The 53,701-nt window shown below is 68.8% G+C and carries 56 protein-coding genes (2 of these 56 only partly in view); 38 read left to right on the top strand and 18 right to left on the bottom strand.

Features of this window, described 5'->3' with window-relative positions; translation table 11 throughout:
* Positions 1–892: the 5' portion of a hypothetical protein gene (locus ACZ5Z2_RS10210; RefSeq protein WP_464758445.1), read on the bottom strand. It extends 365 nt beyond the left edge of the window; the window shows 892 of its 1,257 coding nt (coding positions 1–892); the start codon lies at positions 890–892; its stop codon lies off the left edge, out of view.
* Positions 893–902: 10 nt separating this feature from the next.
* Positions 903–2,405, bottom strand: coding sequence for a helicase HerA-like domain-containing protein (locus ACZ5Z2_RS10205; protein WP_464758444.1), 1,503 nt, complete (start codon positions 2,403–2,405; stop codon positions 903–905).
* A 116-nt stretch (positions 2,406–2,521) separates the two neighbouring features.
* On the opposite strand from ACZ5Z2_RS10205, the gene ACZ5Z2_RS10200 reads away from it, so the two are divergent.
* Positions 2,522–3,988: a transglycosylase SLT domain-containing protein gene (locus ACZ5Z2_RS10200; RefSeq protein ID WP_464758443.1), complete on the top strand. Its 1,467-nt coding sequence runs from the start codon at positions 2,522–2,524 to the stop codon at positions 3,986–3,988.
* Between the two features lie 30 nt (positions 3,989–4,018).
* On the opposite strand, the gene ACZ5Z2_RS10195 is transcribed toward ACZ5Z2_RS10200, so the two are convergent.
* On the bottom strand, positions 4,019–4,462 hold the full coding sequence (locus ACZ5Z2_RS10195) for a hypothetical protein (protein WP_464758442.1): 444 nt from the start codon (positions 4,460–4,462) through the stop codon (positions 4,019–4,021).
* A gap of 105 nt (positions 4,463–4,567) precedes the next feature.
* A complete protein-coding gene (gene asd / locus ACZ5Z2_RS10190) occupies positions 4,568–5,413 on the bottom strand; it encodes an archaetidylserine decarboxylase (RefSeq protein WP_464758441.1) in 846 nt (281 codons plus the stop codon).
* A gap of 261 nt (positions 5,414–5,674) precedes the next feature.
* Here asd and prmB point away from each other — a divergent pair, with 261 nt between their 5' ends.
* The 10 genes from prmB to ACZ5Z2_RS10140 all read left to right on the top strand — a co-directional run bounded on the left by prmB (position 5,675) and on the right by ACZ5Z2_RS10140 (position 15,931).
* On the top strand, positions 5,675–6,595 hold the full coding sequence (prmB, locus tag ACZ5Z2_RS10185; protein ID WP_464758440.1) for a 50S ribosomal protein L3 N(5)-glutamine methyltransferase: 921 nt from the start codon (positions 5,675–5,677) through the stop codon (positions 6,593–6,595).
* Between the two features lie 4 nt (positions 6,596–6,599).
* On the top strand, positions 6,600–7,166 hold the full coding sequence (locus ACZ5Z2_RS10180; RefSeq protein ID WP_464758439.1) for a GNAT family N-acetyltransferase: 567 nt from the start codon (positions 6,600–6,602) through the stop codon (positions 7,164–7,166).
* Positions 7,167–7,323: 157 nt separating this feature from the next.
* Positions 7,324–8,412, top strand: a complete 1,089-nt coding sequence (gene aroC, locus ACZ5Z2_RS10175; protein ID WP_464758438.1) for a chorismate synthase — start codon at positions 7,324–7,326, stop codon at positions 8,410–8,412.
* Between the two features lie 22 nt (positions 8,413–8,434).
* Complete coding sequence (locus tag ACZ5Z2_RS10170) at positions 8,435–9,472, top strand: 2-hydroxyacid dehydrogenase (RefSeq protein ID WP_464758436.1); 1,038 nt, start codon at positions 8,435–8,437, stop codon at positions 9,470–9,472.
* Complete coding sequence (locus ACZ5Z2_RS10165) at positions 9,469–10,497, top strand: aspartate-semialdehyde dehydrogenase (protein ID WP_464758435.1); 1,029 nt, start codon at positions 9,469–9,471, stop codon at positions 10,495–10,497. Before ACZ5Z2_RS10170 ends, ACZ5Z2_RS10165 begins: the two co-directional genes overlap by 4 nt.
* A complete protein-coding gene (locus ACZ5Z2_RS10160; protein ID WP_464758434.1) occupies positions 10,497–10,772 on the top strand; it encodes a hypothetical protein in 276 nt (91 codons plus the stop codon). Before ACZ5Z2_RS10165 ends, ACZ5Z2_RS10160 begins: the two co-directional genes overlap by 1 nt.
* Before the next feature lie 185 nt (positions 10,773–10,957).
* Positions 10,958–13,207 (top strand): motility hub landmark protein FimV, encoded by a 2,250-nt coding sequence (locus ACZ5Z2_RS10155; protein ID WP_464758433.1) that lies wholly within the window; start codon positions 10,958–10,960, stop codon positions 13,205–13,207.
* A gap of 290 nt (positions 13,208–13,497) precedes the next feature.
* Positions 13,498–14,268 (top strand): tRNA pseudouridine(38-40) synthase TruA, encoded by a 771-nt coding sequence (truA, locus tag ACZ5Z2_RS10150; RefSeq protein ID WP_464758432.1) that lies wholly within the window; start codon positions 13,498–13,500, stop codon positions 14,266–14,268.
* The gene (locus ACZ5Z2_RS10145; RefSeq protein WP_464758431.1) at positions 14,265–14,900 is read left to right on the top strand and encodes a phosphoribosylanthranilate isomerase; all 636 of its coding nucleotides are present in this window, start codon (positions 14,265–14,267) and stop codon (positions 14,898–14,900) included. Before truA ends, ACZ5Z2_RS10145 begins: the two co-directional genes overlap by 4 nt.
* On the top strand, positions 14,897–15,931 hold the full coding sequence (locus ACZ5Z2_RS10140; RefSeq protein WP_464758429.1) for a cupin-like domain-containing protein: 1,035 nt from the start codon (positions 14,897–14,899) through the stop codon (positions 15,929–15,931). Before ACZ5Z2_RS10145 ends, ACZ5Z2_RS10140 begins: the two co-directional genes overlap by 4 nt.
* 212 nt (positions 15,932–16,143) lie before the next feature.
* Here the strand turns inward: ACZ5Z2_RS10140 and ACZ5Z2_RS10135 are convergent, their stop codons facing one another.
* Positions 16,144–17,037, bottom strand: a complete 894-nt coding sequence (locus tag ACZ5Z2_RS10135) for a LysR family transcriptional regulator (RefSeq protein WP_464758428.1) — start codon at positions 17,035–17,037, stop codon at positions 16,144–16,146.
* A 103-nt stretch (positions 17,038–17,140) separates the two neighbouring features.
* Here ACZ5Z2_RS10135 and trpB point away from each other — a divergent pair, with 103 nt between their 5' ends.
* Together trpB and trpA are read left to right on the top strand one after the other, a co-directional pair.
* The gene (gene trpB / locus ACZ5Z2_RS10130) at positions 17,141–18,355 is read left to right on the top strand and encodes a tryptophan synthase subunit beta (RefSeq protein WP_464758427.1); all 1,215 of its coding nucleotides are present in this window, start codon (positions 17,141–17,143) and stop codon (positions 18,353–18,355) included.
* A gap of 101 nt (positions 18,356–18,456) precedes the next feature.
* Positions 18,457–19,257, top strand: a complete 801-nt coding sequence (gene trpA / locus ACZ5Z2_RS10125; RefSeq protein WP_464758425.1) for a tryptophan synthase subunit alpha — start codon at positions 18,457–18,459, stop codon at positions 19,255–19,257.
* A 10-nt stretch (positions 19,258–19,267) separates the two neighbouring features.
* On the opposite strand, the gene ACZ5Z2_RS10120 is transcribed toward trpA, so the two are convergent.
* On the bottom strand, positions 19,268–20,128 hold the full coding sequence (locus ACZ5Z2_RS10120) for a helix-turn-helix transcriptional regulator (protein ID WP_464758423.1): 861 nt from the start codon (positions 20,126–20,128) through the stop codon (positions 19,268–19,270).
* Between the two features lie 83 nt (positions 20,129–20,211).
* Between ACZ5Z2_RS10120 and ACZ5Z2_RS10115 the strand changes: the two genes are divergently transcribed.
* Both ACZ5Z2_RS10115 and accD read left to right on the top strand, forming a co-directional pair.
* Positions 20,212–21,102: an SDR family oxidoreductase gene (locus ACZ5Z2_RS10115; protein ID WP_464758422.1), complete on the top strand. Its 891-nt coding sequence runs from the start codon at positions 20,212–20,214 to the stop codon at positions 21,100–21,102.
* A gap of 74 nt (positions 21,103–21,176) precedes the next feature.
* Positions 21,177–22,046: an acetyl-CoA carboxylase, carboxyltransferase subunit beta gene (gene accD / locus ACZ5Z2_RS10110; protein ID WP_464758421.1), complete on the top strand. Its 870-nt coding sequence runs from the start codon at positions 21,177–21,179 to the stop codon at positions 22,044–22,046.
* Between the two features lie 278 nt (positions 22,047–22,324).
* Here the strand turns inward: accD and ACZ5Z2_RS10105 are convergent, their stop codons facing one another.
* From ACZ5Z2_RS10105 to ACZ5Z2_RS10095, 3 genes are all read right to left on the bottom strand, one after another.
* Positions 22,325–22,882, bottom strand: coding sequence for a phosphatase PAP2 family protein (locus ACZ5Z2_RS10105; RefSeq protein ID WP_464758419.1), 558 nt, complete (start codon positions 22,880–22,882; stop codon positions 22,325–22,327).
* Complete coding sequence (locus tag ACZ5Z2_RS10100; RefSeq protein WP_464758418.1) at positions 22,851–24,011, bottom strand: glycosyltransferase family 4 protein; 1,161 nt, start codon at positions 24,009–24,011, stop codon at positions 22,851–22,853. The genes ACZ5Z2_RS10105 and ACZ5Z2_RS10100 overlap by 32 nt, the downstream gene beginning before the upstream one ends.
* 93 nt (positions 24,012–24,104) lie before the next feature.
* Positions 24,105–24,863 (bottom strand): transporter, encoded by a 759-nt coding sequence (locus ACZ5Z2_RS10095; RefSeq protein ID WP_464758417.1) that lies wholly within the window; start codon positions 24,861–24,863, stop codon positions 24,105–24,107.
* 14 nt (positions 24,864–24,877) lie between these two features.
* Here ACZ5Z2_RS10095 and gltX point away from each other — a divergent pair, with 14 nt between their 5' ends.
* From gltX to hisIE, 21 genes are all read left to right on the top strand, one after another.
* Positions 24,878–26,278 carry a glutamate--tRNA ligase gene (gltX, locus tag ACZ5Z2_RS10090; RefSeq protein WP_464758416.1) on the top strand — a complete coding sequence of 467 codons (1,401 nt, stop codon included), beginning with the start codon at positions 24,878–24,880 and terminating at the stop codon, positions 26,276–26,278.
* 16 nt (positions 26,279–26,294) lie between these two features.
* Positions 26,295–26,567: a hypothetical protein gene (locus ACZ5Z2_RS10085; protein ID WP_464758415.1), complete on the top strand. Its 273-nt coding sequence runs from the start codon at positions 26,295–26,297 to the stop codon at positions 26,565–26,567.
* 41 nt (positions 26,568–26,608) lie between these two features.
* A complete protein-coding gene (locus tag ACZ5Z2_RS10080; RefSeq protein WP_464758414.1) occupies positions 26,609–27,091 on the top strand; it encodes a transcriptional repressor in 483 nt (160 codons plus the stop codon).
* Positions 27,092–27,211: 120 nt separating this feature from the next.
* Positions 27,212–27,655: a MerC domain-containing protein gene (locus tag ACZ5Z2_RS10075; protein WP_464761691.1), complete on the top strand. Its 444-nt coding sequence runs from the start codon at positions 27,212–27,214 to the stop codon at positions 27,653–27,655.
* 49 nt (positions 27,656–27,704) lie between these two features.
* The gene (locus ACZ5Z2_RS10070) at positions 27,705–28,667 is read left to right on the top strand and encodes a cation diffusion facilitator family transporter (protein ID WP_464758413.1); all 963 of its coding nucleotides are present in this window, start codon (positions 27,705–27,707) and stop codon (positions 28,665–28,667) included.
* Between the two features lie 297 nt (positions 28,668–28,964).
* The gene (locus ACZ5Z2_RS10065; protein ID WP_464758412.1) at positions 28,965–29,513 is read left to right on the top strand and encodes an RNA polymerase sigma factor; all 549 of its coding nucleotides are present in this window, start codon (positions 28,965–28,967) and stop codon (positions 29,511–29,513) included.
* A 57-nt stretch (positions 29,514–29,570) separates the two neighbouring features.
* Positions 29,571–30,692, top strand: coding sequence for a FecR family protein (locus ACZ5Z2_RS10060; protein WP_464758411.1), 1,122 nt, complete (start codon positions 29,571–29,573; stop codon positions 30,690–30,692).
* A 154-nt stretch (positions 30,693–30,846) separates the two neighbouring features.
* Complete coding sequence (locus tag ACZ5Z2_RS10055) at positions 30,847–33,252, top strand: TonB-dependent siderophore receptor (RefSeq protein ID WP_464758409.1); 2,406 nt, start codon at positions 30,847–30,849, stop codon at positions 33,250–33,252.
* A gap of 72 nt (positions 33,253–33,324) precedes the next feature.
* Positions 33,325–33,597, top strand: a complete 273-nt coding sequence (locus ACZ5Z2_RS10050) for a hypothetical protein (protein ID WP_464758408.1) — start codon at positions 33,325–33,327, stop codon at positions 33,595–33,597.
* Entirely contained in the window at positions 33,590–33,883 is a 294-nt protein-coding gene (locus ACZ5Z2_RS10045; protein ID WP_464758407.1) for a hypothetical protein, read from the top strand. Before ACZ5Z2_RS10050 ends, ACZ5Z2_RS10045 begins: the two co-directional genes overlap by 8 nt.
* A 7-nt stretch (positions 33,884–33,890) precedes the next feature.
* Positions 33,891–35,579 (top strand): PepSY-associated TM helix domain-containing protein, encoded by a 1,689-nt coding sequence (locus tag ACZ5Z2_RS10040; RefSeq protein ID WP_464758406.1) that lies wholly within the window; start codon positions 33,891–33,893, stop codon positions 35,577–35,579.
* Between the two features lie 206 nt (positions 35,580–35,785).
* Complete coding sequence (locus ACZ5Z2_RS10035) at positions 35,786–35,947, top strand: 30S ribosomal protein THX (RefSeq protein ID WP_464758405.1); 162 nt, start codon at positions 35,786–35,788, stop codon at positions 35,945–35,947.
* Between the two features lie 210 nt (positions 35,948–36,157).
* Positions 36,158–36,493 carry a YerC/YecD family TrpR-related protein gene (locus tag ACZ5Z2_RS10030; RefSeq protein ID WP_464758404.1) on the top strand — a complete coding sequence of 112 codons (336 nt, stop codon included), beginning with the start codon at positions 36,158–36,160 and terminating at the stop codon, positions 36,491–36,493.
* A complete protein-coding gene (gene hisG / locus ACZ5Z2_RS10025; protein WP_464758403.1) occupies positions 36,490–37,383 on the top strand; it encodes an ATP phosphoribosyltransferase in 894 nt (297 codons plus the stop codon). Before ACZ5Z2_RS10030 ends, hisG begins: the two co-directional genes overlap by 4 nt.
* A gap of 13 nt (positions 37,384–37,396) precedes the next feature.
* Positions 37,397–38,704 carry a histidinol dehydrogenase gene (gene hisD / locus ACZ5Z2_RS10020; RefSeq protein ID WP_464758402.1) on the top strand — a complete coding sequence of 436 codons (1,308 nt, stop codon included), beginning with the start codon at positions 37,397–37,399 and terminating at the stop codon, positions 38,702–38,704.
* Positions 38,701–39,831, top strand: a complete 1,131-nt coding sequence (gene hisC, locus ACZ5Z2_RS10015) for a histidinol-phosphate transaminase (RefSeq protein WP_464758401.1) — start codon at positions 38,701–38,703, stop codon at positions 39,829–39,831. The genes hisD and hisC overlap by 4 nt, the downstream gene beginning before the upstream one ends.
* Positions 39,828–40,895: a bifunctional histidinol-phosphatase/imidazoleglycerol-phosphate dehydratase HisB gene (gene hisB, locus ACZ5Z2_RS10010; RefSeq protein WP_464758400.1), complete on the top strand. Its 1,068-nt coding sequence runs from the start codon at positions 39,828–39,830 to the stop codon at positions 40,893–40,895. The genes hisC and hisB overlap by 4 nt, the downstream gene beginning before the upstream one ends.
* A complete protein-coding gene (gene hisH / locus ACZ5Z2_RS10005) occupies positions 40,895–41,485 on the top strand; it encodes an imidazole glycerol phosphate synthase subunit HisH (protein ID WP_464758399.1) in 591 nt (196 codons plus the stop codon). Before hisB ends, hisH begins: the two co-directional genes overlap by 1 nt.
* Positions 41,482–42,210 (top strand): 1-(5-phosphoribosyl)-5-[(5-phosphoribosylamino)methylideneamino]imidazole-4-carboxamide isomerase, encoded by a 729-nt coding sequence (hisA, locus tag ACZ5Z2_RS10000; RefSeq protein WP_464758398.1) that lies wholly within the window; start codon positions 41,482–41,484, stop codon positions 42,208–42,210. Before hisH ends, hisA begins: the two co-directional genes overlap by 4 nt.
* Positions 42,204–42,977, top strand: a complete 774-nt coding sequence (gene hisF / locus ACZ5Z2_RS09995; protein WP_464758397.1) for an imidazole glycerol phosphate synthase subunit HisF — start codon at positions 42,204–42,206, stop codon at positions 42,975–42,977. Before hisA ends, hisF begins: the two co-directional genes overlap by 7 nt.
* A gap of 199 nt (positions 42,978–43,176) precedes the next feature.
* Positions 43,177–43,800, top strand: a complete 624-nt coding sequence (hisIE, locus tag ACZ5Z2_RS09990; RefSeq protein WP_464758395.1) for a bifunctional phosphoribosyl-AMP cyclohydrolase/phosphoribosyl-ATP diphosphatase HisIE — start codon at positions 43,177–43,179, stop codon at positions 43,798–43,800.
* Between the two features lie 9 nt (positions 43,801–43,809).
* On the opposite strand, the gene ACZ5Z2_RS09985 is transcribed toward hisIE, so the two are convergent.
* The 4 genes from ACZ5Z2_RS09985 to ACZ5Z2_RS09970 all read right to left on the bottom strand — a co-directional run bounded on the left by ACZ5Z2_RS09985 (position 43,810) and on the right by ACZ5Z2_RS09970 (position 46,803).
* Positions 43,810–44,823: a C13 family peptidase gene (locus ACZ5Z2_RS09985; RefSeq protein WP_464758393.1), complete on the bottom strand. Its 1,014-nt coding sequence runs from the start codon at positions 44,821–44,823 to the stop codon at positions 43,810–43,812.
* A 12-nt stretch (positions 44,824–44,835) separates the two neighbouring features.
* Positions 44,836–45,522 carry an acireductone synthase gene (gene mtnC / locus ACZ5Z2_RS09980; protein ID WP_464758392.1) on the bottom strand — a complete coding sequence of 229 codons (687 nt, stop codon included), beginning with the start codon at positions 45,520–45,522 and terminating at the stop codon, positions 44,836–44,838.
* 76 nt (positions 45,523–45,598) lie between these two features.
* Entirely contained in the window at positions 45,599–46,159 is a 561-nt protein-coding gene (locus ACZ5Z2_RS09975) for a 1,2-dihydroxy-3-keto-5-methylthiopentene dioxygenase (RefSeq protein ID WP_464758390.1), read from the bottom strand.
* Positions 46,156–46,803 carry a methylthioribulose 1-phosphate dehydratase gene (locus ACZ5Z2_RS09970; protein WP_464758389.1) on the bottom strand — a complete coding sequence of 216 codons (648 nt, stop codon included), beginning with the start codon at positions 46,801–46,803 and terminating at the stop codon, positions 46,156–46,158. Before ACZ5Z2_RS09970 ends, ACZ5Z2_RS09975 begins: the two co-directional genes overlap by 4 nt.
* Before the next feature lie 165 nt (positions 46,804–46,968).
* Between ACZ5Z2_RS09970 and ACZ5Z2_RS09965 the strand changes: the two genes are divergently transcribed.
* Entirely contained in the window at positions 46,969–47,301 is a 333-nt protein-coding gene (locus ACZ5Z2_RS09965; RefSeq protein ID WP_464758388.1) for a high-potential iron-sulfur protein, read from the top strand.
* Between the two features lie 436 nt (positions 47,302–47,737).
* Here ACZ5Z2_RS09965 and ACZ5Z2_RS09960 read toward each other — a convergent pair whose 3' ends face one another.
* A complete protein-coding gene (locus ACZ5Z2_RS09960; RefSeq protein WP_464758387.1) occupies positions 47,738–49,186 on the bottom strand; it encodes an amino acid permease in 1,449 nt (482 codons plus the stop codon).
* Between the two features lie 75 nt (positions 49,187–49,261).
* On the bottom strand, positions 49,262–50,746 hold the full coding sequence (locus tag ACZ5Z2_RS09955; protein WP_464758386.1) for an amino acid permease: 1,485 nt from the start codon (positions 50,744–50,746) through the stop codon (positions 49,262–49,264).
* A gap of 162 nt (positions 50,747–50,908) precedes the next feature.
* On the opposite strand from ACZ5Z2_RS09955, the gene ACZ5Z2_RS09950 reads away from it, so the two are divergent.
* Positions 50,909–51,460 (top strand): NUDIX hydrolase, encoded by a 552-nt coding sequence (locus tag ACZ5Z2_RS09950; RefSeq protein ID WP_464758384.1) that lies wholly within the window; start codon positions 50,909–50,911, stop codon positions 51,458–51,460.
* Between the two features lie 18 nt (positions 51,461–51,478).
* Here ACZ5Z2_RS09950 and ACZ5Z2_RS09945 read toward each other — a convergent pair whose 3' ends face one another.
* From ACZ5Z2_RS09945 to ACZ5Z2_RS09935, 3 genes are all read right to left on the bottom strand, one after another.
* On the bottom strand, positions 51,479–52,000 hold the full coding sequence (locus ACZ5Z2_RS09945) for a 3-hydroxyanthranilate 3,4-dioxygenase (RefSeq protein ID WP_464758383.1): 522 nt from the start codon (positions 51,998–52,000) through the stop codon (positions 51,479–51,481).
* A gap of 50 nt (positions 52,001–52,050) precedes the next feature.
* Entirely contained in the window at positions 52,051–53,223 is a 1,173-nt protein-coding gene (locus ACZ5Z2_RS09940; protein WP_464758382.1) for a GDSL-type esterase/lipase family protein, read from the bottom strand.
* Between the two features lie 206 nt (positions 53,224–53,429).
* A protein-coding gene (locus tag ACZ5Z2_RS09935; RefSeq protein ID WP_464758381.1) for an acyltransferase family protein crosses the window boundary here: on the bottom strand, positions 53,430–53,701 show its 3' portion. It continues 2,230 nt past the right edge of the window; 272 of the gene's 2,502 nt are visible here — the last part of the coding sequence; its start codon lies off the right edge, out of view — the gene reads right to left on this strand; its stop codon occupies positions 53,430–53,432.

Below are 53,701 nucleotides of genomic sequence, written 5' to 3'. Positions count from 1 at the left end.
AGATCTGGCCGTGCACCAGCAGGTCGTCGCGCAGGCCCTGGCGGCGCAGCAGCTCGCGGTAGAGCTGGTGCACCGGCGCGGGCGCGATGCGCAGGCGCAGGCGCAGGCGGTCGGCCAGCTGGCGCAGCGCCGCCATGGGATCGCTACTAGCCAGTTCGCGCGCGTCCTCGACCAGTCGGCTGTCCTCGTCCTGGCCGGAAGCCTTGGCGAGCTTGGGCGCCTCGGGTTCCAGTCCGAAGCGCTCGTGGCGCTGGTGGATCAGCACGCCCATCAGGTGGAAGGCCAGCACGATCAGGTAGGTGTAGGCGAAGCCGAACAGCGGCAGCGCGAGGAAGCGCGGCAGCAGGCTGGAGGTGGCCGTGGCCAGCCCGATCAGCGCGCCCAGCAGCAGGTTGATCGCCACCGGCACCAGATACGCGCCGCCGAAGCCGAGCGCGATGCGCACCCAGGTGGCAGGGTTGAGCGCCAGCAGCGTGTTGCCGTCGAAGGCCAGCGACATGTCGATGGCCGGCAACGCCAGCACCAGCACGGGAACCAGCAGCCACAGCATGGACGGCGCGAAGCCGGCGCAGGTGACGAACAGCGCGCCCGCCACCAGGTGGATCAGGGCCAGCGCCCAGCCGGTGGCTCCGGCCTCGTCCACGCCCACGTCGGGCGGGTTGGCGTAGCCGTTCGCGGTGTACTGCATGCAGTCGGCGGCGTAGCGCCAGGTGGCCGCCCACACCAGAAGGTTGGCCAGCAGGCCGATGATGGCGGGCAGGAAGCTCACGTAGTGCGCCAGCGCCAGCGCCGTGCAGGTGGCCAGCCCGGCGCCGCGCAGCGGGTAGCCGAGGCCGGTGGCGAGGCGTTCGCCGAACGGCGTGTCGGCGGCGACGGTTTCGACGCGGGGCATCAGCGCGTTCTCACCGCTTGCCGCCGAGGATGCCGCCCAGCACGCCGCGCAGGATCTGCCGGCCGAGCTGGCTGCCGATGGTGCGCACCACCTGCTTGCCCATCGTCTCGATCATGCCCTGGCGGCGGCTGGTGCCGAACAGCGCGTCGTGCACCGCGCCGCTCCAGGCCGGGCCGCCGTCGCCGTCTTGCGCGGGCGTTCCGGCCTTGCCGGCGCCTGCATCGGCCGCCTTGCCGTCCGCGCGCTTGGCGAGCATCTCGGCGGCCGATTCGCGATCGATCGGTGTGTCGTACTTGCCGCCCACCGGCGAGCGCTGGCGCACGCCGGCGCGCTCGGCGTCGGTAATCGCGCCGATGCGGCAGCACGGCGTGGTCACCAGCACTTGTTCCACCGGCGTGGGCACGCCGCCGTCGCGCAGGGTGGAGGCCAGCGCCTCGCCCACGCCCAGCTTGCCGATGGCGTCGGCGACGTCGAGCTTCGGGTTGGTGGCGAAGGTCTGCGCCGCCGCCTTCACCGCCTTCTGGTCGCGCGGCGTGAACGCGCGCAGCGCGTGCTGCACGCGGTTGCCGAGCTGGCCCAGGATGTTGGCGGGCACGTCGTCGGGATTCTGCGAGCAGAAGTACACGCCCACGCCCTTGGAGCGGATCAGCCGCACCACCTGCTCCACGCGCTGCAGCAGCGCGGGCGGCGCGTCGTCGAACAGCAGGTGCGCCTCGTCGAAGAAGAACGCCAGCTTGGGCTGGTCGAGGTCGCCCACCTCGGGCAACTGCTCGAACAGCTCGGAGAGCAGCCACAGCAGGAAGGTGGAGTACAGGCGCGGCTTGAGGATCAGCTGGTCGGCGGCCAGCACGTTGATGACGCCGCGGCCGCTCATGTCCTGCCGCATCAGGTCGGCCAGCTCCAGCGCCGGCTCGCCGAAGAAGGCGTCGGCGCCGTCGTTCTCCAGTTGCAGCAGCGCGCGCTGGATCGCGGCGATGCTGGCGGTGCCGATCAGGCCGTATTGCGTGGACAGCGCCTTGGCGTTGTCGGCGGCGAAGCCGAGCAGGGCGCGCAGGTCGGCGAGGTCGAGCAGCAGCAGGCCCTGGTCGTCGGCGGCCTTGAAGATCACTTCCAGCACGCCTTGCTGGGTGTCGTTGAGTTCCAGCACGCGGCCGAGCAGGGCGGGGCCCATCTCGCTCACGGTGGCGCGCACCGGGTGGCCCAGCCTGCCGTAGAGATCCCAGAAGATCACCGGGTTGGCCTGCGGCTTCCAGTCGGCGAGCTTGAGCTTTTCCAGCCGCGCCTTGAGCTTGTCGCCCGGTTCGCCCGCGGCCAGCGCGAGGCCGGCGAGGTCGCCCTTCACGTCGGCGAGGAAGCAGGGCACGCCCAGCCGGGAGAAGCCCTCGGCCAGCACCATCAGCGACACGGATTTCCCGGTGCCGGTGGCGCCGGCGATCATGCCGTGGCGGTTGCCGAAGCGCGGATCGAGGCTGACCTCGGCGTGGTCGTTGCGGCCGATCAGGATGTCGCTCATGGGGTTCCCTGCGTGGAGATCGATGCCGATTGTAGCCAGCCGGCATGACTCCCCGACGCATTGAGTATGCGCAGGCCGCCGGCTATGGTGTCCGTTTTTCGTCGAGTGGTTTTGCCATGCGGTCTGTTCGTCTGCTTCGCTCCGTGCGCCTGGTTCCATTGGCCGCTTCGCTGGTCGTGCTGACGGCCTGCGCCAGCTCCGGGGCGGCCAAGCCGACGCCGACGGTGACCGCGCTGTATGCCCAGCTCGACCAGGCCACGCAGGGTTACCAGACCGCGTTGCAGCAGGTGCGCGCCGGCGACCATGCGGCGGGGCAGAAGACCCTGGATCAGGCGCTGGACATCGTGAAGGATGCCTCCGCGCATTGCGGCAACGTGGCCGGCTGCGATCCGCAGCGTTTCTTCTCCGCCTACGACCACATGCTGCGTCTGAAGGACGGCAGCTTCATCGGCGACGAAAGCATGGACGACGAACCGCAGACCGGCATGGCGCTGGATCAGCGCGGCGCGGCGGCCTTGCCGCAGGCGCAGCGCAGCGTGACCCTGCTGCACGGCCAGAGGCTCTCCGAGCTGATCGCGATGAACGGCGCGGTGAAGGCCGCGCTGCAGATGTGGCTGACGCAATGGCGGCCCAACCTGGTCGACGCATGGATCAGCTACCAGTACATGCGCAGCGAGATGTGGCCGGCGTACCAGAAGGCCGACCTGCCGGAGGCGCTGCTGTTCGGCATCATGGCCAAGGAATCCGGCGGCAAGGTGCATGCGGTGTCGCGCTCCGGCGCGGCCGGCCCGCTGCAGTTCATGTACGCCACCGGCCTGCGCTTCGGGCTGGGCACCGACAACGGCTTCGACCTGCGCTTCGACCCGGCCGCCTCGGCGCGCGCGAACGCGGAGTACCTGGACGAGCAGCTCAAGGTGTTCAACGACAACCTCGAACTGACCCTCGCCGCCTACAACGCCGGCGAGGGGCGCATGCACCGGCTGGTGGGCGACGACACCTCGGTGAGCTTCTACGACCCGCGCATCTACGGCCAGCTTTCGCAGGAGACGCGCGATTACGTGCCCTACGTGCTGGCGGCGGCGTGGCTGTTCCTGCATCCGGACAGCTACAACCTGCGCTTCCCGAAGATCGAGGGCGCGCCGGGCAGCATCACGCTGCGGCGGCCGGCCTCGCTGAGCGAGCTCACGGTATGCCTTGGTTCGGCCGGCGGCATGGAGGAGGGCTGGTTCCGCACCCTGCGCAACCTCAACCCGCGGCTCGACCCGCAGCAGGAGCAGCCAGTCGGCGCGGTGCTGCAGGTGCCCAAGCTGCTGGAGCAGCCGTATGCCGCGCGCTGCGTGGACGGCCCGTGGCCCATCCTCGCCACTGACCTGCACAATGCCGTGGCACCGGTGGTGCCCGATCCGCCCGTGCCGTCGCGCCCGACGGGAACGCGCAGCTACAAGGTGCGCCGCGGCGACACCCTGGTCGGCATCGTGCACAGGCTGCATTGCTCCAGCGTGCAGGAGATCGCGGAAACCAACCATTTGCGCCACCAGCACATCACGGCGGGGCAGGTGCTGCAGGTGCCGGAGTGCCGCTGAGCGGCTGAAATCCCGGGGCCGCGTTGCCGGTCAGGCCGTGGCGCCGGCGTCCATCCAGCTTTCGACCGCCGGCTTGCCGGCCGGGCGGTGCAGGCGCTTCAGCTCGTTCAGCAGGTGCAGCACCTGGCGGTGCTGCGGCAGCAGGCGATCCTGCGGCGAATGCTTGGTTTCGTGGTAGGCCACGGCCAACCACAGCGCGATGCCGCGCAGCGCCACTTCAGGATTCTCCGAGCGCGCCCGTTCGAAACCGGCGGCGGTGCCCTGGCCCCACGGCAGGTAGCGCGCTTCCGGTGCGGTGCCGTACAGGTGGGGGAACTCGCTGCGCGACGCCTGACCGATTTCGCGCAGCACCTGCACGCTCAGCTGGGCGCGGCTGCGCTGGGGCAGGGCGCGCACGCAGCGCTCGATCTCGCGCAACTGGCGGTTGAGCTGATAGGCGCGAAAGAGCGCGATGGCCGGGCTGAGCAACTGCATGGATTCTCCATCCCCAGTCGCCGCGTCGGGCCGCGGCAATGGGTCGGAGCATAGCCGACGCCCGGGGCGGAATGCACCAATCTCGTCACAAAACGACGCTGGGCGTCAGTTTTGGCCCTGCGTCCCGAGGCGCTGCCCCACCTTCACGGCTTGTTGCGGCGCCAGCGCGTCCAGCTCGGCCATGCCTTCGGGCAGCAGCAGGATCACGGTGGAGCCCATGTTGAAGCGTGCCATCTCGGCGAAGCGTTCCAGCGTGATGCCCTGCCCGGCGAAGGACTTGCGGCGGATCGCGGGCGCATAGGGCGGGATCACCAGCCCGTCCCAAACCGTAGCCACCGACGAGACCAGGATCGCGCCCACCATCACCACCGCGAACGGGCCGCGCGGGCCGTCGAAATGGCAGGCCAGCCGCTCGTTGCGCGCGAACAGGCGCGGGATCGCCTCCACCGCGAACGGCGCCACGCTGAAGATGCGCCCCGGCACGTGCACGGTCTCGCGCAGCGTGCCGGCCAGCGGCATGTGCACGCGGTGGTAGTCGCGCGGCGACAGATACACGGTGACGAAGCGGCCATTGCGGAACGGCGCGGCGGAAGCCTCGTCGCCCAGCAGTTCGGCTGCGCTGTAGTCCTGGCCCTTGGCCTGGAAGATGCGCCCGTCCACGATCCTGCCGGCCTGGCTGATGCGCCCGTCGGCGGGCGAGAGCAGGGCGGCCGGATCGGCGTCCGCCTGCCGCGCGCCGGGCTTCAGCTTGCGGGTGAAGAAGGCGTTGAAGTGCTGGTAGGCCAGCGGATCGGGCTGCGCCGCCTCGGCCATGTCCACGTGGTAGTTGCGCACGATGGTGGCGATCAGCCAGTTCTTCCACGGCGCGAACGTCCAGCGCGTGCCCCAGTAGACCAGGCGCGACAGGAAGCGATGGGGAAGGGCGTATTGCAGGAATATTTTGAAAGTCATCCGGCCAGTATACGGGGGTGCCGGAGCGATTCGTTCCGTTCGCCGCGTGCGAGGCGAACCCCTGAGCGCGGTAAACCCGTTCGCCCTGAGCGTAGGCCCACAGGGCCGAAGTCGAAGGGTGCGCCATCCGAGACAGCCCTTCGACTCCACTTCGCCACGCTCAGGGCGAACGGTGAGGGGGGATCCTTCGATCTTGCTGAGTCCAGGGCGAACGGTGTGGGGCTTATAATCGCCGGCCGACTTGCCGCTTCCCGGATCGCCGTGACCGCCGAACTCGCCACCATCATCGACTTCATCCGCTACGGCGCCAGCCGCTTCTCGGCCGCCGGGCTGACCTTCGGCCACAGCCACGACAACCCGATCGACGAGGCCACCCACCTGGTGCTGGCCAGCCTGCACCTGCCGCCGGACATCCCGCCGGCCTACGGCGCGGGCCGGCTCACCGCCGAGGAACGCGCCAACGTGCTGGCGCTGATCGAGCGCCGCGTCAGCGAGCGCCTGCCGGTGGCCTACCTGGTCGGCGAAACCTGGTTCGCCGGGCTGAAGTTCAAGAGCGACCGCCGCGCCCTGGTGCCGCGCTCGCCGATCGCCGAACTGATCGAGTCCGGCTTCGCGCCCTGGCTGGACGAGCGCCACGTCGAACGCGCGCTCGACCTGTGCACCGGTTCCGGCTGCATCGGCATCGCGATGGCCGAGTACAACCCGGAATGGCACGTGGACATCGTCGACATCAGCGACGACGCGCTGTCGCTGGCGCGCGAGAACATCGTGTTCCAGCACGTCGAGTCGCGTGTCGAGGCGGTGAAGTCCGACCTGTTCGAGGGCGTGCGCGGGCGCAAGTACGACCTGATCGTCTCCAACCCGCCCTACGTCACCGAGGACGAATACGCCGCGCTGCCCGGCGAATACGCGCACGAGCCCAAGCTCGGCCTCACCTCGGGCGAGGACGGCCTGGACATCTGCCTGCGCATCCTCGACGAGGCCGCCGACCTGCTGACCGACGACGGCCTGCTGATCGTCGAGGTGGGCGAGAGCGAGCACGCGCTGGCTGCGATCCTGCCGGAAGTGCCCTTCGTGTGGATCGAGTTCAAGGTGGGCCAGATGGGCGTGTTCGCGCTGGAGCGGCGCGACCTGGTCGAGCACCACGCGGCGATCCGTGCCGCCGCGGCCGCGCGGCGCTGATTGCGTGCAACTGGAAACGGCGCGCCTGCGGCTCGATGCCCTGCGTCACGACGATGCGGCGGCGCTGTTCGCCTATCGCGCCGATCCGGCGGTGAGCCGCTATCAAGGCTGGCGCCCGGTGGCGCTGGACGAGGCCGTGCGTTTCATCGAGCGTCAGCAGGCGGTGGCGTTCGACACGTCGGGCAGCTGGTTTCAGTTCGCCGTCCGCCTGCGCGAAACCGGCGAACTCGCCGGCGATCTCGGTCTGCATTTCGTGGATGCGGACACGATGGAGTTCGGTGTCACGCTGGCGCCCGCTTATCAGGGGCGCGGGCTGGCCATCGAGGCGGTGCGCGCCGCGCTGGTGCTGGTGTTCGACACGCTGAAGCGTCACCGCGTCTACGCGTCGGTCGATCCTCGCAATCTCTCCTGCGTGAAATTGCTGGAACGCCTGGGCATGCGCAAGGAAGCCCATTTCCGCGAGAGCTGGCGCGACGGCGACGTCTGGGCCGACGATGCGATCTACGCGATGCTGGCGAGCGAGTGGCGCACGCGTCCGGCCCTTCTCCCCACGGGAGAGGGGTTGGGGTGAGGGTGCGGGCGAAGCGAACCGCCAAATCGCATCGCAGGCTCCATTTATGTGCTGCGCGCCACCTTGGCTCCCGCCGAGAGAAGGAAAATCGCCGCATCCGCGCCCCGACACGGGTAAGCTGTAAAACCCGCCTCCTCCGAATGGACGTCCAAACCCCGTGTCCAGCAATTCCTTCGGCAAGCTCTTCACCGTCACCACCTTCGGCGAAAGCCATGGGCCTGCCATCGGCTGCGTGATCGACGGCTGCCCGCCGGGGCTGGCGATCGGCGCGGAGGAATTCCGCCACGACCTCGACCGCCGCGCCACCGGCAAGAGCCGCCACACCTCGCAGCGCCGCGAGGCTGACGAGGTGGAGATCCTCTCCGGCGTGTACGAGGGCAAGACCACCGGCACGCCCATCGCGCTCTTGATCCGCAACACCGACCAGCGCAGCAAGGACTACGGCGACATCGCCTCGACCTTCCGCCCCGGCCATGCCGACTACACCTACTGGCAGAAGTACGGCATCCGCGATCCGCGCGGCGGCGGGCGCTCCTCGGCGCGCGAGACCACGATGCGCGTGGCCGCGGCGGTGGTCGCGAAGAAATGGCTGGCCGAGCGCCACGGCGTGCGCGTGCGCGGCTACCTCGCGCAGCTTGGTGACGTGGTGCCGCGCGGCTTCGACTGGAGCGTGGTCGAACAGAATCCGTTCTTCTGGCCCGATGCGGCGCAGGTGCCCGAGCTCGAAAAGGCCATGGACGCGCTGCGCAAATCCGGCGACTCGGTGGGCGCGCGTGTCACCGTGGTGGCCGAGGGCGTGCCGCCGGGCTGGGGCGAGCCGATCTACGGCAAGCTGGACGGCGACCTCGCCAGCGCGCTGATGTCGATCAACGCGGTGAAGGGCGTGGAGATCGGCGACGGTTTCGCCGCCGTCGCGCAGCACGGCAGCGAGCATCGCGACGAAATGCGTTTGGACGGCTTTACGTCCAATCACGCGGGTGGCATCCTTGGCGGCATCAGCACGGGGCAGGCGGTGGTCGCCTCGATCGCGCTGAAGCCCACGTCCAGCATCCTGATCCCCGGCCGCAGCGTGAACCTGGCCGGCGAGCCGGTGGACGTGGTCACCAAGGGTCGTCACGATCCCTGCGTCGGCATCCGCGCCACGCCCATCGCCGAGGCGATGATAGCGCTGGTGCTGATGGATCACGCGCTGCGCCACCGCGCGCAGTGCGGCGACGTAGGTGTCGTTGCGCCGCGCATCCCCTGATGCGGCGCACGCTGGAGTGAGCATGGCAGGCAACAAACCGGTCGTCTGGGTGTCGCGCCCTACCTTCGACAGCGAGATCGCGCGGTTGTCGTCGTATTTCGAGGTTCGGGAGGAATCGGCGGAAGTGAAGTTCGCCCCTGCCGAACTCGCCGCGAAGCTGGCCGATTGCGATGCTGCCATCGTGGGCCTGAAGGAGCGCGTGGGCACGGCGGAAATCGCGGGTGCCAGGCGCCTGCGCATCGTCGCCAACCTCGGCGTGGGCTACGACAACCTCGACCTGGCCGCGCTCACCGCCGCGGGCATCGCCGCGTCCAACACCGCCGACGTGCTCAACGAGAGCGTGGCCGATTTCGCCTGGGCGCTGCTGCTGGGTGCCGCGCGACGGGTAGGCGCCGCCGAGCGCTGGCTGCGCGCGGGGCAGTGGCACGCCACCGAATTCAAAGGCTGGCTGGGCACCGACGTGCGCGGCCGCACGCTGGGCATCCTGGGCATGGGCCGCATCGGCCAGGCCATCGCGCGGCGCGCGCAGGGCTTCGGCATGCCGGTGCTCTACCACAACCGTTCGCGCCTGCCCGAAGCCACCGAGCGCGAATGCCGCGCCTGCCTGGTGGACAAGGCCACGCTGCTGCGCGAATCCGATTTCCTGGTGCTGGTGTTGCCGTTGACGCCGGAGACCCACCACGCCATCGGCGCCGCCGAGCTGGCGCAGATGAAGCCGACCGCGGTGCTGGTGAACGTGGCGCGCGGCGGCATCGTGGACGACGCGGCGCTGGCCGCCGCGCTGCGCGAGGGCCGCCTCGCCGCCGCCGGGCTGGACGTGTTCGAAGGCGAACCGAAGCTGCATTCCGACCTGCTCGCGCTCGACAACGCGCTGCTCAGCCCGCATATCGCCAGCGCCACGACCGAAACCCGCCGCGCGATGACCGCCGTGGCCGTGGACAATGTGCTGGCGCTGTTCGGCCACGGCCCGTATGCCGAGCATCCACCGAACCTGCTGAACCCCGACGCGCTGGCCGTGGCCCGCACCCCTTTCCCCACCCGCGAAGAACCCACCCGATGAGCAAGAAGAGCAGTTACAAGGTTGCGATGGTCGGCGCCACCGGCGCCGTGGGCGAGACCCTGCTTGCCATCCTCGCTGAACGCCAGTTCCCGGTCAGCGAGCTGGTGCCGCTGGCGAGCGAGCGTTCCGCCGGCAGCAAGGTGGAGTTCGCCGGCAAACAGATCACCGTGCGCAACCTCGAGGACTATGACTTCGACGGCGTGGACATCGCGTTCTTCTCCGCCGGTGGCTCGGTCAGCAAGGCGCATGCGCCGCGCGCGGCGGCGGCCGGCGCGGTGGTGATCGACAACACCTCCGAGTTCCGCTACCAGGACGACATCCCGCTGGTGGTGAGCGAGGTGAACCCGCACGCCATCGCGCAGTACACCACGCGCGGCATCATCGCCAACCCGAACTGCTCGACCATGGGCATGCTGGTGGCGCTGGCGCCGATCCACCGCGAAGTGGGCATAGCGCGCATCAACGTGGCCACCTACCAGTCGGTGTCCGGCGCGGGGCGCTCGGGCATGGAGGAACTCGGCAGGCAGACCGCGGCCCTGCTCAACTTCCAGGACGTGGAGAAAGGCAAGTTCCCCAAGCAGATCGCCTTCAACGTGATCCCGCACATCGACGACTTCCAGCCCAACGGCTACACCAAGGAAGAAATGAAGATGGTGTGGGAGACGCGCAAGATCCTGGAGGACGAGTCCATCGCCGTGAACCCCACCGCGGTGCGCGTGCCGGTGTTCTACGGCCATTCCGAGGCGGTGCACATCGAGACCCGCGACAAGATCAGCGCCGAGCAGGCCCGCGCCCTGCTGGAGCAGGCCGAGGGTGTGGTGGTGATGGACGAGCGCAAGGCCGGCGGCTATCCCACCCCGGTGGGCGACGTGGCGGGCAAGGATCCGGTCTACGTGGGCCGCATCCGCGAGGACATCTCGCACGAGCACGGCCTCGACCTGTGGATCGTCTCGGACAACATCCGCAAGGGCGCGGCGCTGAATGCCGTGCAGATCGCCGAGCTGCTGGTGGAGGACTACCTGTGATGCATGGCGCGCACGGGCTGGTGCTGATGGGGTTGCTGGCGGCCGTGCCCTGGTGGGCGGGCGCCTCGACCGTCAGGCCGGTGCCGGCGGCCAGGGCCGCAATGGCCAGGCAGCAGGCCGAGGTGCGGCGCCTGCAAAAGGACGTGACTGCGCAGGAGTCCGACAGCCGGGCCGCGGCGGAGAAGCTCCGGCGGCAGGATGCGGAAATCGCCGAATTGCGGCGTCAGCTGCAGGCGGCGCAACGGACGGGGAAGGCGGCCGGCGAGGGATCCTGAACAGCCATGGGGGCTGCCTTCGCGGGTTGCCGCTGCTGGAATGCTCGGCAGCAATGCGTCGCAAGTCTCCGTTCCGCCTATTGTTGATCCGTCCGCATCTAACTAAAGTGGCAACCTGTCTGGTCAAAGTGCCGCCATCGTGGCGGCCTTGCCGGGGGGCTGTGGCCTGTTCGGGGGAGCACGTGATGAATCGTTCGTTGAAACTGCCGCTGCTGGTGGCTTTGGCTCTGGGCAGCGGTCAGGCGCTGGCGATGGATCTGGGCCAGATCCAGGTCAAGTCGGCGCTGGGCCAGCCGCTGCTGGCGGAGATTCCGGTGCAGAAGGCCACGCCGGCCGAGTTGCAGCAGCTCAACGTGCAATTGGCTTCGGGCGACGCTTCCGCCGGAATTCCCCTGCATTTCGCCGTGGTCGACGGCGCCAATGGCCACAAGGTGATTCGCATCACCAGCGAAGCGGCGGTCAACGATCCGTTCCTCGACCTGCTGGTCGAGGTTCACGGCGGCAGCGGCAAGAGCGTGCGCGAGTTCACCATCCTGCTCGATCCGCCCGGCAGCAACCCCGTGCCGCAACCCTCGCACGCCGCCCGCGTCGAGCACGCGACGCAGCCTGCGGCAACTGCTCCGAAGCCGATGGCCAGCGCGCCGTCCGCGTCGCCGGCCACCGGCCAGTGGAAGGTGGAGAGCGGCCAGGCCCTGTCCACCGTGGCCCGCAAGAGCGCGCCGGCCGGCGTGGACGTCAACCAGATGATGCTGGCGCTGAAGCAGGCCAACCCCGACGCGTTCTTCCGCGACAACATCAACGCGCTGAAGGCAGGTGCGGTGCTGCGCATTCCGAGCAAGGCCGAAGCCGAGGCAGTGGCCGTGGCCGCCGCCGCCGAGGAAGTGCGCCGCCAGAACGGCGACTGGCGCAGCGGCCCGGTGGGCAATGCGCCGACCAGCGTGGCGGACGCCGGCACGCGCGCCAGCACCTCCAGCTCGCCCACGGCGGCCAAGGCCAGCGCCGGCGATCATCTCGCGCTGGTGCCGGCGAAGCAGGGCGACAAGACCGCCACCGACAACAGCAACGCGCTGCGCCAGGATCTGCAGCGCAGCCAGGAGAGCCTCGCCAACCTGCAGCAGCAGAGCGCCGACCTGAAGTCGCGCCTCAAGGATCTCGGCGACCTCAACAGCAAGAACCAGCGCCTGCTGGCGCTCAAGGACAACGAGATCGCCGAGCTGCAGCAGAAGCTGGCCGCCGCGCGCAAGTCGGCCGGCCAGCCGGCCGAGACCAAGCCCGCGCCCGTCGCGGAAGCAGCCGCGGCCAAGGCCATGCCGGCCGCCGCCGCTTCCAGCCAGGCCAAGCCGGCACCGGCCAGCACTTCGGCCACCGCCAAGCCGGCGCCGGCATCGGTTCCAGCCAGCGCCGCGACGGCGCCTGCGGCGGGCGCAGCCAGCCCGGTCGCGAGCCCGGCCAAGGTCGAACCCGTCAAGCACGAAGCAGCCAAGACTGCGCCGGTCAAGCCGGCCGCCATCAAGCCGGCCGCCATCAAGCCGGCGCCGGCCGCCGAGGAGCCCTGGTACACCCAGCTCTGGGCGCAGGCGCTGGGCGGCGTTGTCGTCCTGCTGCTGTTGCTGTGGGCGTTGCTCAGCCGCCGCAAGGCGAAGCCGGCCTCCGCGCCGCCGAAGATGCCGTCCTCGCTGGCCGATCGTTTCGGCGGCGAATCGCTGGTCGACGACGGCGACGACGTCGATCAGAACCTGCTGCTCGACCAGTTGGCCGAGCATCCCGACGACATCGGCCTGCACCTGGAACTGGTCAGCCTGTACTACGGTCGTCGCGACATCGAGCACTTCGAAGCCGCCGCCGAGGCCATGCACGCCCACGTCACCGACCCGCAGCAGGAGGAGTGGCGGCAGGTGGTGCGCATGGGCGAGGATCTGGTGCCGGGCCATCCGCTGTTCGCCGACCATGGCAGCATGTCGGCCGATGAGCGCGAGGCGCGCCACGGTTTCGACATCGACCAGTACGCCGCCGAGCCGGCAGCGGCAGCGCCTGCGCCGGCCGTTCCGCCGCCGATGCCGGCGAACCCGGTGACGGTGAGCGAATACAACTTCAACTTCGACCTCACGCCCTCGCACGACAAGCGCGCCGAAGACGCCAAGCCGGTGGTGGAAGCATCCGCCGCGGACGAAGACGCCACGGTGATACGCGGCGCCGAGCCGAAGTCGGCGTGGCAGTTCGACGAGGAACCGGAATCGCACGTGCAGCCTGCCGGCCACGACATCGAGCCGCGGGAATTCAGCGACGATCCGGTGGACACCAAGCTCGACCTGGCCCGCGCCTACCTCGACATGGGCGACCCGGAAGGCGCGCGCGCCATGCTCGAAGAAGTGCTGCACGAAGGCAGCCAGGTGCAGCGCGACATGGCCAAGCGCCTGCTCGACGACCTGCATTGATCGGCACCTGCTGCACCTGAACCCCGAACGGGCCGGCCATGCCGGCCCGTTCGCGTTTGAGGAGTGCGGCCATGGATGGCCACCCGTTTGATTTTCGCGATCGAGGACGATCGCAAGTTTTGAGGAGTGCGGTCGTGGATGGCCGCCCGTTTGATTTTCGCGATTGAGGACGATCGCAAGTTTTGAGAAGTGCGGCCATGGATGGCCGCCCATTTGATTTTCGCGATCAGGGACGATCGCAAGTAGAGAGTGGCCTGCTACGCTGCACGTTTTCCGCATCTTCCCGATCCATGCGCATCGCCCTGGGCATCGAATACGACGGCACCGACTTCCTCGGCTGGCAGCGCCTCACCCACGGCAGCACGGTGCAGGGCGCGCTGGAGCAGGCCTTGTCGAAGGTCGCGGCGCAGCCGGTCGAAGTGACCTGCGCGGGCCGCACCGATGCCGGAGTGCACGGCCGCTGCCAGGTGGTGCATTTCGACGCGCCGGTGGAACGCGAGATGCGCGGCTGGCTGCTGGGCACCACCTCGAATCTGCCGGCCGGCGTGGCGGTGCTGTGGGCGCAGCCGGTGGCCGACGCATTCCACGCGCGTTTTTCCGCGCGCAGCCGGCGCTACCGCTACACCATCCTCAACCGGCCGGTGCGCGCCGCGCTGGATGCGCGCTACGTCACCTGGGAACGCCAGCCGCTGGACGCCGCGCGCATGCACGCCGCGGCGCAGGCGCTGCTGGGCGAGCACGATTTCTCGGCGTTCCGCGCGATCTCCTGCCAGGCAGCGCACCCGCGCCGCTGCGTGCTGACGGTAAACGTGCGGCGCGAGGGCGAGCAGGTGATCGTGGAGATCGAGGCCAATGCCTTCCTGCATCACATGGTGCGCAACATCGTGGGTTCGCTGTTGCCGGTGGGACGCGGCGAGCAGCCAGTCGCATGGGTCGGCGAACTGCTCGCCGGGCGCAACCGCGAGGTGGCCGGCCCTACCGCGCCATCGTCGGGGCTGACCTTCATCGGCCCGCGCTACGAGGCGCATTGGGGCCTGCCGGCCGAGGTAAGCCAGCCATGACGCGCATCAAGTGCTGCGGCATGACCCGCATCGAGGATGCGCTGCTGGCCGCACGGCTGGGTGCCGACGCGATCGGCCTGGTGTTTACCGCGCGCAGCAAGCGTCGCGTTTCCATCGAACAGGCCCGTGCGATCCGCGATGCGCTGCCGCCCTTCGTGGATGCCGTGGCCCTGTTCATGGACGACGAGGCGGCCTTCGTCGAGGAAGTGGCCGCGGCGGTGCGGCCGGATCTGCTGCAATTCCACGGCGGCGAAACCGACGAATGGTGCGCGCGGTTCGGACGTCCCTACCTCAAGGCCATAGCGATGGGCGAGGGTGCCGCGGCCTTGCCGCGATTGCACGATTATCCGCGCGCCGCCGCGCTGCTGCTGGACGGCCATGCCGCAGGCGAGGCTGGCGGCAGCGGCAAGGCCTTCGACTGGTCGCTGCTGCCGCATGACCTCGCCCAGCCGGTGATCCTCGCCGGCGGCCTGCACGCGGACAACGTGGGCGCGGCGATCCGTGCGGCGCGGCCTTGGGCGGTGGACGTGGCCAGCGGCGTGGAGTCGGCGTCGGGCGTCAAGGACGCCGGCAAGTTGCGGGATTTCATCGCGGCGGTGTGCGTCGCAGACGAAGGGGATGCAGAGTCATGAGCGAAGGTTCCCGCACGGTGCCGGCATCGGCCGCGATGGAGGAGGTTCGGGTCGATGCCGACCATCCGTTCGATCCGCGCATCCTGGTCGACAGGGAGCGTCCGCTGGCGATCCGCGGGCTGGTGCGCGACTGGCCGATCGTGCAGCTCGCGTTGCAGTCGGACACCGCCTTCGCGCAGCGGCTGGCCGAGCTGGACAACGGCGCCGACGTCAGCACCCTGATGGTGGCGCCGGAAGCCGACGGCATCGTCGGCTACTCGGCGGATCTGAGCGAGATGAGCTACCAGCACTTCAAGGTGCCGGTGACCCTGGGCCTGCAGCGGCTGGCCAGCTACAGCCGGCGGGAGAACGCGCCGGCGCTGGTGATCCAGAGCGCGCGCGTGCGCGAATGCCTGCCGGGCCTGCTGGAAGACCACCGCCTGCCGTTCCTCGACCCTTCGGTGGAGCCGCGCCTGTGGATGGGCAACAAGGCCACCACGCCCACGCATTTCGACTCGATGCGCAACATCGCCTGCGTGCTGTGCGGCGCACGGCGCTTTACCCTGTTCCCGCCGGAGCAACTGCCCAACCTCTACATCGGCCCGCTGGATTTCGCGCCCACCGGCGCGGCGATCAGCCTGGCGCGGCTGGATCGGCCAGACGACCCGCGCTACCCGCGCCTGAAGCAGGCGCTGGCCGCCGCGCAGGTGGCCGAGCTGCATCCCGGCGACGCGATCTACATCCCGCCGCTGTGGTGGCACAACGTGGAATCGCTGCAGCAGCTCAACGCGTTGATGAACTACTGGTGGAGCCCGGTGGACGTGCCCGGCTACAACTCCGGCTACGCGCGCGCGGCGCTGTTCCATTGCCTGCTGGCCTTCCGCGAACTGCCGCCGGCGGAGCGGGAGCAGTGGCGCCGGCTGCTGGACTACTACGTGTTCGGCGGCGAGGAAACCGTGGCGCACATCCCCGAGCATCGCCGCGGCGTGCTGGGGCCGCAGACGCCGGAAGTGGTGGAGAAGCTGAAGGAAGGCGCGCGGCAGAATCTCTGACGCGTGCAAGGGGGGGATTTTGCGCAGGAGTCTGGGATGAAGTCCCTCTCCCACCGGGAGAGGGTGGCGGCAGCCGGGTGAGGGTTCAGTCGAAGCGAACTGTCGAGGCAAGTCCGAACCCTCACCCCCGACCCCTCTTCCTCGCTCCTCAAGGCAGCGCCATCCATGGCCCTTCCCCGCGTCCGACGGGAGAGGGGGAAGTGTTGCGGCTTTCACGCTTCTGCCAGTTCGCGGCGAAGCCAGTCCGCCAGCGCCGCGAGCCGCGCATCGCCGCTGCGCCGCGTTGAAACCAGCGCCCAGCGCGCGGAGGTCTCGCGGAACCCCCATGGCGCCAGCAGCCGTCCGCTGGCGAGGTCGTCGGCCACCAGCGGCTGCGGCGCGATCGCCACGCCCAGCCCCGCCGCGGCGGCTTCCAGCAGGAAGTAGAGGTGGGGCAGGGCCTGGGTCTGTTGCAGGGACTCGGGCGGTAGGCCCATCGTGCGCGCCCATTCCGGCCACGCCTGCGGACGCGAGGCGGTGTGCAGCAGCGGTTCGTCGCACAGCGCGCTGGCGGGCAGTTCGCGCAGGCGCTCGGCGCTGGGATAGCGCGGGCTGAACACCGGGCCGATGCGTTCCGGCGCCAGTTCGTGTACCTGCCAGCCGGTAGGCCAGGGCGGCGCGGCCAGCAGCAGGGCGGCATCCACGTCGGCAAGATGCTCGGCCACGGGTTCTTCCTGCACGGCCAGGTGCAGGGTCAGCGTGGGTAGGTCGTGGCGCAGGCGTTCCAGCCGCGGGATCACCCACCGCGCCAGCACGCTGCCGGAGCAGCCAAGCACGCAGGCTGCCGTGGCGCGCGCATGGCGCAACTGCTGCCAGCCTTCCCGCAATTGTCCGAACGCGGCGCTGCATTGCTCGCGCAACTGCTGGCCGGTTTCGGTGAGCGCGACACCGCGCCCCTGGCGGGCGAACAGCGGCTGGCCGAGTGCTTCCTCCAGCGTGCGTACCTGCCGGCTGATGGCGCCATGGGTCACGTGCAGTTCCTGCGCCGCGAGGCTCATGCTGCCCAATCGCCCGGCAGCCTCGAAGGCGCGCAGGGCATTCAGCGAGGGCAGGTCGCGATCCGACATGCTGTGAGTCTAGCTCAAGTGTCGGTGCGATCTTTTCGCTTTTTTGCTGGATCGAGGCGCGCTAAGGTGTGAGCCCGTCGCCGTGCTGTCCATTGGAGTTCCCATGCCCGAGATCCGGGATTTCCACGCCTACCCCGACGAACGCGGCCGCTTCGGCAAGTTCGGCGGCAGCTACGTGGCCGAGACGCTGATGGCGCCGCTGGCCGAGCTGACCGAGGCCTACCTGCGCCTGCGCCAGGATCCGGCCTTCATCGCCGAACTCGACCGCGACCTCGCCCACTACGTGGGCCGGCCCAGCCCGGTCTACTTCGCCGAGCGGCTGACGAAGCACGTGGGCGGCGCGCGCATCCTGCTCAAGCGCGAAGACCTGAACCACACTGGCGCGCACAAGATCAACAACACCGTGGGCCAGGCGCTGGTGGCGCGGCACATGGGCAAGACCCGCATCATCGCCGAGACCGGCGCGGGCCAGCACGGCGTGGCCAGCGCCACGGTGGCGGCGCGGCTGGGGCTGAAGTGCGTGGTCTACATGGGCGCGGTGGACATCGAGCGGCAGAAGATCAACGTCTACCGCATGAAACTGCTCGGCGCCGAGGTGGTGCCGGTGACCTCCGGCTCGAAGACGCTGAAGGACGCCTTGAACGAGGCGATGCGCGACTGGGTCACCAACGTGGCCGACACCTTCTACATCATCGGCACCGTGGCCGGCCCGCACCCGTACCCGCTGATGGTGCGCGACTTCAACGCCATCGTGGGCCGCGAGGCGCGCGCGCAGTTGCTGGAGCAGTACGGCCGCCTGCCCGACGTGCTCACCGCCTGCGTGGGCGGCGGCTCCAACGCGATGGGCCTGTTCCACGCCTTCCTCAACGACCGCGAGGTGCGCATCGTCGGCGCCGAGGCGGCGGGCGAAGGCATCGCCACCGGCCATCACGCCGCCTCGCTGGCGGCAGGCCGGCCCGGCGTGCTGCACGGCAACCGCACCTACGTGCTGTGCGACGACGACGGCCAGATCACCGAGACGCATTCGATCTCCGCCGGCCTGGACTACCCCGGCGTCGGCCCCGAGCACGCCTTCCTCAAGGACGCCGGCCGCGCCGAGTACGTGGGCGTCACCGACGACGAGGCGCTGGAAGCCTTCCATCTGCTGTGCCGCACCGAGGGCATCCTGCCGGCGCTGGAATCCAGCCACGCGGTGGCGCAGGCGATCAAGCTGGCGCGCGAATATCCCAAGGACGGCATCGTGCTGTGCAACCTTTCCGGCCGCGGCGACAAGGACGTGCACACGATTGCCGCACGCGAAGGGGTCAGCGGGATTTGACGCGAGATGCGTTGAAGCGCATCTCGCGCCGCTGACCGACTCGCCATGGATGGCGAGGCCGGCGTGAACACCATGGAAGGTTTCTTGCAGAGGACTTCATTTTGAATCGTATCGACAAGCGCTTCGCCGAACTCAAGGCCGCCGGCCGCACCGGCCTGGTTCCCTTCGTCACCGCCGGCGATCCCTGGCCCGAACATGTGGTGGCGCTGATGCACGCGCTGGTGGAGTCCGGTGCAGACGTGATCGAACTGGGCGTGCCGTTCTCCGACCCGATGGCCGACGGCCCGGTGATCCAGCACGCCAGCGAGCGCGCCCTCGACAAGGGCGTGGGGCTCGGCGACGTGCTGCGCTGGGTCGCCGAATTCCGCCGGCGCGACGCCGACACGCCGGTGGTGCTGATGGGCTATCTGAACCCCGTCGAGATCCACGGCTACGAACGCTTCGCCGCGGAAGCCGTGCAGGCCGGCGTCGACGGCGTGCTGCTGGTCGATTGCCCGCTGGAGGAATCGGAAGTGCTGGCGCCGCTGCGCGCGGCGGGCCTCGCGCAGATCCTGCTCGCCGCGCCCACCACGGCGCCGGAGCGTCTGTCGAAGCTGTGCGCGGCGGCCGAGGGTTTCCTCTACTACGTGTCGTTCGCCGGCGTCACCGGTGCGGCGCAGTTGAGCACCACCGACATCGCCGCGCGCGTGGCGGACGTGCGCGCGCAGGCGAAGGCGCCGGTGGCGGTGGGCTTCGGCGTGCGCGATGCGGAGAGCGCGAAAGCCATCGCCGGTTTCGCCGATGCGGTGGTGATCGGCAGCGCACTGGTCGAGCGGCTCGAAGGCGCGGCTTCGGCGGAGGAAATCGCCGGGCGGGTGGCTGCGTTCCTGCGGCCGGTGCGCGAGGCGCTCGACGCGCGCTGAGGCGTATCGGTCAGCGGCTTTCCCGCGCACGGATGAGTTCGAGCACCTTGGCCGCGTCCGCCGGCGTGGCAGGGTTGAACACCATCATGCCGAGATCGGGCCGGCCATCGACCGCGAAGGACGAGTATTCCAGCGCGATCTCCCCGGCCTGCGGATGGGTCAGCTGCTTGCGGCCCTCGCCGGAGTGGCGCACTTCGCTGTCGCGCCACATGGCGGCGAACTCGGGGCTTTGCCGTTCGAGCTCGTCGATCAGGGCGAGCACGCTTTCCGACGCGGCTGCGCCGGCGCGTGCCACGTCGGCGCGGAACACCGCCACCACGGAGCGCGCCACGCTTTCCCAGTTGTGCTGCGCCGCGCGCACCCGCGGATCGCGGAACATCAGGCGCAAGGTGTTGCGCTGGCCGGGTGGGAGCGCGCCGTAGTCGGTGAGCACCGCGGCCGCGGCGCGGTTCCACGCCACCACGTCCCAGCTGAGGGTCTTGACCAGCGCCGGGCTGGATTCCAGCGCATCCAGTACGCGCTGCAAGCGGGGCGTGACGCCGCCGCCCGGCTGGAAACGGGCTTCCGGCGGATGGCCCAGCGCGAGCAGGAACAGGTGTTCGCGTTCGGCCACGTCGAGTTGCAGGGCGCCGGCGATGCGTTCGAGCGCTTCGGGCGAGGGCGCGCCGCCGCGCCCCTGTTCCAGCCACGTGTACCAGGTCACGCTGACGTGGGCGCGCTGCGCCACTTCCTCGCGCCGCAGCCCGGGCGTGCGGCGCCGCTCCATCGGCAGGCCCAGCGTCGCCGGGTCGAGCTTCGCGCGCCGGGCCTTGAGGTAGTTCCCCAGCGGGTTCGCCTCCGCGGTCGACGGCGGTTTCCTGTTAGTGCTCATACCTGTATGACGTCACGCCTTCATGGGCAGGAGGCAAGGGATCGATAGTAACGATCATTCCATCCGTTGCAGAGGACAGACCCATGCGTGTATTCGTCACCGGCGCCACCGGCTTCATCGGCTCGACCATCGTCGCGGAGCTGCTGCGCCACGGTCACCAGGTACTCGGGCTGACGCGCTCGGACGCCGGCGCGCAGGCGCTGGCCGGGATGGGTGCGGAAGCGCACCGCGGCAGCCTCGAAGACCTGGACAGCCTGCGCCGCGGCGCGGCCCAATCGGATGGCGTGATCCATTGCGCCTTCGACCACGATTTCTCCAACTTCGCGGCCAATTGCGAGAAGGACAGCCGCGTCATCGCGGCCTTGGGCGCCGCGCTCGCCGGTTCGGATCGTCCGCTTGTCGTCACGTCCGGCGTCGGCATGGGAAGCCCGGGGCATGGGCAACTGGCCATCGAGGACGTCTTCAATCCCGGGCATCCCAATCCGCGCAGGGCTTCGGAACTGGCCGCGAACGCGCTGGCGGCGGACGGGATCAACGTGTCGATCATGCGCTTGCCGCAGGTTCACGACACGATGAAGCACGGGCTGATCACCTACGCCATTACGGTGGCGCGCGACAAGGGCGTCTCCGCTTACGTGGGCGAAGGGAGCAACCGCTTTGCGGCCGCGCACGTGCTTGACGTGGCGCGGCTCTACCGGCTCGCCATCGAGAAGGCTGAGCTGGGTGCGCGCTACCACGCGGTGGCTGAGGAAGGCGTGGCGTTTCGCGATATCGCCGAGGTCATCGGCCGCGGGTTGGGCGTCCCGTCGGTCTCGTTGTCGCCGGAGCAGGCCGCCACGCATTTCGGCTGGCTGGGGATGTTCGCCGGGCTCGACCTGGCGGCGTCGAGCGAGCAAACCCGGGCGAAGCTGGATTGGACGCCGTTGGGCCCGGGGCTGCTGCAAGACCTTGAAGGCCACTTCAAGACGCAGTGATGGCGCACCACACGCCCGCGTCCGGTGTCCGCGGCGAACTCGGCTAGAATGCGCGCTTCACCAGAGGCATCGCTATGAACTGGCTGCAGAAAATCATGACTCCGCGTGCGCACACGCAAGGCTCCGCCGCGGGCAAGGGCAAGGTGCCCGAGGGCGTGTGGGAGAAGTGCGGCGGTTGCGGCTCGGTGCTGTACAAGCCGGAGCTGGAGCGCAACCTGATGGTCTGCCCCAAGTGCGGCCACCATCACGCCATCCGCGCCCGCACGCGGCTGCTCGCGCTGCTCGACGAAGGTTCCACGCAGGAACTGTGGCCGAGCATGGAGGCCACCGATCCGCTCAAGTTCCGCGACTCCAAGAAGTACCGCGACCGCATCGTGGCCTCGCAGAAATCCAGCGGCGAAAAGGACTCGCTGATCGCGATGAGCGGTCTGCTGAAGGGCCGTCCGCTGGTCGCCACCGCGTTCGAGTTCGGCTTCGTCGGCGGCTCGATGGGCTCGGTGGGCGGCGAGAAGTTCTCCCGCGCCGGCGAGCGCGCGCTGGCCGAAAAGAGCGCCCTGGTGTGCTTCGCCGCCAGCGGCGGCATGCGCATGCAGGAAGGCCTGTACTCGTTGATGCAGATGGCCAAGACCTCGGCGGTGCTGGCCAGGCTGCGCGATGCCGGCGTGCCCTACATCAGCGTGCTCACCAACCCTTCCACCGGCGGCGTCTCCGCCAGCATGGGCATGCTGGGCGACATCAACATTGGCGAGCCGAAGGCGCTGATCGGCTTCGCCGGCCCGCGCGTGATCGAGCAGACCGTGCGCGAAACCCTGCCCGAAGGTTTCCAGCGTTCCGAGTTCCTGCTGGAGCACGGCGCCATCGACATGATCGTCGACCGCCGCGAGATGCGCGACAAGCTGGCCGACTTGCTCAACCTGCTGCAGAAGGCGCCGCGCGCGGCGTGAGGCTTGCCTTCATCGCGAAGCACGATGCCGCCCACGGGCGGCATCGTCGTTTCCACGGCACGGTTTTCCACAAGCGATGTGGATGCCTGCCGAACAAAGCTGTGGACAAGCCGCATTCGCCGCTTTGGCGTCAGGCACTTGGCACGCGCTGACGAATTTCTGCGCAGCGCGGTGCGCGTTTTCCACAGCAAGTGTGGAAGCCTGTGGGCACAGCCTGTGGACAGGTGTCGCAAGTGCTTGAGCGTATTACGGTGCACGACGCGATGCGTAGAAATTGCTCAGGCGAGCAGGGTCGTGGCGTGCATCAGCCACAGCGACATTGCTCCCAGTGCACCGCCGATGCCGATCGCGGCGAGCACGTCGCTGGGATAGTGCAGGCCGAGGATCACGCGCGACGCGGCGACCAGCGAGGTGAACGCCAGCAGCAGTGGCGTCAGCAGCGGATACCAGGCCAGGGCCACCACGGTGAAGCCCACTGCTTGCAAGGTGTGGCCGGACGGGAAGCTGAACTCGTCCAGCGGCGGAACGTGCGCGATCACGCCGGGGCAGGCGCGGAACGGGCGAGGGCGGCGCGTGTGGCGTTTCAGCAGGCGATAGAGCAGCAGGGCGGCCAGCCCGGTGGCGGCCATGTGCGCGGCGGCGATCAGTCCGCGCCGGCCGTCCACGGCGACCAGCGCCAGCATCAGCGAATACCAGAACACGCCGTCGCCGAGCCGGCTGACGATGCCGAAGAACGCGCCCACCGCGCGGCGCGCGCCCCAGCGGTTCGCCGCTATACAGAGGCGGCGATCAAATACCAGGCTTTTAGGCATGGACGACGATGGCATCGTGTTCATGGCGCTGCTCCTCGGCCAGTTCGCGCAGCAGGGACTCGAATTCGCGGATGACCTGATCCGGCGACAGGCGCGCCATGCTTTCGTGCGCGCGGCGGCCCATGTGGCGGATCAGGCCGGGATTGCCGGCCAGCGTGGCGGTGGCCGCAACGAAGGCGTCGGCGTCGCCGGACGAGACGCAGTAACCGTTGTAGCCGTTGCACAGGTGCTCGTGCGCGGCGCCTTCGCGATAGGCGACCACCGGCACGCCACAGGCCAGTGCTTCCAGGATCACGTTGCCGAAGGTTTCGCTGAGGCTGGGGAAGGGGAACAGGTCGGCGCTGGCGATATGCCGCGCCAGCGCCTCGCCGCGCTGCGTGCCGGCGAAGACGAAGTCCGGGTTCGCCGCCTGCAGCGCGTCGCGCGCGGGGCCGTCGCCCACCCACACGTAGCGCAGCGCGGGAAGCCGCTGCTGCGCGGCGCGGAACGCCCGTACCGCCAGTTCGAGGTTCTTCTCCGCCGCGATGCGGCCCACGTAGAGCATCACCGGCGTGCCGGCGTCGGCGTTCCATAGCGCGCGCAGCGTCGGATCGCGCTGGCCGGGGCGGAACAGTTGCGTGTCCACTGCGCGGCGCAGCAGGCGCGCGTTGTTCACGCCGAGCGCGGCGAGCTCCTGCGCCAGCGCGTCGGTGGGCACCAGGGTGGCGGCGGCGCGGCGGTGGAAGCGGCGCAGGTGGCCGCGCACCAGCGGCGCGAGCCAGCGCAGGCCATAGTGGCCGGCGTAGCTGTCGAAGCGCGTGTGGAAGCCGGTGGCCGCCGGGATGCGCAGGGCGTTGGCCGCGCGCAACGCCGAACCGCCCAGCGGGCCTTCGGTGGCGACGTAGATCGCGTCGGGGCGCTCCCGTGCCCAGCGTTCGCGCAGGGTTTGCCCGGCGGGCAGGCCGAAGCGCAGGCCCGGATAACGAGGCAGGGCCGCGCCCCGCGTGAACACGGTTTCGAATTGCGGCTCGGCCGCGCTCGGGCACGCCTGGCGCGGCCGCACCACTTCGACGGCGTGGCCGCGCGCGGCGAGCCCGGCGGCGAGGCCGTGCACGGTGAGCGCGACGCCGTTGATCTCCGGCGGCCAGGTTTCGCTGACGATGCCGATGCGCATGACGATAGCCCTCGCGTGACCTACACGCAGCTTCGCCGCGCGGCTTTGCGCGCGGGTGGCGAATGCGTGACGCGGCGATGACGGCGGCTTGCGTCAGCGGCCGAAGTACACCGACACGCCCAGTCCCGCTTCCCATTGGGGCGCCACGCCGCCGAGGCGGTGACGGAAGCTGGCGTCCAGTTGTACGCGCGGCGTGAGCATCCACGCCAGTCCCGCGCCGGCGCGGCTGCCGTGGCCCGAGCCGGCAACGTCCATCACGCCGAGTTCGACGTAGCCATTGAGCGTCGGGGTGAGGGCGTAGCCGTCGTTGACGGCTAGCTGGCTGCTGTCGTGGCCGCCGCTGCGCACGTTCTCCAGATACAGCGCTGCGCTGTTGCGCGCGTCGAGTTGCCAGTTGAAGTCCGCGCCCAGCAGATACTGGCGCTGCGGATTGCGGAAAGCGCCTGCACCGTCGGTGAACTCCACGCTGCCCAGCAATCCCCAGCTGAAGTTGCCGTGCGCGGGCAGGGCGAATTTCACGCCCAGCGTGCTGTCGCCGCGGCCGTAGGCGGCCGCGCTGCCTTCGTCGAGGCGGTTGTACGAACTGCCAAGCTGCAGCTCCAGTGCGTGGCCGATGCCCAGCCGCAGCAGGCCGTCGGCGGTGTATTGCGCACTGCCGCCATCGCGGCTCCAGTCCGGCAGGCCCTGTTCCAGCGTGACGTCGCCGGCGGCCAGCACGGCCGGCGTGAAGCCTAGGCCGGGACGGTCGTAGCCAGGGTTGTCCAGCGCCGACGCGCCCGGCGCCAGGCCGGCCAGCAGCAGCGCCGCGCCGATGCATCGGCGGTATCGGCTAAAATCCGTGGTTTCTCGCATCCCCAGCACTCTACATGACCGTCCGCACCCGTTTCGCCCCCAGCCCCACCGGTTTCCTGCACATCGGCGGCGCGCGCACCGCGCTTTACTGCTGGCTGGAGGCGCGCCGGCGCGGCGGCGAGTTCCTGTTGCGCATCGAAGATACCGACCGCGAGCGCTCCACCGACGAGGCCGTGCAGGCGATCCTCGACGCGATGGCCTGGCTCGACCTCTCTGCCGACGAGGCGCCGATCTACCAGACCCATCGCCTGGCCCGCTACAAGGAGGTGGCCGAGCGCCTGCTCGCCGAGGGCAAGGCGTACTACGCCTACGAGAGCAAGGAGGAGATCGAGGCGATGCGCGAGGCCGCGATGGCGAAGGGCGAGAAGCCCCGCTACAACGGCTACTACCGCGACCGCAACGAACCGTGCCGCGAGGATCCGAACCGGGTGATCCGCTTCCGCAACCCGACCGAAGGCTCGGTGGTGTTCGACGACAAGGTGAAGGGCCGTGTGGAGTGGGCCAACGCCGAGCTGGACGACCTGGTGATCTTCCGCTCCGACGGTTGGCCCACCTACAACTTCGCCGTGGTGGTGGACGACATCGACATGGGCATCACCGAGGTGATCCGCGGCGACGACCACGTCAACAACACGCCGCGCCAGATCAACATCTACCACGCGCTTGGGGCACCGGTGCCGGAGTTCGCGCACCTGCCGATGATCCTGGACAAGGAGGGCAAGAAGCTCTCCAAGCGCACCAACTCGGTGAGCGTGATGGAGTACCGTGAGGAAGGCTACCTGCCGCACGCCATCCTCAACTACCTCGTGCGCCTCGGCTGGTCGCACGGCGACCAGGAGATCTTCTCGCGCGAGGAGATGGTGAAGCTGTTCGACGTCGCCGACGTCAACAAGGCCGCCTCGCGCTTCGACACCGAGAAGCTCAATTGGCTCAACCAGCATTACCTCAAGACCGACGATCCGACCGCGCTGGCGCCCGAGTTTGCCTGGCACCTCGCGCGCGCCGGCATCGACGCCGCGCACGGCCCGCGACCCGCCGACGTGATCGTGGCGCTGCGCGACCGTGTGCACACGCTGAAGGAAATGGCCGAGCGTGCGAAGGTCTGGTACGGCCCCATCGCCGAGTGGGACGACAAGGCCGTCGCCAAGCACCTCAAGAACGACAGCGCGGCCGCCGTGCTGGAAGAAGCCAAGAGCTTGCTGGCCACCGTCGAGTGGACGCCGGAACCGATCCACGGCGTGATCGAGCAGGTGGCCGCGAAGCTGGAGCTGGGCATGGGCAAGATCGCCCAGCCGCTGCGCGTGGCGATCACCGGCACGCAGGTGTCGCCGTCCATCGACCACACCATCTACCTCTGCGGCCGCGACGAGGCGCTGAAGCGCATCGATCACGCGCTGGTGCTGGCGCGCGGCTGAGCCGGGCAGGGCGGCGGTGGACGAGCTGCTGGCCCGCGCGATGCAGGGCGTCGATCCGGACGCTCCCGGCGCGTACTGGCAGGTGTGCCGCAACCTGTGGGCGATGGTGCCGTGGGCCGCGCTGTTCTGGTGGAACCTCGTGTTCGTGGCGGTGGGCGCGCTGCTGGGCTGGTGGCGCGGACGCCTGTGGGAGGGCATCGCCTGGGCCTGGGTGCTGGGGCCGATCGGCTGGCTGGTGATCTGCCATCGCCCCCGAAGGCCGCGTGCGCCGCCGCCATTGCCGCGTTGAGCGCCGTCGCGTGCGGGTATGATGCACGCGAGGAGAACGCCTTGGCCCACGACGACGCCAGCAGAGAGCACCACCACCGGCATCACCACGATGCCAAGGGCTTCGTGCGCGAGGTGTCGCATGTCAGCGAGGAGCGCGGCTTGCGCCTCACCCCGCTGCGCATGGAAGTGCTGGAGCTGGTCGCCGCAGCGACCAAGCCGGTGAAGGCCTACGACCTGCTCGACCAGTTGCGCGAGCGGCACGGCAACGCGGCGCCGCCCACGGTGTACCGAGCGCTGGATTTCCTGCTGGAGCAGGGCTTCATCCACAAGCTGTCGTCGATCAACGCCTTCGTCTCCTGCCATCACCCGGCCGAGGCGCACCAGGTGCCGTTCCTGATCTGCGACGTCTGCTCCGGCGCGGAGGAAGTCTGCGACCCGCGCGTGGCCGAGCTGATCGAGGCGCAGGCCAAGGCGCTGGGCTTCCGCGCCCAGGCGCAGACGCTGGAAGTCCATGGCGTCTGCAAGCGCTGCCGCAAATCCTGATTGAAGCGGCCGGTGGCGGAAGCCCACTTGTGCGCCGGAGTTGTTACAAAGTAACATTCCGGCATGGACAGGATCGGATCCCCGGCCGAAACCGACAGCGTGTTGACCCGCCCCGCGACGATGGCCGCGGGCGATGGGTCTGTGCCTGCGCGTTGGTGGCATCTGGCCGACCGCGTGGGCGCCACGGCTTCCTTCCTGTGCGCGATCCACTGTGCGCTGCTGCCGTTCGTGCTCACGGTATTGCCGCTGCTCGGCCTGGGCTTTCTCGCGGGGCACCGTTTCGAGCGCGGCTTCGTGGTGTTCGCTTCCATGCTGGCGTTGTTCGCCCTCGCTGGCGGCTACCGCCGGCACCGTCGCCCGCTGCCCTTGCTGCTGGCCGTGCCGGGCTTGCTGTTGCTGTTGCTCGGCGTCACCTGGGCGGTGGACGTTTCCGTCGTCCTGCACAGCACGATGGTGACCTGCGGTGGCCTGCTGGTGGCTTCAGCGCATTTCGTGAACCTCGCCATCGACCGTCGCCACGTGCATGCCGGATCGCACGTGCACGGCCCGCAATGCGCGCATTGAACACGCGTGGTGATTGTGTAACGCCACTTGCGCTTCCTAGCATGCGTTCATGAGCGACACGCACTCCAGCCGGCACGATCATCCGCATGCACACGCTGCAGACAGTCACGACCACAACCATGATCACGACGGCCTGCGCGGCCGCAAGCTGCTGCTGGCCTTTGCGCTGACCACGGTCACCATGCTGACCGAAATCGTCGGTGGCCTGTGGTCGGGGTCGCTGGCGCTGCTCACCGACGGCGGCCATATGATGGTGGACGCGCTGGCGCTGCTGATGGCCTACGTCGGCGCGCGGCTGGCGCTGCGGCCGGCGGACGCGCGGCGCAGCTACGGCTACGGGCGCATGGAGGTGCTGGTCGGTTTCGTCAACGCGCTCAGCCAGTTCGTGCTGGTGGCCTGGGTGGCGTGGGAGGCGATCCAGCGCCTGCTGCATCCGAGCGGGATCCTCTCGGGCACGATGCTGGTGGTAGCCCTGGTCGGCCTGCTGGTGAACGTGCTGGTGCTGCGCAGCCTGCACGGGCATGCGCACGACGATGTGAACCTGGCCGGTGCCAGCCTGCACGTGCTGGGCGACCTGCTGGGCTCGGTGGCGGCGGTGCTGGCGGCGCTGGCGATCCGCGCGTTCGGCTGGCTGTGGGCCGACCCGCTGCTGTCGCTGCTGGTGGCGGTGCTGATCCTTGCCGGGGCGTGGCGCCTGTTGCACCGCTCCGCGCACATCCTGCTGGAAGGCGTGCCGGACGGCATGGACAGCACCGAGGTGGAGGCGGCGCTGCAGGGCGCGGACGCCTCGATCCGCGGCGTCCACCATCTGCATGTATGGCAACTGGCTTCCGGTTCGCGCATGGCCACCGTGCATGTCGAGCTGCACGACCCGGCCGCCGCCGCGCCGGCGCTGCGCGCGCTCAACCGGCTGCTGCGCGAACGCTTCGGCATCCAGCACGTCACCGTGCAGATCGACCCCGAGGAATGCCTCGACCAGCCGCAAGGCTGCGCGGGCCACGGCCACGGCTGACCCCGGCCGGCGGGCAGTGATTGGGTTCGGATTTGACCGTTCGCGTTGAGCGCAGCTCGCGTCAGCGAGCGAAATCGAAACGACGCTCCCTTCGAGTCCGGCCCTGGCTGGCCTATGCTCAGGGCGAACGGTATTCAAACGGAGGCGTTGCCGCGGTGGCGGCCGTATTGTCCGACTTTCGCCACATCTGGGATAATGATAGTGATTCCCATTTGTCTGTGTGCACCGGGCTGGCTCTCGTCTCGACGCCCATCCGCTGAGGGGCATGCCCCGTTCCCTTTGGGCAAGGACTGATCCGTGCTTGAGCGCTACTATCGAGAACTGCTGGGTTTTCTTGCCCGCACCGTGAAAGACCGCGACATCGCGGCCGATCTGGCGCAGGAAAGCTACGCCCGCGTGCTGGCGGCGCGCCAGGGCGGCCAGCTCTTGCGGAACTCGCGCGCGCTGCTGTACCACACCGCCCGCAACCTCGTGATCGACCACCAGCGGCACGCCGACGTGCGCGCCAGCGTGGAAGCGCCCGACGCGCAGGCCGAAGCCGACGCGGCGCATGCCAGCCGCAACTCGGAGCCGGAGACCACCGTGTCGGCGCAGCAAGGCGTGGCGGCGCTGGCTGCGGCCATCGACAGCCTGCCGCCGCGCTGTCGCGAGGCGTTCATGCTCAATCGCTTCGAGGGCATGACCTATGCCCAGGTCGCACGGCACATGGGCATCTCGGTCAAGGCGGTGGAGCAGCACATCAAGCACGCGCTGGATGCCTGCGAGTGCAGCAGGGCGCAGGCGGCCGGTGGGGGGGCGGCGCCCGCCGCCAGGCGCAGGAAACTGAACCGATCCCGGCATGATTGACGACAGGCCTGGTCATACGACGGCTCGCACAGACACCTGGACAAGAACCACGACCCCATGAGCCCACCTCCCATCCAGGCAGCCAGCGCTTCCCGCGTGCGCGAGGAGGCGCTGGACTGGTTCGTCCGGCGCTGCAACGAGAGCTTCGGTGCGGAGGAGGAGCGCGCCTTCCAGTCCTGGCTCGTCGCCGATCCGGCGCACCGGCAGGCCTTCGACCACTGGCAGCGCGAATGGCAGGCGTTCGACGACGTCCCGCAGGACATGCGCAATCTGTTGCGGCACAGACTGGCCCACGACCAGGCCCGGGACGCCGACACCGGCACCGGACAGATCGGCCCGCAGGCTGCGGCGACCGGCCGGCAACGGCAGGTGCGGCAGCCCATGCCCTCGCGCCGCCGCCTCCTGGTGTCCGCCCTGGCCATCGCCGGCGTGGCCGCCGTCACCGGTGGTGCGGGCCTGCTCGTCTGGAACCACTGGCAGGCCCAGCCCGTGTACAGGCAGGCCTTCAGCACCCGGCGCGGCCAGCAGTCCCAAGCGACGCTGCCCGATGGCACCTGCCTATGGCTCGATACCGACACGCGGCTGGAGGTCGCCTACTACCACCAGCGCCGTGAGGTGAAACTGCTCGACGGCCAGGCGGTGTTCGCCGTCGAGAGCGACGCCGGGCGGCCCTTCCACGTACTGGCCGGGCGGATGCGCATCACCGTCGTCGGCACGCGGTTTTCCGTGCGGCACACGCCGCAGGTTCCCGGCGACACGGGCGTCCACGTCGCCGTGGAGGAGGGCACGGTGCGGGTGGAACGCATCGACGGGCCAACGGGCGCATCGCCGATCCGTGGCGATGGGCAAGCCGTCATCCTGTCGGCGGGTCAGCAGGTTTCCGGCGACGAGGCGGGCTGGCTTTCCGCCGTGTCTGCCGTCGCCGCGGGCGGCATCGCCCCGTGGCGCGAGTACCGCGTGCGCTTCGACAACCAGCGGCTGGACTATGCGCTGGCCGAACTCGCCCGCTACGGTGCCCCGCATCTGCTGATCCGCGACCCGGCCGTCGCCGCGCTGCCCATCACCGGCGTCTTCGACCCGCGCGACATGGCCACCTTCCGGCGCCTGTTGCCCGCCGCGCTGCCGGTGCGGCTGAAAGCGGCCGGCGCCGGCACTGAGGAGGTGGTTCTGGCGCGCTAGCGTCTGCCGCGCCAGGCGAATCAGGGCATCCCGTCGCCCGGCAGGCGCTGACCGGGCAGCGGAAAAGCGGATTCTTGCAGACGTGAACTAGGGTATCCGGAGGGTGGTTCGTCTTCATGAATAAGAATCATTCGTTTTATCCCTGGAGAACCCCATGCCACCCCGTCCCCCACTGCGCCGCGCGGCGCCGCTTGCGCTTGCCGTTGCATTGGCCGTTGCCTCGACCGTCGCTGCCGCGGTTGTCCATGCCCAAGGCCCCGGCGTAGCCGTGTCGTTCAACCTCGCCGCACAGCCGATGGGTGACGCCCTGGGCAACTGGGCGCTGCAAACGGGCGTGCAACTGATCGTGCAGCCCGCCCTGGTGGCCGGCAAGACCGCCCCGGCCGTATCGGGCACGCTGACGCCGGACCAGGCGCTGGATCGGCTGCTGGCCGGCAGCGGATTGATCGCCGCGCGGGAAGGCAATGCCGTCGTCATCAAGAAGTCCGCTCCACCCGCCCATGACAACGCGGTGACGCTGACGTCCGTGAAGGTGACAGCCCTGACCGAAACCTATGCGGGCGGGCAGGTCTCGCGCAGCGGGCAGTTGGGCCTGCTGGGCAAGGTGGACGTGATGGATGCGCCGTTCAACATCACCAGTTACACCTCCCAATTGATCGAGAACCAGCAGGCCAACTCGGTTCTCGATGTGTTGCGCAACGAACCCTCGGTTCGGGAATCGTTGCCGGCGGATGGTGTCAGCTCATCGACCGTCAAGATTCATGGTTTCAACGTAGCGACCCGAGATGCGAAGGTCGACGGGCTGTATGGAATGACCCCGTACTGGGGCGATTTTCCGACGGACTTCGCGGAAAGGGTCGATGTGCTGAAAGGTGCGAGCGCACTGCTCTACGGCATGTCGCCCAATGGCGTGGTGGGCGGCGCCATCAATATCGTTCCCAAGCGGGCGGGCGATGTACCCCTGACGCGCCTCACGCTGGGCGTTGGCTCGGAGGCGCTGGGGGAAGGCCATGTGGACATAGGCCGCCGCTTCGGCGCCAACGGCGAATGGGGCCTGCGCTTCAACGGCAGCTACAGCAACGGTGATGGTTATATCCATGGTCAGAAGAAAGAGAGCAACAACGGCGCCCTGGCGCTGGACTATCGGGGCGAGCAACTGCGCCTGACGCTGGACGCGTATCGCGTGCAGCAAAAAATACATGGCGGTTCGCCCCCGCTGGTCGCTGTCAGTAGCGGGCTGACTTCGATGCCCTCCGCGCCCAGCGGCCGGACGAACATCCTTCCGCGCAGCCCCGGAAGCACGGAGACGACAGAAGCAGCGATCCTCGGCGGCGAATACGACTTCAACGACCACTGGACCGGCTACGCCAAAGCTGGCGTGCAGCATGGCACGATGACGGGAGTCATGCCTGGATGGGTCACTAACCTGCAAGCCAATGGCGATGCCGACGTGTATGCCTATGACTGGCCTACCGACACCAGAACCCACAGCGCCGAAACGGGTTTACGGGGCCGGTTCCAGACCGGCGCGGTCAGCCAGGCGGTGTCCCTGAGCGCGTCGTATCTGAACCGGGACAGTTGGGTGGCCAGAACAACCGGTGCCACCCAGTTAACCAACATCTATGCGCCGGCGCCCATCCTGTCCTGGCCCGTCTCACCGACCCATATTCCGAAGTCTTCGGAGAACACGCTCAGCGGTTTTGCCCTGGCCGATACGCTGGGCTTCATCAACGACCGCGTGCTGCTGACGCTGGGCGAGCGCCGGCAGAACGTGAAGGCGACGAACTTCAGCCCCGGCAGCGGCGCGGTGGCCTCGCGCTACGACGCGAGCGCCTGGACGCCGATGGTCGGGCTGGTGGTCAAGCCGACCAGCGATCTGTCGCTCTACGCCAACGTCATCCAGGGTTTGTCGCAGGGCACGACGGTCGCCGGCACCTACCGGAACGCGGGTCAGGTCTTTCCACCCTACAAGACCAAGCAGACCGAGGTGGGAGCCAAGCTGCAAACGGGGAGCTTCACCAACACGTTGAGCGTGTTCCAGATCGCCCAGCCCAGCACGACGACCGACACCAGCACTTCGCCGCTGCCCACGCTGCGCCTGGACGGCCAGCAGCGCAACCGCGGCGTCGAATGGGCAACCTTCGGCGAACTGATGCCCGGCCTGCGGGTGCTGGGAGGGGTGACCTATTTGCAGGGCCGGCTGACCAAGACGCAGAGTGGCCTCTACAACGGCAACCAGGCGCCTGGCTCCCCACCCTGGTCCGCCAATCTGGGCCTGGATTGGGACGTGCCTGGCGTGTCGGGCCTGGCGCTGAACGGCCGGGTGCTCTACACCAGCGCCCAATATCTGGACAACGCCAACACGTTGAAGCTGCCGTCGTGGACGGTGCTGGACTTGGGTGCGCGTTATGCGACCAGGCTGGGCGACAAGGACGTCGTATTCCGCGCCAACGTGGACAACGTGTTCAACAGGAGCTACTGGGGGGGCGTCTGGTACAGCGGCAGCGCCATCTTGGGCGTACCACGCACCTTCTGGCTGTCGGCCTCCATCGACCTCTGATCACATCGGGCGCCGGTGCTTGGCCGGCGAGTGCCAGCAGCCATTTTTGAGAGCCAAGGAGTCACCCGAGCGATGCTTGTCCTTTGCGCCCTGGCGCTCACTGTCCTGGGCTGCGCCTGCCTCTACCTTGTCAGCCCGAACCAGAAATGGTTTGGGCGCAGACCATCCACTCGGCCGTTGCTGGCAGCCGGTGGTCTCTTGCTGACGGCGGGTCTTGCCGCATGGATCGCGGCCTTGCGGCCCCTGGCGGGCTTCTTCGTGACGCTGCATGTTGCGATGGTGTGCCTGTTCGCCTTCCCCTTCATCGCCGCGCTGCGCGGCTTATGGAGCAACCGGCATGGCTGAAAGGATCCGCCCCGACTGGTGGGGCAAGGCCAGTGCCGGCGTCATCCTCGGTCTGGGTCTGGCGCTCTCGCTGGTCGGCCTCTACGCCTATCTGGGGCCGGGCGGCATCGACGCGCCGACTGGGCGCTTCTATCTGATGCGCCATCTGGAAGCGTTCGTCTGGATCGTGGTGTTCGGCTTCTGCTTTCTGTTCCGCAGCGGGCGTGCGGCCTGGGCGTGGCTGGGCGCGGCGAACTTCATCGCGTTCGCGGCGCTGTTCGCCTGCCGCTTCTATTTCTTCGCGTGAGGGCCGCATGATCCGCGCCGATATCGTCAAGCTCTACAAGACCGTCCACACCTGGATCGGCATCAGTTGCGGCTTCACCCTGTTCATCGCCTTCTATGCCGGTGCGCTCAGCATGTTTCGGGAGCCCATAGCGCGCTGGGCGTCGCCGCCAGCCGTGGGAGTGGGGGCGGTTTCTTTGGACGACGCGCCCCGTCTCCTCCAACTGGTAGCCGCCGCCCATCCCGAAGCGCGCAAGGAAGGGATTACGCTGCATCTGCAGGGACGCGAGGACGAGCCTGCGCGCGTAACATGGGTGGAGGACGCGCCGCACGCGCCCGGCCAACCGCACGAGCACGTCCATTGGTGGGCGACGCTGAAACCCGACGGCACGTTGCTGGCAAAGCAGGAGGAACCGTCCGGACTGGCGGAGTTCATCGAGGGAACCCATGAGCGCGCCGGTATTCCGAACCCTTGGGGATCGTATTTCATGGGCGTGGTCTCGCTGCTCTACGGCGTGACGCTGATCGCCGGGGTGATCGTGCTGCTGCCGTCGTTCGCCAAGGATTTTCTGGCGCTGCGCATCGGCCATAACCTCAAGCGCATGTGGCTGGACGCGCACAACGTCGTCGGGATCACGGCACTTCCGTTTCACCTTGTGATTGCGGTGACCGCGACGGCATTGAGCCTGGGCGGGCCGCTCTGGTCGGCACAGGAGAGCGTGATCTACGGCGGCAAGCAAAAGATCGTGATGACACGCTTTTTCCAGCACTATTACGCTACGCCCAAGCCGACCGGCGTAGCGGGTACGATGCTGCCGCCCGCGCAGTTGCTCCAACATCTGAAAGCCCAGGTGTCCGGTTTCGAGCCCGAGGGCATGACCTTCAAGAATTTCGGAGACAAAGCGGCCACCGTGACTTTTTTCGGAACCGAGCGCGGCTATGTCGGGGATGGCGGGGGCGTCATCCTCAGCGCCGCGACCGGTGCACTCCTCAAGGACAACCGTCCATCGCATCAAGCCCCGGATCACCGCGCCTCGCTGACGGCCCTTTCCCTGCACACCGGGGAATACGGCGGGATCACGATCAGATGGGCCTATTTCTTCCTCGGATTTTCCGGAGCATGGCTGTTCTACAGCGGCAACCTGCTGTGGGTGGAAACGCGCCGCAAGCGGGCGCGCAAGGAGGGTGAAACGCCGCAACAACGCCGCGACGCCTACTGGCTTGCCGCCGGCACCGTGGGCGTGTGCCTGGGCTGCGTGGCCGGGCTGTCGGCAACCATCGCGGCGGCCAAGTGGCTGCACGGGCACGTGGACGACCTGAACCGCTGGCACGAAGTCGTCTACTACGCGGTGTTTTTCGCCTCGATCGTCTGGGCCTTCGCCCGGGGCGCGGCGCGCTCGGCGGTGCATCTGCTATGGGTATGCGCGGCGGCGACGCTGGCGATTCCGCTGACCACGTTGGCCGCGTTGCTGTTCCCAGGGCTGGGCATGTGGGCGCACGGCAGCGCCGCCGCCATCGGCGTGGACGTGACGGCCTTCATCAGCGCGCTGTGTTTCACCTGGATGGCGCGGGCCACGGCGCGGCGGGTGAAGCACGGCCCGGTGGACAGCGTGTGGTCGGCACGGCGTCCGCAGCCGGCGGCCGCCGCAGCGCTGCCGGCGGTACGGCAAGACTTGCCGCGGGATGACGCCTCGGATGGAAATGCCGGGAGATCGTGAACAGGCTCTCAGTTTGAATTTGACGTTCGCGTTGAGCGTAGCTCGCGTCAGCGAGCGAAGTCGAAACGCTGATGACTTCGACTCCGGCCCTGACGGGCCTACGCTCAGGGCGAATGGTATTCAAACTGTGGCACTGCCGGCCGGCTATGGCGCCGTCGCGGGCGCTGCTATCATGTGCGGCCATCACGCATCCTGAGGAGATTCCCATGGGCAAGGGCGATCGCAAGACCCGTCGCGGCAAGACCTATCGCGGCAGCTACGGCAACAGCCGCGTGCACGGCGCGCAGCCGGCCGTGGCCGGCGCCAAGCCGACCGTGACCAAGACCGCTGCCGTGAAGAAGGCCGCGCCGAAGAAGAAGTCGGCCTGACCCCGTCCGGCACGATTCGCGAAGAACCCCGCTGCGGCGGGGTTTTTTGTGACCGGGATTCATGGATGTCTACAACCGCCCATTGGCGGTTTTTTTGTGGGCGCCTGCCGGCGCAGGTGTCGCTCGCCGGGCGCCGCGCCGCCCTCGGCTTGCGCCGGGCGCTTCCGCCGCCTACAATGCCTATCCAATGTACTAACGCGTTAATACATTATGAAACGTCGATCGCTGGATCCCGAAACGCCTGCCGAGTCGGCCGAGCAGAGCCTTTGCCAGGCGCTGCTGTCGCTGAAGGACGAATCGGAAATGGAGGCTTTCCTGCGCGACCTGTGCACGCCGGCCGAACTGGAGGTGCTGGTGGATCGCTGGCGCGTGGTGCCGTACCTGCTGGACGGCGTGGCCTACCGCGAGATCCACGAGCGCACCGCGGTGAGCATCACCACCATCGGCCGCGTGGCGCGCTTCCTCAACCAGGGCAACGGCGGCTATCTCGCCGCGGCAGCGCGCGCATCGCGCCGCCGCGCCGCGGCGAAGAGGGGGCGCGCATGAAGCCGCGCGACCGCCTGCGCATCGCGATGCAGAAATCCGGCCGGCTCACCGAGCCGGCGCTGGAGCTGCTCAAGCGCTGCGGCCTCACCTTCCGGCAAAGCCGCGACAAGCTGTTCTGCTTCGGCGAGGGCGAGCCGGTGGATCTGCTGCTGGTGCGCGACGACGACATCCCCGGCCTGATCGCGCAGGGCGTATGCGAGCTGGGCATCGTGGGCCGCAACGTGCTCGACGAATTCCGCCTCACCGACGGGCGCGGGCAGGAGCCGCTGGCCGAGTTGCGCCCGCTGGGCTTTGGCCGTTGCCGGCTGTCCATCGCGGTGCCGCAGGAGTTCGACTACCGCGAACCCTCGCAACTCGCCGGGCAGCGCATCGCCACCTCGTATCCGGGCCTGCTCGGCGCGTGGTTGCGCGAGCGCGGCGTCGAGGCCGGCGTGGTGACCCTGGCCGGCTCGGTGGAGATCGCGCCGAAGCTGGGCACGGCGGACGCGATTTGCGACCTGGTGCAGAGCGGCGGCACCCTGGTGGCGAACCAGTTGCGCGAGGCCGACGTGTTGCTGGAGAGCGAGGCCGTGCTGGCCGGCCCGCAGAACCTGCCGGCGGACGAGCGCGGCGACCTGGTCGAACTGCTGCTGAAGCGGCTGGACGGGGTGATCCAGGTGCGCGAGTCGCGCCTGCTGCTGTTGCAGACCCCGCGCGCCGCGCTGGATGCGGTGACCCGGCTGCTGCCCGGCGGCCCGCAGCCGACCTTGCTGCCGGTGGCCGGGCAACCCGACCAACTGATGTTGCAGGCGCTGTGCGCGGGCGAGGTGAGCTGGCGCCAGCTGGAAGAGATCAAGAAGGCCGGTGCGCGCGAGATGTTCGTGCTGCCGGTGGAAAAGATGCTCGCATGAAGGGCCGGCCGCGATGAAACGGATCGATTGGGATCTGCTCGACGAACCGGGCCGCAGCGCGGCGCTGGCGCGGCCGGCGCAGTCGCGTGCGGCGGAACTGCGCGAAGGCACGGGCCGCATCATCGCGGCCGTTCGCGCGCGCGGCGACGAAGCGCTGCGCGAGCTGAGTGCGAAATACGACCGCTGCACGCTGCTGGAACTCGAAGCCGGCGAGGCCGAGTTCGCCGAGGCCGAGGCATCGCTGGCTCCCGCCTTGAAGTCGGCGATCCGCGAGGCCGCCGCGCGCATCGAAGCCTTCCACCGCGCCGCCGCGCCGCAGGCCGTGGGCGTGGACACCGCGCCCGGCGTGCGGGTGGAGCGCATGCTGCGCCCGATCCAGCGCGTGGGCCTGTACGTGCCGGCGGGCAGCGCGCCGCTGCCTTCCACCGCGCTGATGCTGGGCGTGCCTGCACGCATCGCCGGTTGCCGCGAGGTGGTGCTGTGCTCGCCCGCGCGCGCCGACGGCCGTTGCGACGCCGCGGTGCTGTACGCCGCGCGCCTCACCGGCGTGCACAAGGTGTTCAAGCTGGGCGGCGCGCAGGCCATCGCGGCGATGGCCTATGGCACGGCGTCCGTGCCGAAGTGCGACAAGCTGTTCGGCCCCGGCAACGCATGGGTCACCGAGGCCAAGCTGCAGGTGTCGTCCGAACCGGACGGCGCGGCGATCGACATGCCGGCCGGGCCGTCCGAAGTGCTGGTGATCGCCGATGCCGAAGCCAACCCGGTTTTCGTCGCCGCCGACCTGCTGTCGCAGGCCGAGCATGGGCCGGACTCGCAGGTGATCCTGGTCAGCGAGTCCGCGGCCATGCTCGATCGCGTCGAGATGGAAGTCGAACGGCAGTGCGCCGAACTGCCGCGCACGGAGATCGCCCGGCAGGCATTGGCGCAGAGCCGGCTGATCTCGGTGTCGTCGCTGGCGCAGGCGGCGGAAGTGAGCAACCGCTACGCGCCCGAGCACCTGATCCTGCAGGTGGCCGCGCCGCGCGCGCTGCTGGCGCACGTCGAGAGCGCCGGCTCGGTGTTCCTCGGCGCGTGGACGCCCGAATCGGTGGGCGACTACTGCAGCGGCAGCAACCACGTGTTGCCTACCTACGGCTACGCGCGCAGCTACAGCGGCGTGTCGGTGGCCAGCTACCAGAAACAGATCACCGTGCAGGAATTGAGCGCCGACGGCCTGCGCGCGATCGGCCCGTGCACCGCCACGCTGGCGGCTGCCGAACAACTGGAAGCGCATCGCCGCGCGGTGACGCTGCGGCTTTCCGAACTGGAGTCCATGTCATGAACGTGCTCGATCTCGTGCGTGCGGAAATCCGCGTCCTGCAGCCGTATTCCTCCGCGCGCATGGAAGCCGGCGGCGGCCGGTTGCTGCTCAACGCCAACGAATCGGCATGGGCACCCACCGGCGACACCGGCGCGGGCTGCAACCGCTACCCGCAGCCCCAGCCAGCAGCGCTGCTGGACGTGCTGGCGCGACTGTACGGCGTGCGCCACGAACAGTTGCTGGTGGGCCGCGGCAGCGACGAGGCCATCGACCTGCTGGTGCGCGCGTTCTGCCGCGCCGGCCGCGATGCCATCCTGATCCAGCCGCCCACCTTCGGCATGTATGCGGTATGCGCGCGCATCCAGGATGCCGGCGTGGTCGAGGTGCCGCTGCGCCGCGACTTCACGCTGGACGTGGATGACGTGCTCGCCGCAGTCACCGATGCGGTGAAGCTGGTGTTCGTCTGCACGCCGAACAATCCAGCGGGCAGCGTGGTGTCGCGCGCCGACATCGAGCGGCTGGCGCGCGCACTGGACGGCCGCGCCTTGCTGGTGGTGGACGAGGCCTACGTGGAGTTCGCCGACGAAGGCAGCGTGGCCGACCTGCTGGATCGCTACGACAACCTCGCCGTGCTGCGCACGCTGTCCAAGGCCTGGGCGCTGGCCGGTGCGCGCATCGGCTGCCTGCTTGCGCATCCCGACGTGATCGCGTTGCTGCGCCGGATCATGCCGCCGTATCCGCTGCCGCTACCCAGCGTGGATGCGGCCCTGCTCGCGCTGTCGGGCTGGGGCCAGGCGAACGCACGCGCGCACATCGACGTGGTGCGCGGCGAGCGTGCGCGCATGCGCGCGGCGCTGGCCCGCCTGCCGGGCGTGCGTGGCGTGCTGCCTTCGCAGGCGAACTTCCTCACCGTGCGCTTCGACGATGCCGAGGCCGCGTATCGCCGCCTGTTCGAGGCCGGCATCGTGGTGCGCGACGTGCGCCGCTATCCGGGCCTGGGCGATGCGCTGCGCATCACCATCGGCGCGCCGGCGGACAACGCGCAGGTGCTGGCCGTGCTGGCTTCCGGCAAGGCCGCCGTCAACGAAGCGGCTTTTCTGAAGAGTCCGGCCATGGATGGCCGGGGTTTTGTCGAGGGATCGGCATGAACAAGCGGAAGATCCTGTTCGTCGACCGCGACGGCTGCCTGATCGAGGAGCCGGCCGACGAGCAGATCGATCGCTACGAGAAGCTGGCGCTGCTGCCGGGCGTGATCGCCGCGCTGCAGCGCTTCGTCGCCGCCGGCTACGAGCTGGTGATGGTGAGCAACCAGGATGGCCTGGGCACGGCGAGTTTCCCCGAGGCCGACTTCCATGGCCCGCACGAGCTGCTGCTGCGCATCCTGTCCTCGCAGGGCATCCGCTTTCGCGAGGTGCTGATCGACCGCAGCTTCCCGCACGAGGGTTTGGACACGCGCAAGCCCGGCACCGGCCTGATGCGCGGCTGGCTTGCCGACGATGGCTGGAGCCGCGCGGCTTCCGCGATGGTGGGCGACCGCGAGACCGACCTGAAGTTCGCCGCGAACCTCGGCGTTCGCGGCCTGCGCGTGGGGCCGCAGGGCATGGCGTGGAGCGAGGTGGCGCACCAGGTGCTGGACGCGCCGCGCATCGCCGAAGCGGTGCGCAATACCAGGGAAACCCGCATCACCGTGCGCGTCGACCTGGACAAGGTGGCCGAGCCGAAGGTGCATACCGGGCTGGGCTTCTTCGACCACATGCTGGAACAGATCGGCAAGCACGGCGGCTTCGCGCTGGAGCTTTCCTGCGACGGCGACATCCACATCGACGAGCACCACACCGTCGAGGATTGCGGTCTGGCACTGGGGCAGGCGTTGAAGCAGGCATTGGGCGACAAGCGCGGCATCGCCCGTTACGGCTTCTGCCTGCCGATGGACGAGAGCGAGGCGGAGGCGCGGCTCGACCTTTCCGGCCGTCCGTACTTCGTGTTCGAAGGCAGCTTCCCGCGCGAGCGCGTGGGCGAGGTGGCGGTGGAGATGGTGCCGCACTTCTTCCGCTCGCTGTGCGAGACGCTGGGCGCGAACCTGCACCTCGCGGTGCGCGGCGACAATGCACACCACATGGTGGAAGCCTGCTTCAAGGTGGTTGCGCGCACGCTGCGCCAGGCGATCCGCCGCGAAGGCGACGAATTGCCCAGCACCAAGGGAGCGCTGTAATGGCCGTGGCGCTGGTCGACGCGGGCGGCACCAACATCGGTTCGGTGCGCTACGCGCTGCAGCGCCTTGGCGTGGATGCGGCGTTGACTGCCGATGCCGCAGCGATACGTGCCGCCGACAAGGTGATCCTGCCCGGCGTGGGCGCGGCGGGGCCGGGCATGGCGCGGCTGCGCGAACTGGGCCTGATCGAGCTGATGCGTTCGCTGACCCAGCCGGTACTCGGCGTGTGCCTGGGCATGCAACTGCTCTGCGCGCATTCGGAGGAAGGCGACACCGAATGCCTTGGCCTGATCCCGGCCATGGTGCGCCGCTTCGCCGAACGGCCGGGCCTGCGCGTGCCGCACATGGGCTGGAACGGCCTGTCCGCACAACGCGAGCATCCCCTGCTGCGCGGACTGTCCGAAGGTGAGCAGGCGTATTTCGTGCACAGCTACGCCGTACCGGCGAACGAGTGGACGCTGGCCACGGCGGATTACGGCGGCCTGTTCTCCACCGTGGTCGCACACGGCAATTTCCACGGCATGCAGTTCCACCCCGAACGCTCCGCCGCCGTGGGCGCCAGGCTCCTCAGGAATTTTCTCGAACTATGAGTTTCGACGTCATTCCCGCCATCGACCTGCGCGACGGCCGCGTGGTGCGCCTGAAGCAGGGCGACTACGCGCAGCAGACCACGTATCCGGATGATCCGCGCGTCGTGGCGCAGCGCTACGCCGAAGCCGGTGCGCGCTGGCTGCACCTGGTCGACCTGGACGGCGCGCGTTCGGGCAAGCTCGACAACCTCGCGGTGATCGAAGCCATCGCCCGCGACGGCATGCGGGTGCAGGCCGGCGGCGGCGTGCGCGAGGAGGCCGACCTGCAACGCCTGTTCGATGCCGGCGTGACGCGCGTGGTGGTGGGCAGCGTGGCGATCCGCGATCCGGATCGCGTGGCCGGCTGGCTGGAGAAATACGGCACTGAAAAAATCACCCTTGCACTCGACACCCGCCGCATCGACGGTCGCTGGACGCTGCCCAGTGCGGGCTGGATCGAGACGGAAACGGGCACGCTGGACGAACTGGCGCCTTGGTACGCCGCGCGCGGCGCGCGCCACCTGCTGTGCACCGACATCGAGCGCGACGGCATGCTGGCCGGCTTCAACCTCGACCTGTACCGCCATCTCGCCGATACCGTGCCGCAGCTGGCGGTGCAGGCGTCCGGTGGCGTGCGCTCGCTGGACGACATCCGCGCGGCGCGCGAGGCCGGCGCGCGCGGCGTGATCCTCGGGCGCGCCCTGCTGGAAGGCCGCTTCACCGTGGCGGAGGCACTGGCATGCTGAGCCATCGCATCATCCCCTGCCTCGACGTGCGCGACGGCCAGGTGGTCAAGGGCGTGCGCTTCCGCGACCACGTGGCGATGGGCGGCATCGTGGATCTCGCCTTGCGCTATCGCGACGAGGGCGCCGACGAGCTGGTGTTCTACGACATCACCGCCAGCCCGGAAGGCCGCAGCGTGGATCGCGGCTGGGTGGAAAAAGTCGCCCGCGTCATCGACATCCCGTTCTGCGTGGCCGGCGGCATCCGCTCGGTGGAGGACGCGCGCGCCGTGCTGCATGCGGGCGCGGACAAGGTGTCGGTGAACTCGCCCGCGCTGGAGCGGCCGGAGCTGATCGCCGAACTCGCCGCCGCCTTCGGCGTGCAGTGCGTGGTGGTGGGCGTGGACTCGCTGCGCGACGCCGACGGCGAATGGCGCGTGCGCCAGTACACCGGCGACCCGTCGAAGACGCGCGCGCTGGCACGCCGCACGTTGGACTGGGTGGCCGAGGCGCAGCGCCTGGGCGCAGGCGAGATCGTGCTCAACTGCATGGGCAGCGACGGCGTGCGGGAGGGCTACGATCTCGAACAGCTCCGCGCGGTGCGTGCGCTGTGCCGCGTGCCGCTGGTCGCCTCGGGCGGTGCGGGTGCGCCGGAGCATTTCCGCGATGCCTTCGCCGAGGCCGATGTGGACGGCGCGCTGGCCGCCAGCGTGTTCCACTCGGGCGCGATCGCGATTCCCGAGTTGAAGCGTTACCTGCAAGGGCAGGGTGTCGCAGTACGCATTCCCTAGCCGATGATTTTCCGCTCGTCATTCCAGCGAAAGCCGGAGTTTGGCGCTTTCAGCTCGTCATTCCGGCGAAGGCCGGAATCCAGTGCTTCTGAAGCTTCATCGTGGCGTGAAAGACACTGGATTCCGGCCTTCGCCGGAATGACGGTAGAGAACCGAGTCTTTCCGCAAGCCCCGGCGCAGGCCGGTAACAGGTGCCCCGATGACTGACGTGAACACCGACCTCTCCCGCCTCGACTGGCCCAAGGGCGACGGCCTGCTGCCCGCCGTCGTGCAGCACTGGCTGAGCGGCGAAGTGCTGATGCTCGGCTACATGAACGCCGATGCCCTGGCGGAGACGCAGCGCAGCGGCCACGTCACCTTCTGGAGTCGCAGCAAGCAGCGGCTGTGGACGAAGGGCGAAAGCTCGGGCCACGTGCTGGCGCTGAAATCCATCCGCGCCGATTGCGACGCTGACACCTTGCTGGTGCAGGCCGAACCGCACGGGCCGACCTGCCACAACGGCACGTCCAGTTGCTTTGGCGACGGCGTGCGCCCACCGCTGGGCTTCCTCGCCGAACTCGACGCGCTGGTGGCGCGGCGCCACGCCGAGCGTCCGCAGGGCAGCTACACCACGACCTTGTTCGAGGGCGGCGTGCGCCGCATCGCGCAGAAGGTGGGCGAAGAGGGCGTGGAGAGCGCGCTGGCCGCCGTGGTGCAGGGCGACGAGGATCTGCTGGGCGAAGCGGCGGATCTGCTGTTCCACCTCACCGTGCTGCTGCGTGCGCGCGGCCTGTCGCTGGCTGACGTGGCGGAGGTGCTGGCGCGGCGCCATGCCGCGCGCTGACGCGGTGCCTCAGGGATTCGCCGTGGTCGCGGCGGGCGCCGGCGGCGCCGGCATGAAGCGCACGGCCGGCCCCGGCACGATGCCCTTGCGCCATGCATCCAGTTGCGCCTCGATGCCGTCGCCGACGTAGCTCTGCGGTTCCGAAGGCGTGAGCTTGTCGCGCTGTTCCCATTGCGCGATCTCGGCCTTGGCCTGGTCGAAGGCATCCATGAAGTTGTCGGTGCGGTTCAGCGCATCGACCAGCCAGGCGTGGCCGAAATAGGTGAGATCCGATTCGCTGCCGCAGCCGAACGAACTGCGGTCGGTGCGCGCGGCGGTGAGCACCAGGGTGCCTGCGGTGGCCAGCGGCGGGATGAAACCGCCGGAATAGCAGGCGTTGACCACCACCACCTTCCACTTGAACGGGTGCTCCTTGAGGATCTCGGCGAGATCCTGCGCGCCGATCTGATCGAGCGGCAGCGGATCCATGTCCACCAGCAGCTCGTGGTCGTCGCTGCCGTGGGTGGTGACGTAGAGCATCAGGATGTCGTCGGGCTGCATCACCTTCGAAAGCCCGGCCAGCGCGGCTTCGAGGTTGTTCCAACCGGCGAGCGGATGGGTGGAGAGCGAAGCCGGGTTGTTCTCCAGCACCAGAGCGTGGGTGCTGGGGCCGAAGCGCTGGCGGAACAGCTTGGCGGCGTATTCGGCTTCGTTGCGGAACACGTCCTGGCTGCCGTCGCCGGCGAAGGCGATCAGGTAGAGATTGGGCTTGCCGGGCACGCGCGGGCCGAGCTTCGCCAGCTCGTCCTGCAGCATCTTGGGCTGCGCGTACAGCACCTGCTCGGGCGTGGGGCCCTGTTGCGGCCAGTTGGCGTCGCCCTCGCTGTCCTCGCCGGTATCGGCAGCGGAGCTGGCGGAGGCGACGCTGCTGCTGGCGGCCATCGTGGCGACGGCGGCAGGCGGCGGGGTGGCGTGGCCGGGCAGCCACAGCATCATCAGCACGCCGGCGGCGAAGGCGAGCAGGGCGGTAAGGGCGGTACGCATGCGGTGGCGGGCTCAGGCAGTGATGGCGTCGAAATCGGCGTAGGCGGGATGGCGCGGTTCGGCGGGCATCGCCTGCGGCGGGCGCAGCAGCCAGCCGGTGCGGAAGCCGGCGGCCTGTGCGGCGTCCAGTTCCTCGACGATGTCGGAGAGGAACAGCAGGTGCTGCGGCTGCTCGCCGATGGCGTCGGCGATTTTCTCGTAGGAAGCCTGCTCGCGCTTGGGGCCGGTTTCGGTGTCGAAATAGCCGGCGAACAGCGGCGTGAGGTCGCCTGCCTCGCTGTAGCCGAAGAACAGCTTCTGCGCTGGCACCGAACCGGAGGAATACACGTACAGGCGCAGGCCGTCGGCACGCCACGCGCGCAGCCGCGCGGCCACTTCGGGGTAGACGTGGGCACGGTAGTCGCCGGCCTCGTAGCCTTCCTGCCAGATCATGCCCTGCAGCGCCTTCAGCGCGGTGGACTTGCGATCCTCATCGATCCAGCGCAGCAGCAGCTCGATCACTTCCTGCCGGCTGGCCTCGATGTAGCCGGCTTCCTTCGCGGCCTCGTGCAGCCAGTGCTGTACCTCGGGCCGGTCGGCGTGGGTTTCGATGAAGGCGGGCAGGCGCTTGCGCGCGTAGGGAAACAGCACGTCCTTGACGAAGCTGATCGAGCTGGTGGTGCCTTCGATGTCGGTGACGATGGCGCGGATTTCGGGCATGGCCGTGGGAGCGGGGGACAGGGCGACCAGTTTACCCCGGCCTTGGGTGCGGCCCCTCTTCCGCCCAGAGAAAGGCTCAGGCCGCGGTAGCGATGGGTTCCATGCGCGGGAAACCCTGCGCGATGTCGCTGCCGGTGAAGTTCGCCACCCAGCCGTCCTTGTTGGTGAACAGGCGGATCGCCACGAAATAGGGCGCCTCGCTCATGTCGAACCAGTGCCGGGTACTGTCGGGCACGCCGATCAGGTCGCCCGCTTCGCACAGCACGTCGTAGACCTTGCCCTCGATGTGCAGGGTGAACTGGCCGGCGCCGGCCACGAAGAAACGCACCTCGTCCTCGCTGTGGGTATGCTCGCCGAGGAACTTCTGGCGCAGCGTGGCGCGATCCGGGTGGTCGGGCTTCAGGCTGATCACGTCCACGGACTGGTAGCCTTCCTCGCGCATCAGGCGGTCGATGTCGCTGCGATAGGCAGCGATCACCTCGTCCTGGCTGGCGCCGGGCGCAACGGGCTGGTTGGCCGCCCACTGTTCGAAGCGCACGCCCACCTTGCCCAGTTCGCGGGCGATGGCCGCATGCTCGGCGTGGGTGGAAAGCGGCGTCTCGGGGCGGTTTTCGTCGAAGATGCGCAGACGGCTCATGCGTTGAGTCTCCTCAGATCCAGTTCGCAGCCCAGCAGGAATTCCAGCGCCTCCAGGTGGCGGCGCGCCTCGGCCATGTCGCGGCCCCAGGTGTAGATGCCGTGGCCGTCGATCAGGTAGGCGGCGAGCGGCTTGCCGGCGTCCAGCCAGGCTTCGACGCGCGCCACCAGCTCCGGCATGTGCTGGGTGTTGGGGAAGACGGGGATCTCCAGCACGCTCTCGTGCGTGGTGTGGCCGGCGATGGCCTTCTGCAGCTCCCAGCCTTCCAGCCGGATGACGCCGTCGCGCGCGAACAGCCGCGACGCCACGCTCTGCGTGCGCGAGTGGGTGTGAAGCACGGCCTGCGTCTCCGGCCAGCGGCGGTAGACCTGGGTGTGCAGTTCGGTTTCCGCGCTGGGGCGGGCCGCGGTGCCCACGGCCTTGCCCTGCATGTCCACCAGCATGATGTCGTCGCGGCCCAGCTTGCCCTTGTCGCGGCCGGAGATGGTGATCGCGGCATGATCGGCGTCGACGCGCATCGAGAAGTTGCTGCTGGTGGCGGGAGTCCAGCCGGCCAGCGCCAGTTCGCGCGCGGCGTCGGCGATGGCGTCGGCGCGTGCGGCGAACAGGTCGGGCGGGATCGAGTCGGGCAGTTGCTGGCTCATGCAAATGGACGTCCAAATGAAGGCGGAATCATACCATGCGCGGTGCGGCGACCTGCCTCGCCCGAATGCGATCCATTCGCGCCTCGGATGAGGCGGCGGGCGTAGCATGGCGGGCGGTTCCATCGCGCACGCGGTGGAGGTTCTTCCCAACGACGGAGGTTTCCAATGTCGCACGACGAAAACAACGAATCGCGTCGCCGCTTCCTCAAGCTGGCCGCCGGCACCACGGCGGCCGCGGCGGTGCTGGGCGGCCTGCCGCGCTTTGCGCGCGCCGCCGACTTGCCGCACGTGACCGATGCCGATCCCACCGCCAAGGCGCTGGGTTACGTGGAAGACGCCAGCAAGACCACCAACGCCAAGCACAAGGCGGGCGACGATTGCTCGAACTGCCAGTTCTATTCCGGCGGCCCGACTGGCTACGGCCCCTGCGCGCTGTTTCCGGGCAAGTCCGTCAACGCCAAGGGCTGGTGCGTGTCGCACTCGCCGAAGGCGAAGTGATCGCGCTTCGCATCGGCGATCCACACGAAAGGCCGGCACGCGTTGCCGGCCTTTTCTTTTGCGCGTGGCGCACAGGCCGTCGCGCCGGCGGTCGATGTGGCGGGTGTCGTGGAGTGCGGGGAGGCGCGGCGGGAAAAGTGCTGCCCGGCGCGTCAGGCTGAGGAGCTACCCACCTGACGCGCCGAGCGGCGATCCGGGGCCCACTGCCAAGTGATCAACCCTCGGACTGGGGATCATACCCCCGGCCGGGGCGAATGGGCTGTGGATAGTCGAGACTCTTTCGGAAATATTACGTTAAATCATTAAAGGGCAAGGATTTTTTTTTGATTTTCCGGCGCAGGAGAGCCATTGTTCCATGCTGCCGCCGGATCCGTCACTTTTCATACCCGGCATCGAAAATGAGCGACTTTCGATGCATTTCAATGCATTTTCGGGCTCAGACGCCGGCTTGGGCGCGCCGTAGCTTGCTGTGCCGGTAGCCGTAGCCGAAGTAGATCGCCAGGCCGATCGCGGTCCAGCTGATCATCAGCAGCCAGTTGAACCAGGACATGAAGCTCAGCAGTGCCAGGCAGCTCAGCACGCCGGCGGGACAGATCACCCACGCCCACGGCACGCGGAAGCCGCGATGCAGTTGCGGCGTGGTATAGCGCAGGATCAGCACGCCCGCGCACACCGCGACGAAGGCGATCAGCGTGCCCATCGAGGTGAGGTCGGCCAGCAGGTCGAGCGGGAACACCGCGGCGAGGATCGCGATGCCGATGCCGGTGATCACCGTGTTGATGTGCGGCGTGCGGTAGCGCGGATGGATGCGTTCGAGCACCGGCGGCAGCAGGCCGTCGCGCGCCATGATCATGAAGATGCGCGGTTGCGCGATGATCATCACCAGGATCACCGAGGACAGGCCGATCAGGGCGCCGATCTCCACGATCCAGCGCAACCAGCCGAGCTGCGGGATGTTCTTGATGGCGGTGACCACCGGCTCGGGCGTGCCCAACTGGGTGTAGGAAATCAGGCCGGTCAGCACCGCCGCCATCGCCAGGTAGAGCACGGTGCAGATCACCAGCGACACCAGGGTGCCGAACGGCAGGTCGCGCTGCGGGTTCTTGCATTCCTGCGCGGCGGTGGAGGTGGCCTCGAAGCCGATGTAGGCGAAGAACACCATCGCCGCGCCGCGCATGATGCCCGACCAGCCGTACTTGCCTGGTGCCTCATTGGCGGGAATGAAAGGATGCCAGTTGGCCGGGTTGATGTAGCGGTAGCCGGCCACCACCACGATGATGATGAGGCCAACCTTCAGCGCCACCATCAAAACGTTGAGGCCGGAGGATTCCTTGATGCCGACGTAGCACAGCGCGGTCAGCGCCAGCACGATGGCCACCGCAGGCAGGTTCATCAGGTGGCCGGTGGCGACCAGGTGGCCGTCGGTGAAGGCAAGCGGCGCGTCGGTAAGCGCTACCGGCAGGTGGACGCCGATGTTGTCCAGCAGGCTGGTGAAATAGCCGGTCCAACTGGCTGCGACAGCCGAAGCGGAAATGCCGTACTCCAGCACCATGTTCCAGCCGATGAACCAGGCCATCAGTTCGCCCAGCGTGGCGTAGGCGTAGGAATAGGAACTGCCCGAGATCGGGATCAGCGTGGCGAACTCGGCGTAGCACAGCGCGGTGAAGCCGCTGCAGATCGCCGCAAGCATGAAGGAGATCAGCACTGCCGGGCCTGCATGCTCGGCCGCCGCCTGTCCGGTGACCACGAAGATGCCGGTGCCGATGACCGCGCCGATGCCCAGCGCGGTGATGCCCCAGGGGCCGAGCGTGCGCCTCAGCCCGATGCCGTGCGAGCCGTCGGCGCTGGAGAAATCGATCTTGCGGGCGAGCAGTTGCTTGAGCATGGTGCTTCCAAACGTGGAACCGGCACGACGCAAGTCGTGCCGGCGGTATGGCGAACGGCTGGCGCGTGGGCGGGATCAGTCCGCTTCGACGCCGCGGGCCAGGTGGCTCTTGCGGTAGCCGTACAGGTAGTACACCACCAGGCCGATCGCGCCCCATGCGAAGAAGGTGATCTTGGCCTCCTTCGACAGGTTCAGGAACAGCAGCAGGCAACCGATCACCGCCAGCGGACAGACCAGCCACGGCAGCGGGGTGCGGAACGGACGCGGGCGGTCGGGTTGGGTGCGGCGCAGGATCAGCACGCCCACCGCCACCATCATGAAGGCGAACAGCGTGCCCGAGTTGGTGATGTCGGCGAGGATGCCCACCGGGAACAGCGCGCCGAACAGCGAGACGAACACGCCGGTGATCAGGGTGATCACGTGCGGCGTGTGGAAGCGCGGATGGATCTTCGCCAGCTTGCTGGGCAGCAGGCCATCGCGCGACATGGTGAAGAAGATGCGGGTCTGGCCGTAGGTCATCGTGAGGATCACCGACGGCAGCGCGATGCCGGCGGCGAAGGCGATGAAGGCGGCGATGGTATTGTGGTTGAGCAGGCGCACCACGTGGGCCAGCGCCTCCTTGCTGCACACCAGCGCCTGCGAACCGTCGCAGGCCGCGGCGAACGCCGGCGTGCCCGGTTCCAGCGCCACGCCGTTCGGGCCCAGCATGGGCTGCGCGCCAACCGAGCCCACCGCGCCATAGCTCACCAGCAGGTAGTAGATGGTGCATACGCCCAGCGAGCCGATCAGGGCGATCGGGATGTTGCGGTTCGGGTTCCGGGTTTCCTCGGCCGCCGTCGAGATGGCGTCGAAGCCGATGTAGGCGAACACGATGGAAGCCGCCGCGCCGAGCACGCCGATGCCGCCCATCGGGCTGCCCCAGCCGTTCGGCACGAAGGGCGTGAAGTTGGAGTCCTTCACCGCCGGCAGCGCCACGAAGATGAAGGCGGTGAGCGCGACGATCTTCACCAGCACCAGCACGGTGTTGACCTTGGCCGACTTCGAAGTGCCCACCACCAGAAGGCAGGTGATGGCCAGGCCGATCAGGCAGGCCAGCAGGTTGAAGCTGCCGCCGTCCATCGGGCCCACCTGCAGGAAGTGCGGCAGGCCGAACCCCGCGTGCGCGAGCAGGCCGTTGACGTAGCCGGCCCAGCCCACGCACACCGTGCTGGCGGCGATGGTGTATTCCAGCACCAGCGCCCAGCCCACGATCCAGGCGACGCCTTCGCCGAGCACGCCGTAGGTATAGGTGTAGGCCGAGCCGGCCACCGGCACCATGGCGGCGAGCTCCGCGTAGGCCAAGGCAGCGAATGCGCAGACCACCGCGGCGATCACGAAGGCGATCATCATGCCGGGGCCGGCCTTCTGGCCCGCCTCGGCGGTGAGCACGAAGATGCCGGTGCCGATGATCGCGCCGATGCCGAGCATGGTGAGCTGGAAGGCACCGAGCTGGCGGGTGAGGCTTTTCTTCTCCGCCGTGGCGATGATCTGGTCGATAGGCTTGATGCGCTTGAACAGCATGCGTGGTTCCCCGGAAAACTGCGGCGTCACGCTCGAACGGAAACGCGACGAAGAGGGGCGCGACGAGCCGACGGACGCCCAACCATAGCGGAGCGGTTGGAGGGGGACAAGACGCGATGCAGCTAGAATGCGCTTTGCATTTTTGCGCCCCTGCCACAAGTCATGCCATACCGGTTTCCGCAACTTGCCGCTGCGCTGGACGACTATCTCGCACGCCATCCGGACGAGGGCGAAGCCGTCGCCGACTTCGAGATGTTCCTCGCCTCGCATCCGGGCGTGTTCAAGCGCAGCCACCTCGTCGGCCACTTCACCGGTTCGGCGTGGCTGGTGAGCGTGGACGGCGAGCGCGCGCTGCTGATGCACCACGCCAAGCTGCGCCGCTGGCTGCAGCTCGGCGGCCACGCCGACGGCGACAGCGAACTGGCGCGCGTGGCGTTGCGCGAGGCGGAGGAAGAATCGGGGCTGCACGCCTTGGTGGTCGAGCCGAAAATTTTCGACATCGACCGCCATCGCATCCCCGCGCGCGCCGACGAGCCGGAACACTGGCACTACGACGTGCGTTACGTGGTGCGCGCCACCGGCAGCGAGGAATACGCGATCAACGCGGAGTCGCTGGCGCTGGCGTGGAAGCCGGTGCACGAGATCGCCCGCGACCCGCAGGCCGACGCATCGCTGCGTCGCATGGCTGGCAAGTGGCTGGCGCGGTTGGCCTAGCGCCTTTCCGGCGAGCGCTTACGCGTAGCGTTCCGGCGCGGGATGAACTTGCCCGCAAGCCTGGCAGGTGCGCGCCTTGCGCGAGCGGTAGAAGCGTTCGAACACCGGCGGAAAATCGCGCTCGATGCTGTCGAGCGTGAAGTATTCCTCGTACAGCTTGTGGTTGCAGCGCTCGCAGAACCACAGCAGGCCGTCCTTCTCGTGCGGCAGGCGGCGGCGTTCGATCACCAGGCCGATGGAATCGGCCATGCGCTGCGGCGAGTGCGGCACGCGCGGCGGCAGGTAGAACATCTCGCCGGCGCGTATCGGGATGTCGCGCGCCACGCCTTCGTCCTGCACCTTCAGCACCATCTCGCCTTCGAGCTGGTAGAAGAATTCCGGGCCTTCGTCGTGGTGGTAGTCGGTGCGCGCGTTGGGGCCGCCCACGATCATCACGATGAAGTCGCCGTCGACGATGCACTTGTTGCCCACCGGCGGCTTGAGCAGGTGGCGGTGTTCGTCTATCCAGCGTTGCAGGTCGAAGGGCGGCGTGAGGGCCATGGCGGGTTCCGTCGATTTGGGCCGGGCAGTGGCGGTGACCTTAGCGCGATTTACGGCGACCAGCCCAGGCTGTGGGCCAAGGAGCGGCCGGTGAGGCGATAGCCGTCGGGGCTCAGATGGATGAGGTCGTGCCCCATCAGGCTGGGGTTGGCATGCGCCCAGCCGTAGCTGCCGCCCGGCCCGCCCATGAGATCCTGCCAGTTCCATGCCGCGCAGCCGAAGCGGCTGCCCACGTCGCGCTGTATCCGTTCGATGCGTTGGTGGATGCGTCCGTAGGCGAGCAGTGGCGGCGTGTTGCCGTTGCCCTTGCGCAGCACGCCGCGATCGGGTGGCCCCACGAGCAGGCAGGATGCGTTGGGGAGCACCTGCCGCAGGTTGCCCAGGGCGCGGGCCAGCATGGTTGCGTACTTGTCCGCGTCGAAATCGGGGTCGGCACCTTCGTTCGTGCCGTATTCCAGCACCACGCCGTCGTAGCCCACGCCGTGCAGCGCCTGCGCAAGCGCTTCCGGGTCGGCGTTTGCCCAGCCCTTGGCGGTGGCGGACGGGATGCCGAAGAAATCGAACGCGACATCCGGTGTCTGCGTGCGATCGAGGATGAAGCCCTGCAGCACCAGCTTGCCCCGCGACACGCGCAGCTTGAGGGTGGAGATCGGGGCATCGGCGCGCAGCGCCACCGTGCGGCTGGCCGCCGTCGCGGGCAGGGACAGCGTGCGCCGCACGCGGTCGTCGATCACGTAGTCGATGGATGCGCCGGCGGGCGCGCTGTAGACCAGGCGCACCTGTTGCACGTCGGTTCGACGCGACGCGTCGCGCACGTCGAGCCAGAGGTAGCTGTCCGGGCCGGCATCGACAATGCGATTGGCCAATGCCGGCCCGATGTCGAGCGGAGTCGGCGACGTGTAGGCAAGTGTCGTCGTCCAGCTCGAACCGATGCAGTAGGCGCGCAAGCCGGGCAGCACGACGTTGGCGCGGCCCATCGTCGGCGGCAGGAAGCGCGCTTCCACGCTGAGTCCCTTGTCGCGCAGGGCCTGGATCAGGGTGGGTGCGAACGGGCCGCCGGCGATATGGCTGTCGCCCCAGAAAGCGATGCGGCGCGGATGGGCGGCGCTTCCCGGCGCAAAGCCGGCGATGGTGCGGGCATCCAGCAAGGGCTGTTTGCGGATGACCGTGCGCACCAGCGGCCCGAGTTCGGCGTCGCTGGGCATCTGCGTACTCGGGGCCATGGCGTGGCCGCCGGGGCCGTTCGTGGAAGGCCGCGGCGGAGCGGTAGGCGCGTTCGGGCACACCAGGTCACCGACGTCGCTCGCGAATGGGGCGGCATCCTGCGCGAACGCAGGCATGCCGAAGGGCAGGGCCAGACAGGCAGCGCACCAGGCACCGATCGTCAACCAGCGCGAAACAGATGCCATGCGCCGTGTTCTCCAGTCGTTCAAGAATCCGTGCCCGCCAGGGATTCGGGCAGGCGATTTTTTTTCAGGTAGGCGAGATGCTTCCTGTGCAGCCGCTTGCTGTAGATGCCGTCGGGAGCGTCGCCGAGGATGCGCTCCAGGTCGCGCACCACTTCACCCCGTTCGCCAAGGTGGAATGTCTGCGCAAGCACGCTTTCGCGAGTGTAGGTGTAAAGGGAGCCGGAATGCGGGCGGCCCAGCGCCGCCACGCAGCGCCAGCGTGCGAAGCCGACCGGCTTGACGACCTCGCCCT

This window comes from Rhodanobacter sp. G1, from assembly GCF_055397855.1.
Note: the sequence above shows the minus strand (reverse complement) of the source record. Positions and strands in the feature narration are given on the sequence as shown.

Excerpts from the sequence above, each read along its gene's own strand:
- ACZ5Z2_RS10205 (WP_464758444.1), bottom strand. The coding sequence starts at position 2,405 with ATGAGCGACATCCTGATCGGCCGCAACGACCACGCCGAGGTCAGCCTC.
- ACZ5Z2_RS10200 (WP_464758443.1), top strand. The coding sequence starts at position 2,522 with ATGCGGTCTGTTCGTCTGCTTCGCTCCGTGCGCCTGGTTCCATTGGCC.
- ACZ5Z2_RS10195 (WP_464758442.1), bottom strand. The coding sequence starts at position 4,462 with ATGCAGTTGCTCAGCCCGGCCATCGCGCTCTTTCGCGCCTATCAGCTC.
- asd (WP_464758441.1), bottom strand. The coding sequence starts at position 5,413 with ATGACTTTCAAAATATTCCTGCAATACGCCCTTCCCCATCGCTTCCTG.
- ACZ5Z2_RS10170 (WP_464758436.1), top strand. The coding sequence starts at position 8,435 with ATGGCAGGCAACAAACCGGTCGTCTGGGTGTCGCGCCCTACCTTCGAC.
- ACZ5Z2_RS10165 (WP_464758435.1), top strand. The coding sequence starts at position 9,469 with ATGAGCAAGAAGAGCAGTTACAAGGTTGCGATGGTCGGCGCCACCGGC.
- ACZ5Z2_RS10160 (WP_464758434.1), top strand. The coding sequence starts at position 10,497 with ATGCATGGCGCGCACGGGCTGGTGCTGATGGGGTTGCTGGCGGCCGTG.
- ACZ5Z2_RS10155 (WP_464758433.1), top strand. The coding sequence starts at position 10,958 with ATGAATCGTTCGTTGAAACTGCCGCTGCTGGTGGCTTTGGCTCTGGGC.
- truA (WP_464758432.1), top strand. The coding sequence starts at position 13,498 with ATGCGCATCGCCCTGGGCATCGAATACGACGGCACCGACTTCCTCGGC.
- ACZ5Z2_RS10145 (WP_464758431.1), top strand. The coding sequence starts at position 14,265 with ATGACGCGCATCAAGTGCTGCGGCATGACCCGCATCGAGGATGCGCTG.
- ACZ5Z2_RS10140 (WP_464758429.1), top strand. The coding sequence starts at position 14,897 with ATGAGCGAAGGTTCCCGCACGGTGCCGGCATCGGCCGCGATGGAGGAG.
- ACZ5Z2_RS10135 (WP_464758428.1), bottom strand. The coding sequence starts at position 17,037 with ATGTCGGATCGCGACCTGCCCTCGCTGAATGCCCTGCGCGCCTTCGAG.
- trpB (WP_464758427.1), top strand. The coding sequence starts at position 17,141 with ATGCCCGAGATCCGGGATTTCCACGCCTACCCCGACGAACGCGGCCGC.
- ACZ5Z2_RS10120 (WP_464758423.1), bottom strand. The coding sequence starts at position 20,128 with ATGAGCACTAACAGGAAACCGCCGTCGACCGCGGAGGCGAACCCGCTG.
- ACZ5Z2_RS10115 (WP_464758422.1), top strand. The coding sequence starts at position 20,212 with ATGCGTGTATTCGTCACCGGCGCCACCGGCTTCATCGGCTCGACCATC.
- accD (WP_464758421.1), top strand. The coding sequence starts at position 21,177 with ATGAACTGGCTGCAGAAAATCATGACTCCGCGTGCGCACACGCAAGGC.
- ACZ5Z2_RS10105 (WP_464758419.1), bottom strand. The coding sequence starts at position 22,882 with ATGAACACGATGCCATCGTCGTCCATGCCTAAAAGCCTGGTATTTGAT.
- ACZ5Z2_RS10100 (WP_464758418.1), bottom strand. The coding sequence starts at position 24,011 with ATGCGCATCGGCATCGTCAGCGAAACCTGGCCGCCGGAGATCAACGGC.
- ACZ5Z2_RS10095 (WP_464758417.1), bottom strand. The coding sequence starts at position 24,863 with ATGCGAGAAACCACGGATTTTAGCCGATACCGCCGATGCATCGGCGCG.
- gltX (WP_464758416.1), top strand. The coding sequence starts at position 24,878 with ATGACCGTCCGCACCCGTTTCGCCCCCAGCCCCACCGGTTTCCTGCAC.
- ACZ5Z2_RS10075 (WP_464761691.1), top strand. The coding sequence starts at position 27,212 with ATGGCCGCGGGCGATGGGTCTGTGCCTGCGCGTTGGTGGCATCTGGCC.
- ACZ5Z2_RS10070 (WP_464758413.1), top strand. The coding sequence starts at position 27,705 with ATGAGCGACACGCACTCCAGCCGGCACGATCATCCGCATGCACACGCT.
- ACZ5Z2_RS10060 (WP_464758411.1), top strand. The coding sequence starts at position 29,571 with ATGAGCCCACCTCCCATCCAGGCAGCCAGCGCTTCCCGCGTGCGCGAG.
- ACZ5Z2_RS10055 (WP_464758409.1), top strand. The coding sequence starts at position 30,847 with ATGCCACCCCGTCCCCCACTGCGCCGCGCGGCGCCGCTTGCGCTTGCC.
- ACZ5Z2_RS10050 (WP_464758408.1), top strand. The coding sequence starts at position 33,325 with ATGCTTGTCCTTTGCGCCCTGGCGCTCACTGTCCTGGGCTGCGCCTGC.
- ACZ5Z2_RS10045 (WP_464758407.1), top strand. The coding sequence starts at position 33,590 with ATGGCTGAAAGGATCCGCCCCGACTGGTGGGGCAAGGCCAGTGCCGGC.
- ACZ5Z2_RS10040 (WP_464758406.1), top strand. The coding sequence starts at position 33,891 with ATGATCCGCGCCGATATCGTCAAGCTCTACAAGACCGTCCACACCTGG.
- ACZ5Z2_RS10035 (WP_464758405.1), top strand. The coding sequence starts at position 35,786 with ATGGGCAAGGGCGATCGCAAGACCCGTCGCGGCAAGACCTATCGCGGC.
- ACZ5Z2_RS10030 (WP_464758404.1), top strand. The coding sequence starts at position 36,158 with ATGAAACGTCGATCGCTGGATCCCGAAACGCCTGCCGAGTCGGCCGAG.
- hisG (WP_464758403.1), top strand. The coding sequence starts at position 36,490 with ATGAAGCCGCGCGACCGCCTGCGCATCGCGATGCAGAAATCCGGCCGG.
- hisD (WP_464758402.1), top strand. The coding sequence starts at position 37,397 with ATGAAACGGATCGATTGGGATCTGCTCGACGAACCGGGCCGCAGCGCG.
- hisC (WP_464758401.1), top strand. The coding sequence starts at position 38,701 with ATGAACGTGCTCGATCTCGTGCGTGCGGAAATCCGCGTCCTGCAGCCG.
- hisB (WP_464758400.1), top strand. The coding sequence starts at position 39,828 with ATGAACAAGCGGAAGATCCTGTTCGTCGACCGCGACGGCTGCCTGATC.
- hisH (WP_464758399.1), top strand. The coding sequence starts at position 40,895 with ATGGCCGTGGCGCTGGTCGACGCGGGCGGCACCAACATCGGTTCGGTG.
- hisA (WP_464758398.1), top strand. The coding sequence starts at position 41,482 with ATGAGTTTCGACGTCATTCCCGCCATCGACCTGCGCGACGGCCGCGTG.
- hisF (WP_464758397.1), top strand. The coding sequence starts at position 42,204 with ATGCTGAGCCATCGCATCATCCCCTGCCTCGACGTGCGCGACGGCCAG.
- hisIE (WP_464758395.1), top strand. The coding sequence starts at position 43,177 with ATGACTGACGTGAACACCGACCTCTCCCGCCTCGACTGGCCCAAGGGC.
- ACZ5Z2_RS09985 (WP_464758393.1), bottom strand. The coding sequence starts at position 44,823 with ATGCGTACCGCCCTTACCGCCCTGCTCGCCTTCGCCGCCGGCGTGCTG.
- mtnC (WP_464758392.1), bottom strand. The coding sequence starts at position 45,522 with ATGCCCGAAATCCGCGCCATCGTCACCGACATCGAAGGCACCACCAGC.
- ACZ5Z2_RS09975 (WP_464758390.1), bottom strand. The coding sequence starts at position 46,159 with ATGAGCCGTCTGCGCATCTTCGACGAAAACCGCCCCGAGACGCCGCTT.
- ACZ5Z2_RS09970 (WP_464758389.1), bottom strand. The coding sequence starts at position 46,803 with ATGAGCCAGCAACTGCCCGACTCGATCCCGCCCGACCTGTTCGCCGCA.
- ACZ5Z2_RS09965 (WP_464758388.1), top strand. The coding sequence starts at position 46,969 with ATGTCGCACGACGAAAACAACGAATCGCGTCGCCGCTTCCTCAAGCTG.
- ACZ5Z2_RS09960 (WP_464758387.1), bottom strand. The coding sequence starts at position 49,186 with ATGCTCAAGCAACTGCTCGCCCGCAAGATCGATTTCTCCAGCGCCGAC.
- ACZ5Z2_RS09955 (WP_464758386.1), bottom strand. The coding sequence starts at position 50,746 with ATGCTGTTCAAGCGCATCAAGCCTATCGACCAGATCATCGCCACGGCG.
- ACZ5Z2_RS09950 (WP_464758384.1), top strand. The coding sequence starts at position 50,909 with ATGCCATACCGGTTTCCGCAACTTGCCGCTGCGCTGGACGACTATCTC.
- ACZ5Z2_RS09945 (WP_464758383.1), bottom strand. The coding sequence starts at position 52,000 with ATGGCCCTCACGCCGCCCTTCGACCTGCAACGCTGGATAGACGAACAC.
- ACZ5Z2_RS09940 (WP_464758382.1), bottom strand. The coding sequence starts at position 53,223 with ATGGCCCCGAGTACGCAGATGCCCAGCGACGCCGAACTCGGGCCGCTG.